A 57,099-nucleotide genomic window follows, 5' to 3' on the forward strand; every position below is an offset into this window, starting at 1 on the left:
CTTGCGCTGATGGTACTGCCCTGTGGTGGGGTGGGAGAGTAGGTCGCTGCCACGGTTTTTTGTGGGGAGGGGGTCGCCTTGTTGGGCGGCCCCCTCTTTTTTGTGTGTGGGGTGGTTTTCGGGGGTGGCCCCGTTTTTTTGTGTGTTTGTTTGTGCGTTTGTGAAGTGGGTGGTGGACAGGGGTGGTGGTGGGGGGTGGGTTGGTCCCCCCGTGTTTCCAGGAAAGCGGAGTGGGGGTGGGTGGTGCCAGGGATGGGTGCGGTGTGTGGACAACGCGGGGTGGGACAACACGGAGCCCGCGGACGCTCACGGCCTCCAGGAGGCGGCTGAGGGCTTCCCGCGCAGCCGTGCCGGGTCGGACGCCCGAGGGCCCTGTCCGTACTCCTCAGGGGCGTGAGCCTTCGGGGGCCGGAACGCGCCGTCGGCACCCCTTCCGTGTCCCGGAAGCGGACCCGGAGCGGCGTCGGGCCGGCCTCGGCCGGCGGCGGGGCGCCCATGGCGCGTCCCATCCCCGGACCCGTTCGCGGGCACCCGGGAGGATGCACCCGTCGAAGCGGGACCCAGGGAGTCAGGGGGCGCGGTCCCGCACGGGCGGCGCCCGGCCGGGGCGCTCGGAAGCACAAGGGGGAGGCGGCCGGAATTCGGGGGCCGCTTTTTCTCAGTCCTCGTCGGCTTCGGGGGAGTCGATGAGCTGCCGCAGCAGCGCAACGAAGTCTTCTTCGCTCATCGCCGACCAGTCCACGTGCTCGTTCATGCTCTGCGGTTTTCCCAGCCTGCGGACCAATAAGCCTGCGGTGGCCGAATTGCTTTGAGAAGTCTGGGTTAACACCGCGTTGGCGCAGGTGGAGGAACCGTGGACAAGCGGGGTCGGACCCGCGGGGACCTTTTCCGGGCTCCTCCCCCGCCACGTCTCAGACGCGCTGCTGGAGGGCGCTCCGGCACTCGGGGCAGCGGCACCTCTTGTTGTACCCGGTGACGGTGCCGTGCGGCAGGGAGGGGTCCCGCTGCTCGGTGAGCGTGAAGTCGAGCTGGTCGCCGAAGGCCGTGAGGACCCGCGCGGTCGAGAACACCTGCTTCGGGGTGATGCCGAGTTCGGTCGCCGCTTCGTCGATGTGCCTCCCCATGCGGAGTTTCGCGATGAGACGCGACCGGGTACTCGGCGGCATCTGGGCCTCCGCGTTCGCGATCAGCTGCTCGGCGTCGTCAATGGGGTAGCTCATGGGTTTCCTCTATGTGTGCGGGTACGCCTGCCGCAGCAGGCACCTCAAGCATCGTACGCGGTTTCGTCCCGCTGGTATCGGGGTGAGACATAGGTGACAGGCGATGCCCGACCCCGTCCCCGCCCGGGTCGCCCTCCAGCGGTCTCCCGTTCCTTCGTGCCGGTGTTCTCCTCGGCTGCCTCCGTCGGTCCGTATCGTTCGACCCTGAGTGGTCCATGTTGTCACTGTGACTGAGGAGAAGGAAAAAACCCGGAGTGCTCGATGGTGAACATGTGCCTTCCCAACCCTCATCCTGGCTACTTATTGTGACAAAAGGCAGGTTTGTCGCCCATGAGAGCGGAAGGAGGGAACCGTAATGCCTCAAATCTGCTGCTCTTTTCTAGAAACGCATTGCTAGATGCTAGGCGCCGTGTTTCGCTGGTCTCCTACCATCTTCGCTCTGTGTCATTGGATGGCCTCATGACCAGCCCCACGGTTCGTCGTCGGCGACTGTCCGCCGAACTCCGCCGCCGCCGAGTCCAGGCCGGCCTGACCCTCAGCGATGTCGCAGAGGAGCTGGAGTGGTCCCCGGCCAAGCTCGGGCACATCGAGACGGGTATCCGCAAGTGGCCCTCCGTCATGGAGATCGCGGCCCTCCTCCGTCTGTACGGGGTGACGGGGGGACAGCGCGAGGCCATCCTGACCCTGGTCCGGGAGTCCCGGCTCAGGCCCTGGTGGACCGAGTACGAGGACGTCCTCTCCTCCGCCTACGTCGGCAACGAGGCCGGAGCCGTGTCCGTCCAGACGTACGCGGGCATCCTCGTCCCCGACCTCCTCCAGGTGCCCGACTACACCGCCTCGGTGGCCCGCGCCCTGGGCCACGGGGACCGGGGGGCCGACCGGATGGTCGCGGCCTACCTCAAGCGCCAGGAGGTCCTCGACCACGGCGGGCTCGAGCGCTACCACGCCGTCCTCGAGGAGGACGCCCTCCACAGGATCGGTTCCGACCTGGAGCTGTTGCGGGCGCAGACCTCCCGGATCGTCGAGCTGGCGACCGGGTCCGACCGGGTGACGGTGCAGCTGCTGCCCACCTCGGCCGGGCCCCACCGCGGGGTGGCGGGCCCCTTCTCCGTCCTGGAGTTCGACGAGGACGAGTCGGCGCTCGCCTACGTCGACGCGACCCAGGGAGGGTCGATCGTGGAGTCGGACGAATCCGTTCGCGCCTGCAAGCAGGTATGGTCCGAACTCACCGGCATCGCGGCGTCTCCGCAGGCCACCATCGGGATCCTGCGGAGGATGGCGCTGCTGACCTGACCCCGCCGGCGCCCCGGCGGGGGGATCGACGCCAGAAGTTGGTGCGAATCGGTCCACCGTGGCAGGGACCGCCCCCGATGGCTTGCTAGTCTGCTAGGTGACAACCTCATAAAGTTCTCCACGGAGCCCCCGTCCCCTGACGGGAGCACGTGTGCACGCACCGGATCAACGAAAGGGTCCAGACAGTGAAGAAGATCATCGTTCTGGCGCTGGTGGCCCTCGGGGCTTTCGCCGTCTACCGCAAGATCCAGGCGGACCGCGCCGAGCTCGACCTGTGGACCGAGGCCACGGCGGCCAGCGAGAGCTGACCACCGGGCCGCCCGGCAGCCGCGAGCGGCCGGGTCGGCGCCACCGGGCGATCCGGGGACGGGCGCGGAGCGCGCCGTCCCGGAGCCCGCGCATCAGTGACACGAAGACGTGGGTGGGCCGACAATCCCGTGGCGCGACCCACGGCTTTGTGCTGTCACGGGTCCTCCCCGGCGACCGCATGATCGCAGACGCCTCCGAGGACGGTATGCTCTGCATAGCGGCCCGGGCCTGAGCCCGGGTTCCGCGGGGCCATAGCTCAGCTGGCAGAGCGCCGGTTTTGCATACCGGAGGTCAGGGGTTCGACTCCCCTTGGCTCCACAGCGACAACGCGCGGACCAGACGTGGTGACGGGGACCCCCTGCCGGGGGTCCCCGTTTCGCGTTCCCCTCCCCCCGTCCCCGGGGCCCACGCGGGGGCCGGCGGCTCCGTCTCCTCCTGGCCGGTTCCGGCCGCCGTCCTCCGGCCCCCCTCGCCCGCGTCCGCCGGGCCGGCCGCCGGATCCGTCGACCGGTGTTCGCCCTATGAGTGCTATACGGAGAAAAACACGAATGGGGACGTGTGACCGTATTCAAAGGCGCTTGGGGAGCGAAAGTAGGAATTGTGTTCGGTTACCAATGGGTAGTGCGAGTTCGGCCGTCCGGGATGCCGAATGAGGGGCCCGGGGGAGTGCGGCTCGTGGGAGGCCCCGGAGTGCCTATAGTCCGTTCGGGTGAGAAGGATGACGGAGAGTCCACTTCGGCCGTGCGCGTCCGGGTGGGTCCAGTCGCTCATGGGATGGCATGAAGTCGCAGGTCATAGGGCTTGTCGGTGAATGGTCTGCCCATGACCTTTCATTCCGGTTACGTGGACCCGCCCGTACCACATGCGGTGACTCTGCGTGTGTGTATGATGACACTCCCTCTCAGTGCAATGGTTCTACTGGGCCATATGAGAAATAGGCCTCTTGGGGTCTGTTGGTGAACTGGGACGATCCGTAGTTTCGACACCAGCGACAACGAGGAAGACACCGCGCCGAAACGATCGACCGCCGAAGACGGCCCGTACGGCCCCCCGTACGTGCTCCGGCCCCGTCATCGGATCGGTCCGCTTCTCCTCACCGCCGACGGTCGCGCCGGTCGGCGGATTTCCGATCACCACACATGCTGATCTTGGGAGTGGGGCAACATGTGGAATGAGAAGATGGCAGCCCGTGCCAAATGCCGGGAGATCGATCCTGACGCCCTGTTCGTGCAGGGTGCGGCGCAGAACCGCGCCAAGCTGATCTGCCGGGGATGCCCGGTGCGTACCCAGTGCCTGGCGGAGGCGCTGGACAGCCGTATCGAGTTCGGTGTCTGGGGAGGCATGACCGAACGCGAGCGCCGCGCCCTGCTGCGTCGCCGCAAGGACGTGGTCAACTGGTACGAACTGCTGACCAGTGCCGAGCGCCGCTACGAGGCGGAGCAGGCCCGGCAGGACGACCTCCGCTCGGGGGCCGCGGCATCGGCCGGCGCCGCCGCGCAGCCCCCCGTCGCGGACTCCGGGACCGCCCCCGTGGCCGTTCCGGTCCACGTGGCGGAGGCGGCTCCGGTCCCGGCCGTGGCGCGGGCCTGATCCGCGGCACGGACCGCTGAGCCCGACCGGCCTCCGGGGAAGGGGCGCCCCCGGACCGGGTCGGGCAGACGAAAGTCGTGGTCCGCCTCCACCCTAGGGGGGAGGGCAGGATCAGGGGAGGATCAGGGGCGGCCCCGATGGCGGTGGCCGAACCTGTGACGCATGATGGTGGGAGTACGGCTGAACCGGGCCGTGCTCCCGTCGTCGTTGGGAGTGGGAGTGGCTGTGCAGGACCCTCAGTATCCGGCGAGACGCCCCTGGGAACCGCAGGCCCAGCCGCAGATCCGTCTCACCGACGCGCAACGCGACTCCGTCATCCGGGTGTTGCAGGAGGCCTTCAGCCAGGGACAGCTCGACGAGGAGGAACTCGACGAGCGGACCGGCAAGGCCATGAAGGCCAAGTTCGGCGCCGACCTGGCCCCTCTGACCGAGGACCTCGGGGTGACGCCGCAGGGCTCCCCCGCCGGGGCCGGGGCGTTCCCGTTCGGCTCGCCCGGCGGAGGCGGCGGCCAAAGGCCCGGGCCCAAGGAGCCCCTGCCCAGCACCCCCGCCGAACGCTGGGTGGCCGCGGCCGCCCACGGCGGGAACTACGTCTTCCCCGTCGTGGCCCCGCTGGTGCTGTTCCTGGCCAGCGACAAGATCTCGCCGTACGTCCGGCGCCACGCCATGGAGTCCCTCAACTTCCAGCTCTTCTGCGTCGTCGGAGGCATCGCGAGCCTCCTGCTCTCCTGGCTGGTCCTGCCGATCGTCCTGGTCGTCGCCATCGCCCTGGGCTGGGCCGTCCTGCCGGCCATCGCCTCCATGGTGAGCCTCACCGGGCAGAACTGGCGCTACCCGACGCCCTACCGCTTCCTCAAGGACGACCGGGCCGACACGCCTCCCGGGTCCTGACACGACGGAGCCGGGGCGGGAGGACCCGCCCCGGCCGGAGGGGATGAAACCGCCGCGTCGGCGGGGCCTGGCCGCCCTCGCCGCCGGACGCGGTGGTCCGCCTGTCGTCGTGTCGTCGTCCTGCCGGGCACCCGTCGGACGGCCTCTACCGGCCGGGGCGCCCGTTCTCCTTGGCGCGGTTGTCGCCCGAGGCGGCGCGGACGGTCTCCTTGGCCTTGCCCTTGGCGGCCTTGGCGGTCTCCGAGGCCTTGTCGGCCGCGTCGGAGGCCTTCTCCTCCAGGTTCTCCCGGGTCTCGCGGACCTGGTCGCGGGCCTGGTCCAGGTGCTCCTGCCACTCCGCGTCCTGCGACGCCTGCCGCAGGCGGATCAGCGAGTACACCACCACGCCGCCGACCACGGCGGCGCCGCCGATCAGGAGCCCGCGGGGGATCCGGCGGCCTCCGCGGCTCAGCAGCCGCAGTCCTCTGCGACCCGGGTTCGGGTCGACGCGTTGCGCCGCGGCGCTGAGGAGCCCGGCCACACGGGGCGCCACGGTGTCCTCCACACGCAGCGCGGCGGTCTCCAGTCGGGGGGCGGTCCAGCCACGCGCCTGGAGGAGCTTCAGGGAAGCCTGGTCCCGTGCCTGGTCGGCATACGGGCCGAGCCGGTCGGCCTGCTCCTTGGCAAGGTCCTGCAGACGGGCGAGGGTCGCCTCGGCCTCCTTGCGACGCTTGGCAGTGTTAGGCACGTCGTCAGCTCCTTCGATCGTTCACCGGTTCCTGCGGTCCCCACCCGGCGTGGCCGACGCGTCGAGCCACGATGGGTGGCTTCTCTTCGTCCTTCCCCGTTATCCGGGTGTTATCTCAACATACGTCCTCTCCGTCGGCGATCGGAGTTTCGACACCAACGGACGGGTTCTTCTCCGTCCCCTCCTTCCCACGTATCGCCGTCCCTCACATCACACCGGCATGCTCCGTCCCACACTGCCCGGCTCCGGGGCGGTCCGCCGGGTTTCGGACGAGCCCGGGAGACGGACGGGTAACGTGAGCACGTAAACGAAGTCGACCGAAAGGCACGTAGGTGTCGGACTCCAACGGTCAGCCCACTGCGCGGCTGAACACCTCCAAGGGAACCATCGTCGTCAAGCTGTTCGAGGAGGAGGCCCCGGAGACGGTCGCCAACTTCATCGGCCTGGCTGAGGGCACCAAGCAGTGGATGAACCCGACCACGGGCAAGCCCTCCAACAGCAGCCTCTACGAGGGCACGATCTTCCACCGCGTCATCGACGGCTTCATGATCCAGGGCGGGGACCCGCTCGGCACCGGCCGCGGCGGCCCCGGCTACACCTTCAAGGACGAGATCCACCCGAAGCTGCGCTTCGACCGTCCGTTCCTGCTGGCCATGGCCAACGCCGGCCCCGGCACCAACGGTTCGCAGTTCTTCGTCACCGTGGAGAAGCCGTACTGGCTCGACGGCCGCCACACCATCTTCGGTGAGGTCGTCGAGGGGGACGACGTGGTCACCGCGATCTCCAAGGTCGACACCGACTCCCAGGACCGTCCCCGCGAGGACGTGGTGATCAACAGCATCGAGATCACCCGCTAGCCGACCGACGAGCAGGCCAGGACTCCGAGGAGTGAGAGACAGACCATGACCGCGCCCCCGCCTCCGTCCGGTGCGGCACCGGAACCGGGGCCGACGGCCCCGCGCACCTGTTACCGGCACCCCGACAGGGAGACCGGGGTCAGCTGCACCAGGTGCGAACGGCCCATCTGCCCGGACTGCATGGTGGAGGCGTCGGTGGGCTTCCAGTGCCCCCGGTGTGTCGCGGAGGGGAACCGGGGCGTGCGCCGGGCCCGGACGCCCTTCGGGGGCCGGGCCGTCGCCAAGCCCTACGTGACCTGGACGCTCCTGGGCCTGATGGCGGCCGGGTTCATCGCCCAGCTGGGCACGTCCGACCCCATCGGTCAGGCGGGCTACTCCGGGCTGGTCCGGGAGTTCGCCATGCTCGGCTTCGGCCGGTGGGAGGACGGGACGCTCCGCGGTGTGATGACGGGCGAGTGGTACCGGCTGATCACCGCGGCGTTCCTGCACGGCAGCATCTTCCACCTGCTGTTCAACGGGTACGCCCTGTACGTCCTCGGGGCGCAGCTGGAACGCTGGCTGGGCCACGGGCGGTTCCTCGCCCTGTGGGTGGTCGGCGCGCTCTCCGGTTCGGTACTGAGCCTCCTGGCGGCGCCCACGCAGCTGTCCGTCGGCGCCTCCGGCGCGATCTTCGCCCTCTTCGGCGCGGTGCTCGTGATCGGCAAGAGGCTCGGCCTGGACCTGCGCATGGTGCTCGTGCTGATGGGGGTCAACCTCGTGTTGACCTTCGTGGTCCCGAACATCTCCTGGACCGCGCACATCGGAGGGCTGGTGGCCGGGCTCGCCGTCGGCGCCGTGTTCGCCTACCTGCCGGGCAGGGGGGCGAAGGCGTCGTCCCGGACGCTGACGCACGTCCTCCTGGTCGCCGCGCTCGTCGCCCTGCTCGCGGTCCTGGTGGCCGCTGCGCCGGTGATCGTCCTCGGCTGAGGGCCGGCGCCTCGTCGGCCCCGGGGGTTCTCCTCCGGGGCCGACGTCGTTCCGTGGGTCCGCCCCGGTGCGGGCATGACGAACAGAGCTACCCACAGCCTGTGGATAACCCTGTGGAAAACATGGATATGGGCTGTTCAGGCCCTATAAGGGGCGCGGCTCGCACGGCCGTTGACGGCCGCGTTCCGCGCACGTCCGGGGCACCGCTCGCCCCGGAGGGCGTCGGGTCGGTCGCGCGTTCGCTCGGCGGGGGTCAGTGCCAGCGGGTGGAGAGGACGACGGCCACGATGATCCCGCTGAAGCCGATCAGCAGGTTCCAGTTCTGCCAGTCCTGCATGTACGGGACGTGGTCGCCCGCGATGTAGTAGACCGCGATCCAGAGAATGCCGAGGGCGAAGAAGCCCAGCATCGTCGGCACGAGCCAACGCGGACTGACCTTCGGCTTCTCTTTGGAAGGAGGCGGGGTGTAGACAGCCTTCTTCTTGCGATCGTTGCGGGACTTGGGCACGGTCGCTGCTCCAGTACGGTGGGGCGGTTCGGAACGAGAACACAGTCTACGCCCAGGGGGGAGCCCGCGTCACCGGTGGGACGCAGGGGATCCCGGGCACGGCCGCCGGCTTCGCAACGCCCCGGGCCGCACGGGCCGGAACGGCGGACGGGCCGCACCCCTCGGGGTACGGCCCGCCCTCTCGCCCTGCGGCCCTACTGCCAGGCCGGGTGCCACTCCTGCGGACGGAAGTCCTGCGGGCGGAAGACGAAGCCGTCCGGCCCCTCCTGCCCCGGAGGCGTCCCCCCTTCGCCCGGCGGGGGCTCCTCCGAGCCCGGCGGGGTCTCCTCGGAGTCCGTCGGCGGCTCCTCCGTCGCCGGGGCCGTCGCGATCGTGACGGTCACCGTGGTGTTCGGCGCGACCATCTGCGCGGCCTCGGGCGACTGGGAGACGACCGTGCCCTCCGGCTGGTCCGCCGTCTCCTGCTCCTGGAAGGAGGCGGTCAGGCCCACCTGGCCCAGGGCGGACTCGGCTCCCCCGCGGGTCATGCCGCGGAGGTCGGGCACCGCCACCTGGTCGGGTCCGGAGGAGATGTACAGCGTGATCGCCGTGTCCGGGGAGGCGTCCTCGCCCGCGGCCGGGTCGGTGCCGATGGCGTTGCCCTCGGCGACGCTGTCGTCCGACCTCTGCTCCGGGGTGACGTTCTCGAAGCCCGCCTCGTTCAGGGTGCTGACGGCGTCGGCCTCGCTCTGGTTCTGCACGGAGGGGATCGCTATGTCGCCCGGACCGGAGGAGACGAAGAGGACGATCTCCTCCGTCACCGCGGTCTCGCTGTCGGCGGGCGGGTCGGTCTCGATGACCGTGCCCTCCTCGACCTCGTCGTCGGCCCGGGGCTCGGAGGTGACGTCCTCGAAGCCCGCCTCGGTGAGGGTCGCCCGGGCCTCCTCCTCGGTGGATCCGGCGACCGACGGCACCGGCACCGTCTCCGGCTCGGAGGGGCCCCGGTTGAACAGGACGAACACCAGGATCAGGGAGGCGATCACGCCGACGGCGAGGAGGACCCAGAGGGCGGCCTTGCCGGCGCCGCCCTTCTTCCGGTCGTCGTCGTACCGGTCGTCGTCGTAGCGGTCGTCCTCGTACCGGTCGTCGTAGTCGTCGTACCGGTCGTTCGCGGGCGGGAGCGCCGTCGTCGCACCGGCGGTGGCCATCGCCATGGTGCCCGCCTGGGTGGGCATCCCCGCCAGGCCGCGCTGGATGTCCGCCCGCATCTCGGCGGCGTTCTGGTAGCGCTCCTCGCGGTCCTTGGTCATGGCCCGGAGGGTGATGTCCTCCAGCCAGTCGGGGATCTGCGGGTCCACCTCGGTCGGCGGCACCGGGTCCTCGCGCACGTGCTGGTAGGCGATCGACACGGGGGAGTCGCCGGTGAACGGCGGCCGGCTCGTGAGGAGCTCGTAGAGCACGCAGCCCGTCGAGTAGATGTCGCTGCGGGGGTCCACCCGCTCACCGCGCGCCTGCTCGGGCGACAGGTACTGGGCGGTGCCGATGACCTGGGAAGCCTGGGTCATGGTCGCCTGGTCGTCGTTCATCGACCGGGCGATGCCGAAGTCCATCACCTTGACCTCGGCGTTGCGGGTCAGCATCACGTTCGCGGGCTTGATGTCGCGGTGGACGATCCCGTTGTCGTGGCTGTACTCCAGCGCCTTGAGGATGCCGTCGACCAGTTCGGCGGAGCGTTCCGGAAGGAGTCTGCGGTCGTCGTCCAGGAGTTCCTTGAGGGTGCGCCCGTCCACGTACTCCATGACGATGTAGGGGATGGACACCCCCTCGACCATGTCCTCGCCGGTGTCGTAGACGGCGATGATGGCCGGGTGGTTCAGCGAGGCGGCCGACTGGGCCTCACGCCGGAACCTCGCCTGGAACACGTGGTCGCGTGCCAGGTCGTGTCGGAGGGTCTTGATGGCGACGAGCCGGTCGAGCCGCAGGTCGCGCGCGCGGTAGACCTCGGCCATGCCACCGCGCCCGACGACGACGTCGAGCTCGTAGCGTCCGCCAAGGAGCCGGGGCTGGGACATGTCGTGCACTGATCCTTGTGTCTTCCGGAAGCCGCCCGTGGGCCGCCGCCTACCCTGAGCGTCTCTCGCTCATTGCCTCGGTATCGAGTTGCCGTCGGGAGGGAACCCTCCGCCGTTGTCCTCGCCACCCGGGTCCGGGGGCGGGGGTTCCTCCTCGCCCGGTGTCTCCTCCTCCGAGCCGTCGTCCTCGCCTTCCTCGGGAGGACTGCTCTCCTCTTCGTCCTCCTCCGGGAGGGATGGCTCCGTCGTCGGGGACGACTCGGTCTCCGGCGACCAGTCCGGCTGGTTGTCCGGCACCACGGGGACGTCCACCGGGGCGGACTCCTCCGGTTCCTCCGAAGGCGAGGAGGACGGCGAAGGACTCGTGGCCGGCGACTCCACCGCGTCGCGCACGTGATTCACCTCACGGTTGCCCCCGTAGAGGAAACCGGCCACCACCGCGGCGACGATCAGGACCGTCGCCGCGACCGCGGCGAGCACCACGGGGGCGCTGATCCGGCGTTCGGAGGACCCTGCAAGCCTAGCGGAGTCCTCTTCCCCCACCGGGGTCACAGCCGCCTGACCGGCGGTTCGCCGGGTCACCGGCCCCGTCCCGGGGCCGGTGACCGCGCCCACCACCATGGTCTGGGCCATGCCGTTGAACCCCGTGGAGGGGGTCGGCGGCCCGGTGCCCGCGTTGGAGCGGATGACCGCGGCCAGGTGGGCGACCTCGCTGGCCGAGGCCGGCCGCTCCTCGGGCTCCTTGAGGAGCAGGGAGGTCACCAGGTCGTCGATGTCGGCCGGGATGTCGTCGGGGAGCGCCGGCGGTTCGTCGCGGGTGTGCGCGAGGGCCAGCGCGACCGGGCTGTCGCCGGTGAACGGCGGGGTCCCGGCCAGGCACTCGTAGGCCACCACGCCGAGCGCGTACAGGTCCGACGAGGAGGTCGCCGGGCGGCCCGACGCCTGCTCGGGCGAGATGTACTGGGCGGTCCCCATGACCATGCCGGTCTGGGTGAGGGTCACCGACATGTCGCCGCGGGCGATGCCGAAGTCGGTCAGCTTGAGCTGCCCGTCCGGGGTGACCAGCAGGTTGCCCGGTTTGATGTCGCGGTGCACCACACCGCGCGCGTGCGCCGCCGCGAGCGCCTTGGCCGCCTGGCAGACGAAGTCGAGGGTCTGGTCCGGGCTGAGGTGGCCCTGTTCGCGCAGGACCTGGGAGAGGGGGTTGCCGACCACCAGCTCCATGATCAGGAAGGCGCGGCCGTCCTCCTCGCCGTAGTCGAAGACCTGCGCGATCCCGGGGTGCGAGAGGCCGGCGGTGATCCGGCCCTCGGTGCGGAACCGCTCCCTCGCGGTGGGCTCGGCCATCTGCGAGGGGTGGAGGAGTTTCACGGCGACGGGCCGGTTGAGCAGGGTGTCGGTGGCCTTCCAGACCGTACCCATGCCTCCCGAACCCACCTGCTCCTCCAGGCGGTAACGGTCGCTCAGAACGGTCCCGGTGAGATCACCGGGACCGTTCCGGGAAGACGGCTCGTAGGCACTCACTACTGAACCACTGCCTCCATCATCTGACGGGCGATCGGAGCGGCGAGCTCGTTCCCGCTGCCGCCGCCGAACTCGACGACGACCGCGACGGCGACCTGCGGGTCGTCGGCGGGGGCGAAACCGATGAACCAGTTGTGGGTGCTCTCCGTGCCCGTCTCGGCGGTGCCGGTCTTGCCGGCCACCTGGACGTTGGGGATCGCCGCGTTGGTACCCGAACCGCCCTCGCCCGTGACCAGGACCATCATCTCGGTCAGGTCCTGGGCGGTGCTGGCGCTGACGGCCTGGGAGTAGCTCTCCGGACTGGTCTGCGTGATCACGGACAGGTCCGAGTCGCGTACCGAGTCCACCACGTAGGGTCGCATGACCTCGCCGTCGTTGGCCACACCCGCGGCCACCATCGCCATCTGGAGCGGGGTCGCCTCGACGTTGGACTGGCCGATGCCGGCGCGGCCGAGGATGTTGCGGTCCTCCTCCGGGGGCGCGAAGCTCGGGGTCACGCCGAGGGGGATCTCCAGCTCCTCCCCCTCCGGCGGGTTGAACCCGAACTTGGTGGCCTGCTCGGACAGGGCGGTGCCGCCCATCTCGATCGCCCAGTTGGCCATCGAGGTGTTGCACGAGATCTGGATGGAGTGGGCCAGGGTGTCGGGCTGGCCGTTGTTGCAGGTCCCGCCGGGGGTGGCGTTGGGCAGGTCGTGCCCCAGCGACAGCCGGTCGGGCGCGTCCATGGTGCTGTCCGGGCCCGCGTCGAGGGTCTCGATGGCCGCCGCGGCGGTCACCACCTTGAACGTCGACCCCGGGGGGTAGCGCTCGTTGAGGGCCCGGTTGAGCAGGGGCTTGGCCGGGTCGTTCTCCAGCGCCACGTAGTTGTTGGTGGCGTCCTCGAGGTCGGTGATGCTGACGACCTCGTTGGCGTCGTAGGACGGGTAGGACACCGCGCCCAGGACCGCCCCGGTGTTGGGGTCGAGCGCGACGGCCGCGCCGTTCTTGCCGCCCAGGCCCGCGAAGGCCTCGTACCCGGCCTCCTGCACCTCGGGGTCGAGGGTCAGCTGGACCTGCGCCCCCTCGGGCTCGCGGCCGGTGATGATGTCGCGGAAGTTGCGCACGGCCAGGCGGTCGTCGGAGCCGTCGAGCAGGGTGTTCTCGGTGTCCTCCACCCCGGAGGCGCCGTACGTGCGGAACGAGCCCACGATCGGCGTGTACAGGCCGCCGCCGGCGTACTCGCGCTGGTAGCGCGCGGGCTCGCCCTCCGGGGAGACGTTCTCCGAGAAGGCGACGTTCTCCCCCGCGACCTGGATGGGGCCGCGCGGTTCGCTGAGGCGCTCGCTGTACGTGCGCCGGTTGAGCGGGTCGGCGCGGATGGAGTCCGCCTGGAACCCCTGGACCCACGTGATGTTGAGCATCAGGATCCCGATGAGGATCAGGGCGAAGACGCTCAGCCTGCGGATGGGTGTGTTCATCGTCGGATCACCTGGGTCGCGCCCTCGTCCTGGATCGACTGCGGTGCCGGGCGGCGCGCGTTGTCACTGATGCGGAGCAGGATGCCCATCATGATCCAGCTCGCCATCAGCGCCGAGCCGCCGGCGGCCATGAACGGCGTGGTGGAGCCGGTGAGCGGGATGACGCGGGAGATGCCGCCGAGCACGATGAACACCTGGTATGCGAGGACGAACGCGATGCCGCTCGTCAGGAGCTTGTTGAACGGGCCGGTCGCCGCGAGCGCGATGCGCATGCCGCGCTCCACCAGGAGCCCGAGGACCATGAGGACGGCCAGCAGGCCGGTCAGGCCGAGCTCCTCCCCGATGGACGCGAGGATGAAGTCGCTGTCCGCGGCGAAGGTGTTGTGGGCCTGGCCGCCGCCGATGCCCGTGCCGAAGAGCCCGCCGTAGGCCATCCCGACCAGGCCCTCCACGAGCTGCTGGCTGCCGCCGACCGCCTCGTAGACCTCCTGGTCGAACGCGTTGATCCAGATGTTGACGCGGGCCCGGACGTGCCAGAAGAGGAAGTACGCGAGCGTCGCGCCGCCCGCGAACATGACCAGCCCGATGGTCACCCACGAGGAGCGCTGCGTGGCCACGTACAGCATCGCCAGGAACGTGCCGAAGAGCAGCAGCGAGGTGCCCAGGTCGCGCAGGACCACCAGCATGCCGATCGCCAGGAGCCAGCCGACCAGGATCGGGGCCAGGTCGCGGGCGCGGGGCAGCTCGATGAGGGTGAAGCGGCCGACCTTGATGGGCTTGCCGACGATCTGGAGCACCTGACGCTTGCTCATCAGGTAGGACGCCAGGAAGATCACCAGGGCGATCTTGGCGAACTCCGACGGCTGCATGGTGAACGGGCCGATCTTGATCCACAGCTGGGCGCCGTAGACGGCGTGGCCCAGGCCCGGGATGACCGGGAGCATCAGCAGCACGATCGCGACCAGGGCGCTGATGTAGGTGTAGCGCTGGAGGACCCGGGGGTCCTTCAGGAAGACGATGATCAGGAAGCAGAAGACCAGGCCGACGCCGGTCCAGACCAGCTGCGAGCCGACGCCCACACCCTCGATGTTCTCCTCGCCCGCGGCGTTCAGGCGCCAGATCATGGCCACGCCGATCCCGTTCAGGAACAGGGCGCACGGCATGATCAGCGGGTCCGCGTAGGGGGCGAGGAAGCGCATCGCCACGTGGGCGACGGCGGAGAGGGCGCCGAAGGTCAGGCCCACGGTCCACATCGCGGCGGGGACCTGGCCGTTGAGGTTGATGCCGGCGATCGCGATGCCCGCCATCGTGATGAGGATCGCGATGACGGTGAGGACCAGTTCGGCGTTGCGCCGTTTGACCGGGGGCAGCGCGGTCGGCGCCTCCGGTGCTGACGTGCTGCTCAAGCCGGACTCACCCGGTCCCTTCCTCGGAGCCGGTCCCCCGGTCGCCGCCGGTCGGGCCCGAGCCCTGGTTCAGCCTCTCGACGCTCTCCCGCGCGGCCTCCAGGCTCTCGGCGGGGATCGTGTTCTCCACGGCGTCGCGGTCGGCGTCGGCCAGGGAGTCGAGGGCGATCTCGGTGTCCTCCAGCTCGTCCGACAGGCTGAACCCGGCGATGTCGGTGTTGATGCCCTGGTAGATCGCGACGTTGCCGTTGGAGGACGGGCCGACGTAGTACTGGCTGTCCACGTACTGGCGGCCGAAGTAGTAGGTGGCCCCGGCGACGACCGCCACCACGACGACGAACACCAGCACCATCGGCCACCAGCGCCTGGTGCGGTACTCGGTGTCGGGCTCGGAGCGGCCCCGCCGGTCGGCCGGCGGCGCCTCGTAGCCGTCGTAGCCCTCGTACGGCTCCTGGAAGGCGGGCTCGCCCGGGGCGTCGTCCCGCACGGGGTCCATCTCGGCGGTGTCCCCGCCGGTGCCGCGCAGCTCCTGCGCCCGTCTCGCGGGCGAGTCGTTGCCCTGCTCCGCGGCGTCGGGCTGCTGGTCGGCGGCGCCGACGACCTGGGCGGCGGGCGTGGGGCCCTCGCGGTCGGTGTCGGTCTCGATGACGTCGGCGACGACCACGGTGATGTTGTCCGGGCCGCCCCCGCGGATGGCCAGCTCGATGAGCTTCTTGGACGCACCCCGCGGGTCGGACTCGGTCGCGAGGGTCTCGTGGATGGTCTTCTTGCTGACCACCCCGGAGAGCCCGTCGGAGCAGAGCATGTAGCGGTCGCCGACCTTGGCGTCGTTGATGGAGATGTCGGGGTCGACCGGGCTCTTGCCGTCCAGGGCGCGCAGGATGAGGGACCGCTGCGGGTGCGTGGCCACCTCCTCCTCGGTGATCTTGCCCTCGTCCACCAGGGTCTGCACCAGGGTGTGGTCGTGGGTGATCTGCTCGAAGCGGGGGCCGCGCAGCAGGTAGGCGCGCGAGTCGCCGATGTGGATGAGCGCGACGCGGGCGCCGGACCACAGCATGGCCGTCAGGGTGGTGCCCATGTTCTCCAGCTGCGGCTCCTCCATGATCCGGCGGGAGAGGGAGGCGTTGGCCTGCTCGACGGCGCGCTGGAGGACCTCGGGCATCTCGTCGGACTTGTGGGTCTCGGAGTCGAGGCGGCGGATCGAGGAGATCGCGATGGAGCTGGCCACCTCACCGCCCGCGTAACCGCCCATGCCGTCGGCCACAGCGAGGAGGTGCTGGCCGGCGTAGCCGGAGTCTTCGTTGCCTTCGCGGAGGCATCCAACATCGGAGTACGCCGCGTATCGGAGAGCGATTGTCATTTGCGCAGTTCCAGGACGGTTTTGCCGATACGGATGGGCTGACCCACCGTGATGGGCTGGGGGCGGTTCAGCTTCTGCTGGCCGAGGTAGGTGCCGTTGGTCGAGTTGAGGTCCTCGACGAACCAGCGGCCGTTCTCGGAGTAGACGCGCGCGTGCCGGCCCGAGGCGTAGTCGTCGGTGATGACGAGCGTCGAGTCGGGGGCGCGTCCGATGGTGATGGGTTGGGACCCCAGCTCGACGGTGGTACCGGAGAGGGATCCCTGGGTCACGGCCAGCACGGTCGGCTCGTTGCGGCGCTTGCGCTGCGGCCGGGCCTGGGAGTGGGAGGGGGCGGGCGCCTCCCGGCGCTGGGCGGGGCGCGGGCCGGGCCGGGGCTTCTTCCGCGGTTTCTTCTTGGACGGGCCGAAGAGGTCCGTGCGAATGACGCCGACCGCCGTGAGGACGAACAGCCAAAGCACCGCGAGATACGCGATCTTGATCAATATGAGGGTCAAGTTGGACATCGAACTGCTCTTCAGCCCCTGTCGTGCTTCGGCCGGGGTAGCGGTCATCGGCGCCGCCACCGTGTCTTCCCCACCTTCGGGTCGGTGAGTGTCGAGGTCGCTGGTCGCGGCCTGCGGCCGCGGTCCGTGTGCCCGATCGGTCAGGTCTTCGCGGAGACTACCTGCCCGACCGGATATCCGACAGCAGGTCCGTATTCGACCCGCCCCGGGTACGACCTGTCAGACGCCGACGGAACGGTGTTGGTTGCGGTTCGCGCCGGGCCTGATCGGTCGATTGTGGCGGGGTTCTCAGTCGCGCCGGAACGTCATGGTGGTGCGGCCGAGGCTGATCCTGCTGCCGTCCACCAGACGGGCCTGCCTGACCTGCTGGCCGTTGACGAAGGTCCCGTTCGTGGACCCCTTGTCCACGAGGACGGCCTCGTCCCCGTCCAGACGGATCTCGACGTGGTGACGGGAGACACCGTTGTCGACCAGTCGGAGGTCGCAGTCGGTGCCGCGGCCCAGAAGGGTCACCGGGGTCGTCAGCTCGAAGGACTGCTGCATGCCGTGGCTGGCGATGCTGCCCTCCGCGGTGGCGCCGCCCGGGGAGATCAGCAGGCGCGGACGCCCGCTCTGCTGCTGGCCGGCGGGCTGGCCGGGGTCGCCGACGGGCTGTCGGACCTCTCCCTCCGGACCGACCATGGTGCCGCGCACGACGCCGGAGCGGATGCGGAAGCGGCCGGTCTTGAGGCCCTCGTCGGACCTGAAGTGGACCCGGACCGGACCGACGAAGGAGTAGCCCTGCTCCGTCGCGTAGTCACGGGCGAGCTTGGACAGTTCCTGGCCGAGGCTGTCGGCGTAGACTTCGAGCCGTTCCTTGTCGCTGGCCGCGAGCTCGACGATGAAGTCGTTCGGGACCAGGGTGCGGCCCTGGGCGACGATGGCTGCCCGCTCGTCCATCTCACGCTGGACGGCGCTCGCCACCTCGACCGGCTGGAGCTCGGACTTGAAGGCCATCGCGAAGGTGCCTTCGATCATGCCCTCAAGCCTGCGCTCGAAGCGTTGGAGCACTCCCACGAGGTACCTCCCTTTTGTACTCCACTTCGTATGTGTAGACGATCGTAACCGGGCCCGGGTGTCCCTGGTTTCAGGCGCACCCCCGGGAGGGGGTCCGGGAAGGCCCCGGAGGAGGGGCCGAAATCGGTGTGCGACCCACGTTCAGACCGTGCTAGCCTTATCCATGTCGCCAGGGGAAACGGACGAAAAGCCCGGATCACCTGGCCACACAACTGAATGCGAGTCATCCGGGCGGGTGGCGGAACGGTAGACGCGCACGGTTCAGGTCCGTGTGTCCGAAAGGATGTGAGGGTTCAAATCCCTCCTCGCCCACTTTATCCGAAGCGGCCCTGGCCACCAGTCGACCTGGTGACCAGGGCCGCTTCGCTGTCGGCGGGCCCTCCGGCCCCGTCGCCGCTCCGCCCCGGGCGGCGGCCCGGGGCGGGGAGATCGTGAACCGATCGTCACCGGGGGTTCGGGCGGGCGGTGGGGCGCCGGGGACGGCCGCCGCGCGGACGAACTCACCCGGATGGGACACTTCGGGCGTGGGAATCACCGAACGACTTCACGAGATCGGGCGACCGCTGGTCGCCGAGCAGCTGGCGCACCCGACCGTCGCGGGCATCTCCCGGGGAGACCTCGACGACCGCGCCTTCCGCTACTGGCTGGAGCAGGACCACCTCTACCTGCTCGACTACGCGCGCGCGTTCTCCCGGCTGGCCTGGCAGGCGCCCGACGGCCACCTCGCCGACCTGGTCGGCATCGCGCACAGCACCCTCAACGAGGAGCTGGAGCTGCACCGCTCCCTCTCCGGGGAGTTCGGCGCGGACCTGGCCGTGAAGGACAAGGGCCCGGCCTGCGCCGCGTACACCTCGTGGCTCCTCGACGCCGCCGCCGACTACCGGGACGGCCTCGCCGCCGTCTACCCCTGCATGTGGGGCTACAACCAGCTGGGTCTGGCGCTCGCCGGGAACCGCCCGGAGGAGCCGCGCTTCCGGCGGTGGGTCGACACCTACGCCGATCCCGGCTTCACGCGGTTGACGGAGCGGTACGGGCGCATGCTGGAGGAGGCCCGCCCCGATCCGGAGCGCGCGGAGCGCTTCTTCCTGGAGGGCATGCGCCACGAGGTCGCCTTCTGGACCACCCCGTGGACGCCCTGACGGCGCGGGGGGGGGGGGGGGGGGGGGGGGGGGGGCGGGGGGGGGGGGGCCCCCCCCCCCCCCCCCCCCCGGCGCCCCGGTCAGGGGTTGAGGACCGTGTCCACGGACTCGAAGCGGTCGACCTCGCAGCCGCCGACCTTGTTGAACTCGGTGTCGACCTCGGTGTCCTCGACGTGCCCGGTGACGCGGACGACCTCGGGGCCGCCCATGATCATCGTGCACGTCATGTCGCCGGTGTCGAGGACGAACGGCTCCGCGCCGACCTCGTCGATCCGGGCGCACGCCGCCTCGGGGTCGGGGTGGTCGCCGCCGGCCGGCGCGCAGGTGAGGGTCCAGGTCCCCTCCTCGTAGCCGGACTCGGGTGACAGCGACTCCTCGTCGTTCAGGGAGCGCTCGATCGTCAGCTCGACCGCGGCGTCTCCGCCGGTCGCGCCGTCGTCTCCCTGCTCCTCCCCGTCGCCGGGGGAGGAGGGTTCGGTGGTCTGGTCGGACTCGGGTGCCGGAGCGTTCACCTCTGCGGGTTCGTTGCCGCAGGCCGTGATAAGCAGGCCCAGGGCCGCGAGAGCGGCGAGGCGGGCCGGCAGAGCCGTCGCGAGGGTGTGCAGTGACATACCGCTTCGACGTGGCGCGCCCGTGCCGGGTTCCCCGGTTCCTCACATTTTTCGCATCACCACGACACAGGGGGTCACATTGTTCGGGAACGGTGTTCCGGAGGCCGGCGCCACCGAGGTGCCCGAGGGCGCCTACCTGCTCGACGTCCGCGAGGACGACGAGTGGAACGCGGGCCGCGCGCCCGGGGCCGTCCACATCCCGCTCGGGGAGCTGGGGCAGCGGGCCTCCGAGGTCCCGCAGGACAGGAGGGTCTACGTGGTCTGCCGTGTCGGCGGCCGCTCCGCCCAGGCCGTCGCGGCGCTGAACCAGGCGGGCTGGGACTCGGTCAACGTGTCCGGCGGGATGCGGGCCTGGGAGCACGCCGGACGCGCCATGGAGGCGGGCTCCGGCGAGGAGCCGAGGGTCCTGTGAGTCTCCTTCGGGGCGGAATTTGATCGGATTGTGCAAAGCCCTGCCACTCGGCGGCTTTCGGGTGGCACTATGACGTCGTGAGTTCCGAGCGCGCGCCCCTCAGCGCCGAAGCCGTGCTGGCCTCGTCAGCGGACGCGGTGGTCGGTCTCGACGGCGAGCTCCGGGTCACCGTGTGGAATCCGGCCGCCGAGCGCATGTTCGGCTGGAGCGCGGAGGAGGTGCTCGGCGGCGAGCTGCCGATCGTCCCCGCCGAGCTGAAGGGCGAGCACGGCGCGGTGCTCGAACAGGTGCGCGCGGGGAACCCGCTGGCGGTGTACACGCGCCGGGTGCGCAGGGACGGCACGGTCGTCGACGTCCGGATCGGAGCCAACCGGGTGGCCGGGGCCGACGGCCGGTTCGCCGGCTGGGTGCTCAGCCTCCACCCCTCCGACAACGACGTGCAGGCGCAGCGCTCGGCCATGGAGCGGGCCAGGCTGGTGCGCCGGCTCACCGACGTGGTCGTGGACATCAACGCGGACCTCAGCCTCAAGTCGGTGCTCGACCGGATCTCCCGGGGCATCACCGAGCTGACCGGCGCGGACGCGGGAGGGTTCGTCCTCCTCGACGAGGACCGCGTGGAGCTGGTGAGCCTCTCGTCCCTGTCCGACGAGCTCCAGGGGTTCACCGCACCGCTGGAGGACAGCCTGTTCGGGGAGCTGCTGCGCAGCGGCAAGTCCGTCCTGCTGGCCAACGAGGACACCCGCGGCCTCCAGGACCTGGTCTGGGCCGACCTCCCGGGCCTGCACACCATCGCCCTGTGCGTGACCAACGTGCACGGCCGCCCGTACGGCGCCCTCTACGCGCTCTACAGCCAGCGCAAGGTGGGGCACATCGAGCTGGAACTGCTCGAACTCCTCGCCGCGCACGCCGGGGTGGCGATCGGCAACGCCCTGGCCTACGAGGAGCTCAACCTCCAGCGCGTCCACGAACAGGCCGTGGCCGACTCCAGCGCCGACGGGATCGCCGTGCTGGACTTCGGCGGCCGGGTGCGCAAGTGGAACCGCTCGGCGGTGGAGCTGACCGGCTACCCGTTGGAGGCGGTCGAGGGCCGGCATCCGCCCTTCCCCCTGCCCGCGTGCCACGGCCAGCCCGTCAAGCACAAGCTCAAGGACGGCCGCTGGCTGGAGATCCTCATGGCGAGGATCCCCCGCACCCACGAGTGGGTGGTGGACTTCCGCGACATCACCGCGCAGAAGGCCATGGAGGAGGAGCGCGAGGAGTTCCTGGCCACCAGCGGCCACGAGCTGCGGACCCCCATCACGGTGATCCACGGCTACGCGACCACCCTCATGCGCAAGTGGGCGCGGCTCACCCCGGACTCGCAGTACGAGGCGGTCGGCACCATCGCGGACCGGTCCTCGGCCCTGGTGACCCTGGTGGACCGGCTCCAGCTGGGGTCGGACGTCTCGCGCGGGGAGATCCGGGTCAGCCGGGACAGGTTCGACCTGCTCGACGTGCTGAGGCAGGCGGTCAGCGCGTTCCGGCCGCTCTCCGACCGGCACGAGGTCTCCCTGGACGGGCCCGACGAGCTCCCGGCGACGGCGGGGGACTCCCTGGCCACGGGCATGATCATGGACCAGCTGCTGGACAACGCCCTCAAGTTCTCGCCGGAGGGCGGCCACGTGCACGTCACCGTCCGGGCGGAGGAGGGGGCCGTCGCGGTCACCGTGGACGACGAGGGTGTGGGGCTGCGCCCGGGGGACGAGGAACGGATCTTCGACCGCTTCGTGCAGGCGGGGGCGCGCGGGGACGGGGAGACCGGTTTCGGCGGGCTGGGCCTGGGTCTGTACATCGTGCGGCAGCTGGCCCGCGACCAGGGCGGGGACGTGACCGCCCAGCGGTTGGAGCGGGGCGCCAGGATGCGCTTCACGGTGCCGCTGCACCGCGGCGAGGCGCCGGAACCCGAAACGGGGGAGGGCCCCGGGGCGGAGGAGTCGCCGGTGGCGTCCGCGGTGCGTACGGGCGTCACCGGTGAGGCGCAGGCGACTGACGTCTCCCACCAGCCACCTGTGTCCCAAAAAACAACAAAAACCTCTTCAACCCCCGAAGCCCTGTCACGTCAGCGATCCGTGCGCCGAAGCGCCAGCCCCACCCCGTGATTCGTCCCGGCTCGGGTTTCCTTCCGAGGTGATCGGGGCATTTCCACCCCTGGTGGAATTCGCTGCCACACTTCGGGCGGGTTCCGGTCCGACCGAGAGAGCACGAACGCGCAGGGACAGAACGTGTCAGGTGACAGCACCCCAGTTGATTCCGGGGACCGCCCGCAGAAGGTCGAGCGGAGCGTCGTACTCCCCTACGACCCCGCGAGCGTGGCGGGAGCCCGGCAGCGGCTGTGCGGGGACCTGCACGCGATGGAGCTCGGCGAGGACCGCGTCGACGACGCCGCCCTCGTGCTGAGCGAACTCGTCAGCAACGCCCTCCGCCACGCCAGCCCCCTGCCCACACCGGGCAACCCCGAGAACTCCGTCGGCGTGTCCTGGAGGGTCGAGGTGGACCGCGGTCCGCGCCCCGGGGGCTGGGTGGAGATCTCGGTGCGCGACGGCGGGTCCAGCACGATGCCGCGGGTGGCGATGCCCTCCGTGTCGGGGCTGGGCGGCCGGGGCCTGGGCATCGTCCAGACCCTGTCGGGCCGCTGGGGCACCGAGATGGACGCGACGACCACCACCGTGTGGGCGGTCCTGGAGCTCTCCGCGGACGACGTCGGCCGCGCGGAACGGGGAACGGACACGGGCCGCGGCTGCGGTGTCGTCGACCAGCTCGTGGACCGGAGGGCCGCCGACGTCGTCGAGCTGCGCCTCCACCTCCGTGACGACCAGAGGGCCCGGAGCGCGCTGCTCTGAGGCGCCCGCGAGGGGACTCCGGCGTCGGCACCCGGAGGAACGTGACCGATGTAGCGAAACACCGTCAACACACCGTCACCGAAGTGGCCCGGGGGTGGACGGGGCGCTACAGTCACGTCCGTGGAGTTGAAGATATCAAGCCGATCTCAAGAAGACGTCGCGGTGGTAACCGTTGGCGGTGAGATCGACCTGTACACGGCGCCCCAGTTGCGCAGCGAGCTCGTCGGAGCCCTGGAGGACGGGGCGCGGCGGCTGGTCATCGACATGTCCCGGACGGAGTTCTGCGACTCGACGGGCATCAGCGTGCTGCTCTCCGCCATGAAGCGCGCCCGTGACAAGGGCGGTGAACTGGAGCTCGTGGCGCCCAAACCGGCCGTCATGAAGGTCCTGGAGGTCACCGGGCTGGTCGAGGTGTTCGTCATCCACGCCGATCTCGACGCGTTGCCGGTGGCCGCGGGGACCGGCAAGGCCCAGTAGACGGGGCGAGGTGCGCGAGAGGGAGGCCGGCGGCCCGGAGGAGACCGGGGTCGCCGTGGTGATCGCCGCCAAGGACGAGGCCGAACGGGTCGGCAGCACCGTGCGCGCCGCCCGGGACCTGCTCGGTGTCGACCTGGTCGTCGTGGTCGACGACGGTTCCGCGGACACGACCGCGGACGTCGCGCTCCGGGCCGGCGCGCGCGTGTTCAAGCACAGCCGCAACCGGGGCAAGGGGGCGGCGATGGAGACGGGCGCCGAGGGCGTCCGGCTCATCGAGGAGGACGAGGCGCGGGCCGGTACGCACCGCCCGCCCCGCAACCTGCTGTTCCTCGACGCCGACCTGGAGGGCACGGCCTCGGGAGCCGCCCCGCTGATCGAACCGGTCGGCACGGGGAAGGCCGACATGACCATCGCGCTCTTCCCGGCCACCCGCATGCGCCTGGGCGGCCACGGTTTCGTGGTGCGCCTCGCACGGGGCGGCGTCAGCCGGGCCACGGGCTGGGAGCCGGAGCAGCCGCTCAACGGCCAGCGCTGCCTGACGCGCGCGGCCTTCGAGGCGGCCAGGCCGCTGGCGCCCGGCTTCGGGGTCGAGACCGGCCTCACCATCGACGTGCTCCGGGCCGGGTTCCGCGTGGAGGAGGTCGAGGTGCCGCTGGAGCACCGGGCCACCGGTACCGACCTCAGGGCACAGATGCACCGCGCGCACCAGTTCGCGGACGTGGCGAGGGCCCTGGTGGCCAGGGGGCTCCGGCCGGCGGTCCGGCGCGGATGGGACCGGGCCCTGGAGCGCACGACCTTCACGCGACGGCAAATGTCGCGAAAACTCGGGCACAGAGATCGGAGAAATCGCCAGGAGTGACAGCATAAGTGCTTTGCGTAGCGATACGCTCGCGCTGTGTTCACTACGCTCCTTGCCTCGCTGGGTCTGATCGCCGGCCTGGGCGGACTCGCCCTCGGCGGCTACGCCCTGAACAGGGCCCGCGCGCTCGGCGACGAAACCCAGGTCCTGGCCACACGCACGGCCGCGGTGGGCGCCTCGGGCGTCGACCCGTTCGCCGTCCGTGACGTGGCCGTACTGCACTACGACGCCCTGGAGGAGATGTCGGGCACCCGCTCCTTCTCCCTCGCGCTGCTCAACGGCCAGGGCGACGGAGTCGTCCTCACCTCCATCAACGGACGCACCGAGTCACGCACCTACGCCAAGGCCGTCGTGCGCGGCGAGGGCCGCGTCCTGCTCAGCCCGGAGGAGGACCGCGTGGTCAGGTCGGCCCGTCTGGGCAACGGCGTCGGCGCCCTCGTGCCCGCGCCCTCGGCCCCGGCGGACCCGCTCGGGACCGCTGCGGCCGCGGCCCCGGTGACCGGCTCCGACGGCAGCTGTGCGGAGCCCGTGACGGAACCCCCGGTCACGGTGCTGGCAGCCGTGGACGACATGGACGACATGGACGACGCGGAGGGTTTCGACGCGGACGACCGCCCCGGGGACGGGGAGGACTCCGAGCAGGAGGACGGAGCCGGGGTCCGCGCCCCGGTCGGGGACGCGGGGGGAGGCGCCCCGGAAGCGGCGGCGCGCGCCGGCCGCCCGTCCGCGGGCGCGGGCCCCCTGAAGGAGAAGGTGGACGGGAGCGCCTCCGCCCGAGGGTGACCCCACCGCCCGGCCGACGCGCGTGTCGCCGGGGGCCGCCCGCCGCCCACCGGGCCGTATAGCCTGACACCATGCCCAACCGCTACGCCTACCTCGGCCCCGAGGGCACCTTCACCGAGGCCGCGCTGCGCGCGCTGCGCCCCGAGGCGCCCGACGGGGCGCGCGTCCCGTGCGACGGAGTCGCCGCGGTCTTCGACGCCGTCCGGACCGGCACGGTGGACGGCGGCGTCGTCCCGCTGGAGAACTCGGTGGAGGGCGGCGTCACCGCCACCATCGCCGAGCTCGTCAACGGGGAGCCGCTCCTCATCACCGGTGAGACGGCGATCCCGGTCGAGTTCGCGCTGTTCGCCCGGCCCGGCACCGTCCTGGAGGACGTCAAGCGGGTGGCCACCCACCCCCACGCCCTCGCCCAGTGCCGCGGCTGGCTCGCCCGGCGGCTGCCCGACGCGGAGACGCACACGGTCTCCTCCACCGCCGCCGCCGCGCGCACGGTCTCCGAACCCGGCGCGCCCTACGACGCGGCGATCTGCGCCGTGATCGCGGGCGAGCGGTACGGGCTGCACGCGCTCGCCGTCGGGATCGGCGACCGCGGCGGGGCCGCCACCCGGTTCATCTACCTGTCCAGGCCCGGCGCGGTCTCCGCGCCCACCGGGGCCGACCGGACCTCGCTGGTCGCCTTCATCTCCGAGGACCACCCCGGCGCCCTGATCGAGGTGCTCAGCCAGTTCTCCGTCCGCGGGGTCAACCTCACCCGGCTGGAGTCGCGCCCCACCGGCGACAAGCTCGGCAGCTACTGCTTCTGCATCGACGCCGAGGGGCACGTGGCCGAGGCCCGGGTCGGCGAGGCCCTCATGGGCATCCGGAGGGTCTGCCGGGACGTGCGCTTCCTCGGCAGCTACCCGCGGGGCGGCGAGGCCGTCGAGACCGACCCCCCGCTCCGGCCCCGTCCGGCCACCGACGCGGAGTTCGCCGAGGCGGAGCAGTGGCTGGCGCGCATCCGTGCCGGGCACGTCGACTGACGACCGCACCTGCCGTCCCAACCGGCGGCCCCGGACCGTCCCCCGCGACGGACCCCTCGCGCCGGCGAGGGGACCGTCACCGTGCGTCGGCGGCGCGGTCCGGGAAACGATGTGACCGCCGCCGAGCCCGGGCGGTAACCTGCAAGACGTGATCGACCTTCGCGCTCTTCGAGAAGACCCCGAACGACTCCGTGCCTCGCAGCGCGCCCGCGGGGAGGACCCCTCCGTCGCGGACCGGCTGCTCGAACTCGACTCCGGCCGCCGTGCCGCGCTGACCCGGTTCGAGACCCTGCGCGCCGAGCAGAAGAGTGTGGGCAAGTCCGTCTCCAAGGCCTCCGCGGAGGACCGCGAGGAGCTCCTGACCAAGGCCAAGTCGCTCGCGGCCGAGGTCAAGGAGGCCGAGGCCGAGGCCGGACGCCTCGCCGAGGAGCTGGCCGCCGTCCTGGCCCGCGTCCCCAACATCGTGGAGGCGGACGCGCCCGAGGGCGGCGTGGACGACTTCCGGGTCCTGGAGACCGTCGGGACGCCGCGCGAGTTCGACTTCACCCCGCGCGACCACCTGGAGCTGGGCGAGATGCTCGGCGCCATCGACATGGAGCGCGGCGCCAAGGTGTCGGGATCCCGCTTCTACTTCCTCACCGGCGTGGGCGCCCAGCTGGAGCTGGCGCTGCTCAACATGGCGATGAACCGGGCCGTGGCCGCGGGCTTCACCGCGATGGTCCCGCCGGTCCTGGTCAAGCCCGAGACCATGGAGGGCACCGGCTTCCTCGGCGAGCACGCCGACGAGGTGTACCGGCTGGCCGCGGACGACCTGTACCTCGTGGGCACCTCCGAGGTGCCGCTGGCCGGGTACCACGCCGGGGAGATCCTGGCCGCCGACGACCTGCCCAACCGGTACGTGGGCTGGTCGACGTGCTTCCGCCGCGAGGCGGGCTCCTACGGCAAGGACACCAGGGGCATCATCCGGGTCCACCAGTTCAACAAGGTGGAGATGTTCGTGTACGCCCACCCGGACCGGGCGCACGAGGAGCACGAGCGGCTCCTCGCCTGGGAGCGGGAGATGCTCGACAAGCTGGAGCTCCCCTACCGCGTGGTGGACATCGCCGGGGGCGACCTGGGCACCAGCGCCGCCCGCAAGTTCGACTGCGAGGCGTGGGTCCCCACCCAGGAGACCTACCGCGAGCTGACCTCCACCTCGAACTGCACCGACTTCCAGACCCGGCGCCTCAACGTGCGGTTCCGGGGCGAGGACGGCAAGCCCCGCTTCGCCGCCACCCTGAACGGGACGCTGGCCACCACACGGTGGATCGTCGCCATCCTGGAGAACCACCAGCGCGCGGACGGCTCCGTGGTCGTCCCCGAGGCGCTGCGCCCCTTCCTGGGCCTCGACGTCCTGGAGCCGGTGAAGGCCCGGTAGCGGACGTGCACGCGAGGAGCCCCCGCCCGGGAAGGGCGGGGGCTCCTCGCGTGCGGGACCCGGGCTACAGGTAGGGGCCGGATCCGTGCGACTCGTCGCCGGCCACGGACGGGCCGTCCTGGGCCTGGAGGCCGGAGAGGCCGGGCGGCAGCGCCTTGCGCATGTTCTCCAACTGGGCCCTGGCCGCCATCTGCTGGGCGAACAGGGTCGTCTGGATGCCGTGGAACAGGCCCTCGAGCCAGCCCACCAGCTGCGCCTGGGCGATGCGCAGCTCGGCGTCGCTGGGCGCCGACCCGTCCGCGAACGGCAGGGTCAGCCGGTCCAGCTCCTCGATGAGCTCGGGGGCGAGGCCGTCCTCGAGCTCCTTGATCGAGGAGGTGTGGATCTCCTTGAGGCGGGTGCGGCTGGCCTCGTCCAGCGGAGCGGCCTTCACCTCGTCCAGGAGCTGGCGGATCATGCTGCCGATCCGCATCACCTTGGCGGGCTGCTCCACCATGTCGGCGAGGGAGCGGGGCTCCTCCGCGCCGTCGTCGTCGGCCCCGTCGTGCTGGTCGACCCCCATGACCAGTACCTGGGGCTCGTCCTTCTGGTCGTCTGCGCTGCTCATCAGTTCCCTTACGTGGATGTACCGGCACGCCGTCAACGGGTGAGGAGAATCTTTCCGGTGTGCGCGCTCGATTCCATGACGCGATGCGCCTCCGCCGCGTTCCGCATCGGTACAGAACGGTCCACGACGGGGCGGATGGCTCCTTGTTCTACCAACGGCCACACCTGCTCCAGTACTCCCGCGACGATGGCCGCCTTCTCGTCCAGGGGACGGGAGCGGAGCGTCGTCGCGTGCACGGAGAGCCTTTTCGCGAGCATACGCCCCAGATCGGCCTCGGCGCGGCGGCCCCCCATCAGGGCGATCATCGTGATGCGGCCGTTCGTCGCCAGCGAACGCAGGTTCGCGTCGAGGTAGGAGCCGCCCATGATGTCGAGGATGAGGTCGGCGCCGCCCTCCTCGCGCATGCGCTCGGCGAAGTCCTCGGTCCGGTAGTTGACGGTGATCTCGGCGCCCAGCTCGCGGCAGCGGGCCAGCTTCTCCTCACTGCCCGCGGTGACCGCCACGCGGGCGCCCAGGGCACGGGCGAACTGGATGGCGAAGGTGCCGATGCCGCTGCCCCCGCCGTGCACGAGGACGGTCTCGCCCGCGCGCAGATCACCGACCATCACCAGGTTGGACCACACCGTGGCGGCCACCTCGGGCAGGGCGGCGGCCTCGACCAGGCTCACGCCCTCGGGCACGGGGAGCAGCTGCCCCACGGGGACGGCCACCTTCTCCGCGTAGCCGCCCCCGGACAGGAGGGCGCACACGGGGTCGCCCACGGACCATCCGGAGTCCTCGGTGCCGGGGCCGAGCGCGGCCACGGTGCCCGAGCACTCCAGGCCCGGGTACTCGGAGGCGCCGGGCGGGGGCGGGTAGGTGCCCTGCCGTTGCGCGACGTCGGCGCGGTTGACCGCGCCGGCGGCCACGTCCACCAGGACCTCCCCCTCTCCGGCGACGGGGTCGGGAACCTCTGACCAGGAGAGGACCTCGGGTCCTCCCGGTGCGGTGATACGGATCGCGTGCATGAGCCAGACAGTACCCGGGGAGGTTCAGGGACGGTGCTACGGATTGCCCTGTCCACCGACCCCCGGATGATGCTTCCCTGGGGTGGGGCGGGTATGAGTGACACCAGGAAGCGGATCCCGCCTCTCCCTTGTGGAGTGTCCCTTCCTCCACAGCACACCCCCTTCAAGCAGGAGAACTCCGGTGGCACACCAGGAACAGCATGGGTCGGGTCGCAGCTCCGAGGCGGGCACGGGTTCGGAGGCCGAGGAGAGGACCGAGTCCCTCTGGGAGGGTACGGACGGGGACGCCGAGGGGACCGGCGAACCGGCCGCCGAAGCCGCTTCGGAGCCGCCCGCGCCCACGCCGAGGGAGCAGTGGTTCGGCGGGTTCGAGGGGGCGGCACCGCCCCCGCCCCCCTACGCCCGGCTGCCCGAGGACGCGCCTCCCCCGCTGCCGGGGACCGGCTACCAGGCGCCGCCGCCGCCGGACGAGGACGAGCGGCCGGGCGGGCCCGGCGGCCCGGAACGCCCCGAGGACCCGGAGGACACCGCGGACTCCGACGACGGGACGCGGAGCACCACGGTCCGGCTCCTGCCGGGCGCGGTCCGCCGGCCGCAGCGCCCCCAACGACCCCAGCGGCCACAGCGGCCAGCCCGCCCGGGCGGAGGAGGGCCGGACCCCCTCGCACCCCGCAGGCTCCGGGGCGACTCCGACGTCCCCGAGCCCGAGCAGCTGCCGCCGCTCGACACCGAACGCCCGGACCCCTCCGGGGACGGTGCGGACGGCGCGGACACCGGTGCGGGCCCGTTCCCGGGGCCCGGAGAGGTCCCCGGAACGGGCCCCGCACCGGACGCGCGACCGGGGCAGGGACACGGGGGCGACGGGTTCGGAGCCGAGCCGGGGCCGCCCCCCGCACCCGGGCCGGCGCCGGGCCCGTGGGCGGAGGACGAGCGCACCGACCCCCTCCGTCCCGCGGGGACCGGAGCGTCCGACTCCGGACCGGTGCGGTCCGAGCCGCTGCCGCGCCGCGGACCCGAGCCCCCGCCCACGCTCACCGGCCCGAGGGCCGGACTCGCGCCCGCGCCCGAGCGTCCCTCCGGGCAGCAGGCCCAGAGGCGCCCCGACCAGGAGGGGGAGACCGCCGACGCCCTCAACGCGGCCACGCTGGTGCGCAACCGGCGCCAGGGGCCGAGCGGCGGCTGGCGCCGCGCCGTGCACTCCGCCACCCTCGGCCTCGTCAACCCCGGGGAGTCCGCCAAGGTCCTGCGCCGACGCGAACTGGTGGCACGCGCCTGCACCCCCGTGGCGACCGGGCACCACCGGGTGGCGGTGCTCAGCCTCAAGGGAGGGGTCGGCAAGACCACCACCACGGTCGCGCTGGGCGCGACCCTCGCGTCGCTGCGCGGCGACCGGGTCCTCGCCGTGGACGCCAACCCCGACCGCGGCACGCTGTCGGACAAGGTGCGGCTGGAGACCGCCGCGACCATCCGCGACCTCCTCAACGAGCGCCACCTCGTGTCGCGCTACGCCGACATCCGCGGGTTCACGTCCCAGTCGCCCAGCCGCCTGGAGATCCTCGCCTCCGACCGCGACCCCGCGGTCTCCGAGGCGTTCAGCGACGGCGACTACCGCGAGGTGGCCCGGATAGTCGAGCACTTCTACTCCATCTGCATCACCGACTGCGGCACCGGCCTCCTGCACTCGGCGATGCGCGGGGTGCTCGGCCTCGCCGACCAGGTGGTCCTGGTCAGCTCCGCCTCCGTGGACGGGGCCCGCAGCGCCAGCGCCACCCTGGACTGGCTGGAGGCGCACGGCCACGGTCCGCTCGTGCGCGGCGCCGTCGTCGTGCTGTCGATGGTGCGGTCCAACAGCAAGAGCAGTGTCGACCTCAACCGGCTGGAGGGCCATTTCGCGAGCAGGTGCCGCGACGTGGTCCGGGTGCCCTGGGACGGCCACCTCGAGGAGGGCGCCGAGGTCGACCTCGACCAGCTCGCCCCGGGGACGCGGGACGCCTACCTCCAGTTGGCGGCGACGGTCGGGGAGGCGTTCGCCTGGCGCAGGTGAGGACGGTCGCGACGGGACACAACGCGCGGAGGGCGCCTCTCCGGTTTACGGGACCCGCTTCCTGACAATGGTGGGGAGGGGATCCGGGCACCAGGCGCTCCGCCTCGACGGGCCGCCGGTCCGCGGCCGGCCCCGGGCGGACGCACCGGGGCCGTAGGTCGGACGGAACGGCGACCTTCGGCCTGCGCCGTTCCGGCGGGGCGCTGGTCTACTCGACGAAGATGGTCCGCAGTGCTGTCGCAGTGCTAAGGGGGAACTATGGCAGGCAAAGAGGTGCGCCCGGCCCGGGTCGTCGTGGGGATCGACGGATCGGACGGCTCCCGGGCGGCGTTGGAGTGGGCGGCGGCGGAGGCCGCACGACGGGACGCCCCGCTCCGCATCGTGCACGCCCTGGGGATGCCGCTGATCGTGTCGGCCCACGGGGGCGCCGCGCGGTTCGAGCCCACGCCGGAGATCCACGGCCAGGCCACCGGTGTGCTGGGCGAGGCGGAGGCGCACGTTCGCGAGGTCCGGCCGACCGTGGTCACGGAGGCCGTGACCGCGATGGAGGAGGCGCCGCTGGCCGTCATCCGGCAGAGCCACCCCCACGACCTGATCGTGGTCGGCACCCGGGGGATGGGCACGTTCAAGTCGGTGTTCGTGGGCTCGGTCAGCGTCCGGGTGGCGGCCCACGCACCGTGCCCGGTCGTGGTCGTCCCCTCGCACAAGGGCAAGCCCGCGACCACGTCGATGGACCGGATCGTGGTCGGCGTCGACGGCTCCGCGAACGCGCGCCGCGCCCTCGGCCTCGCCTACGACCTGGCGGCGGAGAGCGGAGCCGAACTGGTCGTGGTCCACAGCTGGGAGGTCCCCTACCCCTACGACCCGGTCGCGATGACCGCCGCCGGGTACCAGCCGCAGGAGGACCTGTTCGAGAGGCAGTCCGAGGAACTGGTGGCCGGCCTGCTCGCCGATGTCGTCGACGAGAGGCGCGAGGACCTCGACGTCGAGGTCAGCGTGGTGCGGACCCAGAACAGTCCGGTGAGCGCGATCCTGGAGGCCGCCGAGGGCGCGGACGCCGTCGTGGTGGGCTCGCGGGGCCGGGGCACCGTGCGCGGCCTTCTCCTGGGCTCGGTCAGCCAGGGCGTGCTGCACCGTTCCAGGATCCCCGTGGTCGTCCTCCCCAGGCACGCCGACGAGGACGAGTAGGGCGGCGGCCCCGGTCCCGGCCCCCGAGGGCCGGCCCGGGGCCCGCGGCTCCGCCCGCCCCCGGTTCCGGGGCCCCGGCGGGGGCGGCCTCAGAGAGTCAGGTGGTGGGGGGAGCCGGGCGAGGCAGGGCTCCACCCCTCGTCCCGTGCCCGGCGGATGGCGGTCGCCACCACGGCCGGGGTGACGGGGACGACCGCTTCGGGATCCACCCCGTAGTGGCCCGGATGCGGATGCGGCGTCGCGACGACGAGCACCCGTCCGGGGGAGTCCGCGAGCTCCGCCGCGAAGGTCATGGGGCTCTCGCCCACGGCCTGCGCATAGGTCGGCCTGCGGCGTACGCGCCAGCGGTAGTCCGTGCCGTCCACGCTGATACGGCGTGAGCCCTTGCGTACCAATGCCATGCGTCCTCCGCGGGTCGGGGGTGGTCGGCCGGGTGCACCGTCCGTGAGGCAGCATGCTCGACCGACCCGCGGACTGTCCACGGATTTGTCCGGAGGCGTCCGCGCCCGCGCGGGGTGGTGGCCTCCCCTCAGGAGGTAGGACCCCGAGTGCCTGTCGCCAGGGCCCTTGCCGGCTGCCCCCGGGAACGACGAAGGCCGGTGGCCCGGTCCATGTGCGACAAATGTGCGATGGACCCGGGCTACCGGCCTTCTCAGTCTCCCCACTGGGTCTCTGACCTGCACGGATGTTCCGGCGCCTTCTCGGCGCTTCCGACCGCTTCCCAGAGTCATGTGCGATGAATGTGCGATGGAACCGGGACGGCTTCGGACGCCCTGACGGGGGAGAGAACGCCGCGCCAGTACCCCAGGGAGCAGCAACCACGGTTATGGTCCCGCGCGGGTTCTGGCGCGGTCGGCCAGCACCCTCGCACGTCCTGTATCGCGCCAGGTTCCGTGCGGGTTCGGGGGGCCCAGGGGGCGCGAGCCCCTTGGTACTGCCAGTGGCCTGCCCCGTACACGGACGGCATCCTCTAAGTGACAGTCTTCAGTGATGGGCGAAGGCAGACGATCTTGTCCTTGTCATCAGACGTTGTGACCAAATGCCCTGACAGGTCTCAGTGTTCCAGGTCACAATGGACTAATCGGGCAGTTCTGGTCCCCGCTCAGCCCTGGGCCTGCCCGATAAGCGTCATGGGCGTGCGGCCTTGCCGTGCGCTCGGGGCCGGGCGACAGCCCGCAGCCCGAGCGGAGACCGCTGGCCGCCGCGACGGCGCTCGCGCCGTCGCCTTGATCTCATACAGCTCAAATCAGCAATAGGAGCTAGAAAAAGTGGTAAATAAGCCAAAGAATAGAATCAGAAGTGACTTTAATCTAGGAGGGGAGCAGGCTGAAGCTGATGATTTTTTTCTTGAAAATGCCTTCTATTATTCTGGCGATTATGCTGCTGTAAGCTCAAAAAATGACTCTAGGTGCTTTATTGTTGCTAGGACTGGGGGTGGAAAATCAGCCATACTTAAGCAATTGGAGAGGGAAAATCCCGATCACGTTGTCCGTATAACCCCTGAAGATCTGTCGCTCCCCTACATTACAGACTTGGAGGTAATGAAGCACTTAGAGGCTCTAAATGTGAATCTTGATCCGCTCTTTATTGCCTTGTGGAAGCACGTCTTTCTGGTGGAGTTGATTCGACACAGGTACAAAATTGACTCCCCAGGAGCCAAGATCAGGTTTCTCGATATAATAAGAGACAAGATAAAGCGAGATGCAGGTAAGCAGTCAGCTCTAGATTATTTAGAGGAATTCGAGGGACGTTTTTGGTGCGAAGCAGACGAGCGCGTTCGAGAGATAACTCAAAGCTTCTCCAAAAAAATTAATTTGGAGGCCAATGCGGGACTTTCGGATCCGGTCGAAATAAGTGCTTCCGGTGGAACGGCATCCGAGGAGGGGAGAACTGTCACTAGCCAACAAGTAGATCGCTATCAGAGGATCGTCAACGACACCCAGTTGGCTCGCTTGAATAAAATGCTTGCCGTTCTGGATGAGGATATCCTAGATTCTCCGCAGAATTTTACATATGTGATAATTGATGACCTGGATAGAGATTGGGTTGATGAAGGACTGGCAAATGACCTGATTCGTTGCTTGGTAAGGTCAGTACTGGACCTGAAAAGAGTCCGAAATCTCAAGGTTCTAGTTGCTCTAAGGACTAATATTTTTGACCAGATTGATTGGAAGAAAGTTCAGCAGGAAAAACTCCGATCTCTCGTCTTTCAGGTCAAATGGCAGAGTTCTGACCTTGTTGAACTTATAGATGGACGAGTTCCCGTGGCGTCTAAGCAGGCAGGGCTGAGCGCTCAAAATTTGTCAGATCTCCTGCCTAGAACTAACGAAACACGCGGAAGCGCGGCAGACTACATGATATCCAGGACTTTGATGCGTCCTCGAGATATCCTTGCTTTCCTTAATGAATGCTTCTCTCAAGATGTGAATTCTGACCGCCTTACATGGGATGTGATCAAGGCGGCTGAGAAGCAGTACTCGATGCGTAGGTTACTTGCTTTGCATGATGAGTGGAAGCTGAATTACCCAGGTCTTGGAGATTTTTTGGAGAAGTTCAGAGGGGTTCAGAATGAAATAGATAGAGATATTTTGACAAAGAGGTTTGATGAGGGAGTCCTGCTTGTGGCTCAAAACCAGTTCGATGGAACGCCTTGGCTCCTTGAGCACTCTAGGTCGATTTGGGAATCAACAGTCGACCAAAGTGACTTTGTTACCTTGTACTACGATCTTGTGAAGTTGATGTATAATATTGGCTTTCTTGGTGTTAAAATCCCCTCGGGAAAGATGACATTCTCTTATGAGTCTCCGGGGCTATTGGAGGGTAAGAGTATTATCTCATCGGTAAAGGCTTTTTCCATACACCCAGCTTTTCATTCGGCATTGGAGGTTAAGGTTAATAGCGGTCGTAGGTGATTTTTCATCTAGCGTAGAATGAAATCTTGCTTCTGGTGAAAATGATATTATTGGTGGGCTCGCTTTCTGTGCATTTGATAAAATAATTCGCCACGAGGCGAATGGAGGACTTGCTCGAATGGGTCCTTCTTTGGTTCCTCTTGGGATGTTTTGCCACTATTTCATGTTAGTTTCACGCGTCGCTTGCTGCTGTCGGTAATAATTTTATTAGCCTTGCAACGTTGCAACTGATTATGCTCCGCATTCATCGTCTCATGCAAGAAGTCAATATTGCAGATGTGCTTCTGTCTGCGTAGATTCTGCTTTGTCCAGAGCTAGTTTCCATGGGAATCGTCCAATCCAAATCGACCCGGATCCGGCGTCGTGTGGCATGAACGAATCTGGTCCGACCATCACAGGCACGTTTTCGCTGCGCAACTTCTCGACGCTTGACTTGAACGGTGCGCGACTGGCGTAGGCCGAGTTCACGAACGGGAGGATCACCATCGGCACTCCGAGGCCGATGGCTTCGTTGACGACATCCAAGACGTAGTTGTCGGCGATCCCGTTGGCCAGCTTGTTGATCGTGTTGAACGTGGCTGGCGCGATGATGATGGCATCGGCCTTCGGAGAACGCGGGTCTCCTGGTGCACGGTGCTGGCTCCGCACCGGTCTGCCGGTCTGCTTCTCCAACGCCTCCACGTCGATGAAGCTCACCGCCGCAGGCGTAGCCATGACCTGAACGGTCCAACCCTGTTTCTGGGCCAGACCCACCAGGGTGCCGACTTCCGAGGCCGGACCTGCTGCGCACACCACCACGTAGAGCGTTTTCTGATCGCCCACTGAGTCAGGCACCGACCCTTTCTGCGAGTTCGCTGACGTTGCCGTACAGATGCCCGCTCGCCCGGGTGCGGATGTCGCTGATCAACTGGTGCACGACCGGGCGGGCGGTCAGTTCTTCGCTCGCCATGTCCTCGGCGTTGCGCAACGCTTGGTAGGCGAGCTCAGTCTTGCCCCACTGCTGGTAGGCGCGGGCCGCGTCGATGAACAGCGTGACCTTGCGTTCCATGACGTCGATGTTTTCCAACCGCACCTGGCGTGCGTAGTCGATGGCGCTGCCAGCGTCGCCCAGCTCTACGGCCGCGCTCACCCGGTGCAGCAGAACGTTGGTCGGGCCGAAGGCTGTCCACTGGTAGTTGAAATCACCGCCGAGACGTTCGCCTGCCGCTCCGGCTTCGTCAAGCAGGCTGAGCGCCTGGCCACGGTTCTCGCGTTTGGCTGCCGATACCGCACCGCTCAACAGAAGGGCCCCGTACACCGATAGGGATTCCGGGGTGGGCTCATCCATGGCACTGTCCACCCGCTCGGCAGTGCTCGTCGCCAGTTCCGTCGCAGCTTTGTAGTGGCGCTCCCGCATCAGAGCGCGGGTGAACGCCCTGGCGCTCGCACCCACCAGAGCCTCCATCACACCCGGAACGACACAATCTCCGCCTCCGACACCACCCTGGCTGACTTCTATCCGGTCGGGTCCCGGGCATCAGAGTGATGCGCGAAGTGGTCGCGTCGGCACTGGCGGTAGGAACGTCCTGCTCTGATGACCAGCCATATGAGGAGCAGGTAGATGAGGCTTGAAAGTATGAGGAAACTCCACTCCTCGCCCAGGTACACGCCATAAGCGGCCGACGCGATGGGGAGGAGCTGGATCACCAGGCAGACCCTCAGCACGTAGAGGAACCACGGTCTCGGTGGTTGAGGGTTCATGGTGGTGGGTCTCCCGCTCTGTGGTTGTGGGGTGATACCGACGCCTGCTGGTAAGCCCACCCGTGCCGATCAGCTCGCACGACCGCTCACGCGTGAGGCTGCCGAACAGGACGCGGCCGATCACTGCGTTTGCATCCGGCCGATGTCCCTTCGGCGTGCGAACATCCCTACCGGTTCCACCGAGGTCATCGACGTCCCCTGGAGGTCGTGGTCACCTTCGCCGAGGTTGACGGGAAGCTCGTCGAGCAGGCTCCGAAGAACGGGAAGTTCCGAACCGTGCCGGTGCCCCGGTCGCTCGTCTCCGAGCTGCGTCCCTTTGTGGAGGGGTGGCCGGTGGACGCTCTGCTCTTCACGACCAAGCGGGGTGCACCGTTGCGTATCCGGAACTGGCGTAACCGTGAGTTCGCCATGGCGGTGAAGGAAGCGGGCCTGGGCGGCTTGGCGCTGACCCCGCACAAGCTCCGGCACACCGCCGCGTCACTGGCGATCGCCGCCGACGCGGACGTCAAGGTCGTGCAAGCCATGCTCGGGCACAATAGCGCGACGATGACCCTGGACCGGTACGGGCACCTGTTCCCGGATCGCCTGGACGAGGTCGCGGACGCGATGGACGCCGCTCGGCAGAGGGTCCTTGCCGCCTGACCCCGGGAACGACGAAGGCCGGTGGCCCGGTCCATGTGCGATAAATGTGCGATGGACCCGGGCGACCGGCCTTCTCTGTCTCCCCACTGGGTCTCTGACCTGGGGAATCTGCGGAGGGTATGGGATTTGAACCCATGAAGCCCCGTCAAGGACTTGGTGCTTTTCAAGAGCACTGCACTCGGCCGCTATGCGAACCCTCCCGGGAGAGTGACTCTCCGCCAGTCATGGTAGCCCACCGGGACGGGCGGGTTCGCGGGGATCTCCCGCTCCGGTTCCGGGGCGGTCGGCGGCGCCGGAGGACGGCGTGCGGAGGGTGCCCGACAGCGACTCCAGGGGCACGGCGGACACGGACGCCGAGGCGGAGAAACCCCCGCTCCGGACCCCGGCCGGGCCACCCCTCTCACACGGTCCGGCCGAAGTCCCCACAGGTCCGCCCCGGGACGAGGCCGGTCGCTTGTCGGAGCCCCTGGGTAGGTTGACGCTGTACGACACCCATGAGGAGGCCGACCCGTGAAACTGCGAGTGGATCGCGACGCGTTCGCCGAGGCGGTCGCCTGGACCGCGAGGGCACTACCCACCCGGCCCGCGGTACCCGTGCTCGCAGGGATCCGGATGGAGGTCTCCGGGGACGGCTCGTCGCTGCACCTGTCCGGGTTCGACTACGAGGTCTCCACGCGCGCGTCCGTGGAGGTCCTCTCCGAGGAGTCCGGGGCCGCCCTCGTCCCGGGCCGCCTCCTGGCGGAGATCGTGCGCAACCTTCCCCCGGGCTCGGTGCACATCGACACGGACGGCGCCAAGCTCCGGGTCGTCGGCGGCGCCGCCCGCTTCACCCTCATCACGATGCCGCTGGAGGACTACCCCTCCCTGCCCGGCATGCCCGGGCTGATCGGCTCCGTGCCCGCGGACGCCTTCACGACGGCCGTGCGCCAGGTGGCTCCGGCCGCGAGCCGGGACGACACGCTCCCCATGCTCACGGGCGCCTACCTCGACTTCACGGGCGACTCCCTCAGCGTGGTCGCGACCGACCGCTACCGCATCGCCGTGCGGGACCTGTGGTGGAAACCCTCCGACCAGGGCGTGGACACCGCCGCCCTGGTGCCGGCGCGCACCCTGTACGACACCGTGCGCGGGCTGGTCAACCGCTCCGACGTGGACATCGCCCTGTCCCCGGGGACGCCGGGCGGGGGTGCGGGCCTGTCGCAGGGTGAGGGGATGATCGGCTTCGGGAACGGTGAGCGCCGCACCACCACCCGGCTGATCGACAGCGAGTTCGTCAAGTACGCCTCGTGGTTCCCGCAGGAGTTCTCGGCCCGCGCCGAGGTGGCGGTCGGCCCGCTGGCGGAGGCGGTCAAGCGGGTGGCGCTGGTCGCGGACCGCAACACCCCGCTGAGGCTGGCGTTCACCGAGGGGGAGGTCGTTCTGGAGGCCGGCTCGGGGGACGACGCCCAGGCGGTGGAGGCGATCGAGGTCGCCTACGAGGGGGAGCCGCTGCGCATGGCCTTCCGGCCCGACTACCTGATGGACGGTCTAACGGCGGTGGAGACCGCCACCGCGTACCTCAACTTCACCGAGCAGACGAAACCCGCCGTGTTCACCGACGTTCCCGCCGCGGAGGGGGAGAGCCCGTCCTTCCGCTATCTGGTTCAACCGTTGCGGGTGTCCTGAACAGGGATTGAGGCCTTTTCCCAAGCCTGCCGCGCCTTATCCACAGAGTTATCCACAGGAAGGCGAACTTCCTGTGGATAACCCGGGGTAATCGTCTGCAGAGAACACCCGAACCACCCCTGGTGGACTCTCGCATTTCTGCTTTGACATGGGAAGACATCCCGAGGGGCGGTTCTGTGCACAGCCTGTGGACAACGGGGGGCGGTCGGCTCTATTCGCCCTCTGCCAGGGTGGACGTCCCCCCGCTGCTCACCGGGGTGTCCAGACCGAGTTCGGCCTGGCGTCCCCGTCTGTACCCCGCGCGGTAGCCCGCCGCGCTGTGCGTACGCTCCGGCCGGTGCTTGCGCAACTGGGGGAACTGCTTCTGGAACTCCTCGCGCACGCGGTTCACGTCGTTGAACAGGACCAGTTCGGCTCCGCGGGCCGCGTCGACGCTCTCCCCGGATCCGTCGGAGCCCCCCGGAGCGGCCATTTCCTGCAACCGCGCCCGGAACTCCCGAATGCGTTCCGCGACCGCACGCCCGTAGGCGCGCACGAACGACCGGTAGTAGCGCTTGCGCTCGGTCTCCAGCTCCGACCTGGTGTAGTTGCGCAGTTCGCGAATGTCCGCCACGTGCGACGAACTCATGAACTTGGCCGACGACTCCATCTGCATGGAGATCGACGGCATCAGCATCCGCAGCGCGTCCAGCGCGCTCACCGTCCCCACCAGGATGATGACGCGGTCGGTGTTCTCGGAGTTGTTGCCCCTGACCGCCGACTGGCAGCCGTAGGCGGCGGCGATGTCGGCCAGTGCCCGGACCCGGGCCTTTCCGTGGCCGCCCACCCCTGCGACGGTGTAGTCCATGCGGCTGATCGCGTCCGGTTCCTCGCCCCTCTCGGCGCGGGCCTCGGCCTCCGCGATCGCGTGGCGGGTCATCAGCTCGGCGGCCTTGGCGGTGAACGCCTGGCTCTCGGCGTCAGTCACCGAGGGGTCCTCCGCCATGCGGAGGAGCCCTCGGACCCGCTCGACCATTTTCTGACGAGCAGCTTCAGTCATCGGCGCCCGGTTGTCTCCCGTCGGTGAGTGTCCAGTTCCCGCCACCGGCGGGAAACACCGAGCCTAGGCGTTCTTGTTCCCGACCACCATCGCGATGAGCCCGACGGTGACCCAGATCGCCGCAGCGACGAGCAACCCGCCGAACAGTGCGCCGAACAGCCCGGCGATCGGGGCGGCCAGGATCGAGGTCGCGTAGCTGACGATCGCGTAGCCCGCACCGCCGACCGCGGCGGGCACGGCGGCGTAGCGGAAGGGGTAGGTGGCCGCGTAGCGCCTGCCCCGGCGGTCGGCCTTCTGGCGCATCACACCGCCGACGCCGCCGATCAGGGCGAAGAAGATCACTGCGGCGGTCAGCCCGGACGAGAGGGCGCCGGCGCCCAGGTTCAGCAGGAAGAAGAGGGCACCACCGGCCGCGCCCCCCAGGACCGAGGTGGTCCAGGGCCAGATCATCGTCGCCGAGGCGACGGGAGTGAATGCGTTACCGCGCTCCAGCGTCATGTCCACTGCTCCAGTCGAATCGCGTGACGACCGCTCTTCGACGGGCCGTCCGCTCCAGCATGCAACCTCGGGGCTCCCTGCGCATCAGGGCCCGTCCCTGACTTACCCCCGAGTCCGCGCTCCGGCACATCGCCGGGTCCGCGGCCGTGAGGGCGTCGGGTGACGGGACTCCCTCGGAGGGGAAACGATCAGCCGGTCGCGGAAGTGCCCGGACCGCCGGGGCTCCCGTCGGCGGACGCGGACAGGTCCGCGGACAACCGGGGCCAGGCGGTGCGGAACGCGGGCAGCAGGGGCAGCGCCTCCAGGCGGTCCACCGGGACCCACCGGACCTCCTCGCTCTCGGTGTTGCCCGGCCGGAACGGCGTCATCTCCGCGACCCTTGCCAGGAACGTGTCGTAGCGCCACACCTGGAGGTCCTGTTCGTGGACGCCCACGAGGGTGTACTCCCCCAGGTCGCCGGCGATCTCCTCCCGGAATTCCCGGACGGCGGCCTCCAGCGGCGTCTCGTCCCTGTTCCTGGCGCCTCCGGGGATGCCCCAGGTCCCGCCCATGTGCGTCCACCCGGCCCGGTGCTGGAGCAGCACGTGGCCGGTTCCGGCCACGTCGGTGGTGTACAGCAGCAGGCCGGCCGCGCCGTACACCCCCCACCGCCGGGAACCGTCGGGCAGGCTGACCCAGCCGTTTCCGTCGCCCTCCAGCATCACGTCCTCCACATCGGCTTCCCTTCCGGACCACGGGTGACGTCCGTCCTCCCGTGCACAACGATCGGACACGGGCGATCATGCCCGTGCTCCTCCGAACCTATGGCCCGCTCGGAGGCCTTCGCAGCACTTCTCCGCCGGACGGGGCGGATCCCGTGCGCCGCCGCCCGGGCGGACGGCTCAGGCGGGGGAGGGAGCCGGGTTACGGAGCACTGTCGCGGCGGCTCGCGAGGCGCGTGTGCGAGGGCCGACGCCGGGGGCGACGAATGGTGCGGCGCCGTTATCGGGAAACCGGTGGCATATACGGATGCGGTATCGCCTTCCGTGCGGGGTTTTTTGCTTTTTCAGGCTTTTCGACAAGGGTGCGGTGACGCGGATGTGTCGGGGGAGCCGCGGGGTTTCCCGTGGGAGGCGGGCTCCCTTCCACCCCCGGGGCGGGGAGCTCCCACCTGCCATGACGCCGCGGTGTCGGGGCCTCTGCCCTGTGTCGGCGGTCCACGACCGGTCGGGCGGTGGTGAGAAGCCGGTGCGACGGGGTAAGAGTGGACGGCACGCGAACAACGGTCGACGCCGAACCGGTTCCGGCGCTGAAAGAAGACTGAAAGCGCGGTGGAAGAGGATCTCTCTAGTGTGGAACTCGTTCGACGCGAAGGCCTCCATGAGAGGACGGCTCATGGTCGCCTACCAGCGCGACGTTCGTTGGACACATGCCACCCGTGGTGTGTTCTGAGGCGGGACTCGCCGCGGGTGGCCGGTCCGCCGGAGGGCGGTGAGTCCGTTTGATGCCCCACAGGCGACGTAGGGCCACGTTGCGGCTCTACACGAGTGCGGTGAGAAGAGGAGTTCGAGTGCCGGAGATGTTGACCGTGGACGAGCGGTTCGAGGCGATCATCGCCGACGCGATTCCCGCCGCGAGGATGAATCCGTTGCGCGAGCCGGACCCCGAGCAGAGGACCCCGGTCGAGCAGAAGCCTGCAGAGAGTGCTCCCGAGCAGGAAAAGCCCAGCCAGGAAGAGTAGCGTCCGGCAGGGTGGTCCAGCGGTCACTCCGAGTACCTGGGTGGAGGGGGGTACTCGGAGCCGTTGGCATGTCCGCATCCCGTTTTTCCGCAATGTCGCTTGCTAGGGTTGCTGCTTGTGGAATTCGGCGTGCTTGGCCCCATCACCGTCTGGTCCGGCGGCCGACCGATACCGGTCGGTGGTCCGCGCCAGCGCTGTGTACTGGGCGCCCTGCTGGTCCACCTCGGGCGTGAGGTCACCGTCGACCAGCTGATCGGCTACCTGTGGAGCGACGATCCGCCGCGTACCGCGCGCTCGGTCATCCAGGTCCAGATCTCCCACCTCCGACGCATCCTCCCCGACAGCATCGCCACCACCTCGGGCGGCTACGCCCTGGACGTGGACCCCGACGCGGTCGACCTGCACCGGTTCCGGGGACTCCGGGACGCCGCTGCCAAGGCCGAACCGCGGGAGAGGGCCGATCTGCTCGACCGCGCCCTCGCGTGCTGGCGCGGGGTGCCCTTCTCCGGGGTCGGTTCCGAGTACCTCGACTACTCCGTGGTCGCCCCCCTGCGCGAGGAGCGGTGGTCGGCCGTCGTCGGCTGGGCGACCTGCTCCCTGGAGCTCGGCCGCCACGCGGAGGTGGCCTCCCGTCTGACCCCCCTGGTCAGCGAGGAGCCGTTCCGCGAGCGCCTGCACCACCTGCTCATCACCGCCCTGTGGCGGGACAACGAGCGGGCCAGGGCGCTCGCCGTCTACGAGGAGTTCCGCTCCCGGCTGGCCGACGAGCTGGGGGTCGACCCGGGCCCCGAGCTCACCGCCCTCCACGCCCGGATCCTCCAGGAGGACGCCGCCCGGGAGGAGCCGGCGGCCGGAGCGCCAACGGAATCGGGGTTTCGTTACCTGGTCCGCAACGACCTCCCCCGCGACCTCCCCGACTTCACCGGGCGGCAGGGACCCCTGCGCCAGCTCGAGGAGATGGCCGTCACCGGCGACGGCAGGGCCAAGGTCTGCGTCATCACCGGGGCCGGCGGCGAGGGGAAGACCACCACCGCGGTCCGTTTCGGTTACGAAGCCGCGAAACGTTATACCGACGGCCAACTGTTCCTCGACCTGTACGGCTACACCTCGAACAAGGAGCCCCTGGACCCCTCCTCGGCCCTGGGAGCCCTCCTGCGCGCGGTCGGCGTCGAGCCTGAGGCGGTGCCCGAGTCGCTCGACGAGCGGTCGGCCCTCTGGCGGGCGACCCTCATGGGCCGCAAGGCGCTGCTCATCCTGGACAACGCGGCGAGCTACGCGCAGGTCAGCCCCCTGCTGCTGTCCTCGCCGGGGGCCCTCACGCTGATCACCACCCGCAACGAGCTCTCCGGTCTCAGCGGCGCCCGGTTCCTCTCCCTCGGCATGTTCGACGAGGAGTCGTCGCTGGAACTCTTCGGCCGCATCCTGGGCGAGGAGCGCGTCCGGCGCGAGCCGGAGCAGGCCCGGGAGATCGTCCGTATCTGCGGGGGCCTCCCCCTGGCGCTCAGGGTCATCGCCGGCCGCATGCTCAGCCGACCGAAGTGGTCCTTCGTGCACGTGGCGAGGAGGCTGGGCGAGCAGAACCGCAAGTTCCGCGAGCTCCAGGTCGAGGGCCAGAGCGTCGAGGCCGCCATCGACCTCTCCTACCAGAGCCTCAACCCCGGCCAGCGCCACGCCTTCCTCACCCTGGGCCTGATGATCGGGAGCACCATCGACCTGGCGGGGGCCTCCGCGCTCCTGGACATGACGGTGGAGGACGCCGACGACATCCTCCAGGAACTCGTCGGGATGTGCCTGCTCGACGAACCCCAGGGCGACGTCTACCGGATGCACGACCTGATCAGGGAGTTCGCCCTGGACAGGGCGACGTCGGAGTTCGACGGGGCCGCGGCGGACCGGTCCAGGGCCCGCCTGGCCGAGTACTACCTGGTGACGGCGCAGCACGCGGCCTCCCTGCTGGGGCCGCGCGTGCGGGACGCGGCCGAGGACGAGCGCCCCGGATACCGCACCGACCTCGGCGGCCGGGAGGACGCGGAGGGCTGGTTCTCCCTCCACCAGGAGAACCTCGCCGACACCATCGAGTACTACGCCTCCAAGGACAACGAGGACCGCGCCTGGAAGATGGCCGAGGCCGTGTGGCGCTTCTACGCCCTCCACGGTGAGATGGGCCTGCTGGTCAGCTCGCACGAGCGCGCTCTCCAGATCAACAGCAAGCAGGGCAACCAGCGCGGCCGTGCCGTGACCCTCATCGGCCTGGGGATCGCCCACTACATCTCCGGGCGCTTCGAGGAGGCCATGGCCTACCTCACCGAGGCGCACGGCCTGCTGGAGTCGGTGGGGGACCGGAGAGGCATCATCCGCGCCCTGGGCAACCTCGGCATGGTCTACGAGCGGATGGGCCGCTTCGCGGACTCGGCCGCGGCCATCCAGGGGGTCCTCGACTACGCGTCGGAGCTCGGCAACGACCGGATCGAGGCCCTCCAGTGGGGGAACCTGGCCGTGCTGCGCGAGACCCTCGGGGAGCACCGGGAGGCGATTCGCTGCGCCGAGCAGGCGATCCTCAAGTCGGTGGAGGCGGACCAGGCCGAGACGCGGGTGGTGGCCAAACGCGTGATCGGGGAGGCCCGGACCGGGCTGGGCGAACTGGAACTCGCCTTCCGGGACCTCAACGAGGCGCTCGAGCTCTCCCTGCGGCTGCGCCTGGTCGCCCACCAGATCTTCGTCCGCAACTCCCTCGGCCGGGCGTACCGGGCGGCGGAGTGCTGGGACGAGGCGATCGCGTCCCACACGGAGGCCCTGGCCCTCGCGGAGAAGTCCGGCGACCACAGCGGCGACGCCGAGATCCTCCACGACCTCGGCGTCACCTACGCGGTCGCGGGCCGGTCGGAGGAGGCGGCCGTCGAGCTGGAGAGGGCACGGGCCGTCGCCGTCGACAGGAACGAGACGCACACGATCGCCTGCGCCGCCCTCGCCCTGGGCGGGCTGCCCGCCCCCGCGGTGGACCCGGACCGGGCCCACACGCTCCTCCGGGAGGCCGAGGAGATCTTCACGCAGCTGGGCCTGCCCGGGGCGGAGCAGGCCAGGGAGGCCCTCGCCGCCCTCTCCGAGACCCTCAGCTGACGGTCCTCCGGAGCCCCCGCGCACGGCGCGGCCTCAGCCACCCGCCGCTGCGGCGCATGGACCACAGGGACAGGGTGACGGGCAGGAAGCGCACGGGCCGGGGCACCCGGGGGTACACCGCCCGGGTCACCCGCACGACCCGGTCGAAGCGGCGCTGCCGCGCCTCCGACCACGGGATACGGAACTGCTCGCGCAGGTCCGGGGGGAGCAGCCCTCCGGTCAGCAGCAGCTGGGCCCTCATCAGCGGGCGCAGGGGCGCGGAGGCGGGGTGGAAGAGCTCCCGGGTGATGCTCCGTGCCTCCTCGCCCACGCGGAGGCTGCGCATGCCGGCCTCCCAGTAGGCGTCGAACTCGGCCGGTGTGGCGGGCCACTCCTCCTCCGGCAGGCCCAGCGCGGTGGCGAACGCCGACGCCTCGCGCAGGAAGGCGGCGTACTCCTCCGCGCCGAACTCGCCGAACACCATCGCGTTCAGCCGGGCCGAGGAGTGGAACAGGGTGGCGGCCACCCACAGCAGGAGGTCGTGGTCGAGCGCCCGGTAACCGGGACCGGTCACCTTCCGGTGCATGGCGCGCACGATGGCGTGCAGGCGCCGCTTCTCCTCCTCGGTGCCGTAGATCGTGCCGTACACGAAGTAGAGCGTGCCGAGCAGGCGGGCGAACGGCCGGGAGGCGAAGTCGCTGTGGTCGTGGACCCCCCGGGCGACGCTGGGGTGGGCGATCTGGAGCAGCACGGCGTAGCCCGCGCCGCCGAGGGCGCACGCCTCCCCGCCGGCCCGGCGCAGGGGTGTTTCTTCGGGTGGTCGGCCCATGCCTCGGATGGTACGGCAACGGGCCGCGCGCCCTCCGCGGAACGCGCGTCCGGTCGCCCGGCGGTACGTCCGGGGCCGCGGTCGGGGCGGCGGGGCGGGCGGGCGCGTGCACGCCGTTCAGGGGCCCAGCGAGCGGAACACCCCGGGGCTGGTCAGGGCGTCGGTGTTGTCCACGAGCTGGTCGACCGCTCCCACCAGCGGCCGGTCCGCGAGCTCCGCGTCCGCCACCCGTGCCGACAGCGCGGTGGCGAACCGGGCGGCGTCGAGCACGGGCCAGGGGCGGTCGTGGAAGGGGCGGGGGCGGGTGTCCAGGCGCTCGGCGAGACCTGTCCGGTTCTGCCGCTCGCCGACCAGGGCGCAGGCGTCGGCGAGCGCCACGGGGTCCGCGTCCAGCCCCCTGGCCAGGAGCGGGGTGAGTCCGGCCGTGTCGGGAAGCCGGGAGAAGGCGCTGCCCAGCCACTTCGGGTACGGCGGGTAGTCCCGGGCGAGCAGCAGGACCAGCCGCATGAGGTCGCGGACCAGGCGTGCGGCCACCACCCGCGCGCCGAGCCCGTCGCCCACCTCGGCGCAGCGGCCGACGAACGCCTCCTCCTGGGCGATCCGCTGCCACTGGCAGGCCAGCACGTACCTCCACACGTCGTCCGGGTACCAGCCCAGCGCCTGCCGGGACCGTGTGATGTCACCCGCCGAGTCGTGGAAGACGGCGCCGCCCACCACCTCGGCCAACCGCTGGGTGGGGGTGGCGAGCCAGTCGGCGACGGACACCCCGGAACGGGGGTCGAAGCCCAGGTGCTCGCCGAACCAGGCGCCGGGGTCGACGACCTCCACCCGGTGGCGCCCGCCGGGGTGGTCGGCGTCCGGGAGCCATGTCTGCGGAGGGCCGTCGCCGGGGGCGAACCGGACGGGCCAGCCGCGCACCCGCTCGGGGAGGCGGTCCTCGAGCAGTTCCAGCACCCGGGGCCTGGAGTCGGGGTCGGAGACGAAGAGCTGGAGGCGCGGTCCCCAGCCGTGGTCGGTGGAGCGCTCGGTGTCCAGTCCGAGGACCTCCGAGCCGGAACCCACCAGAGCGGCGCAGTACGGGAGGTCCGGGTGCTCGGCGCGGAGCAGTGGGGCGACCGCCTCCGAGTACAGGGCGCGGGACAGGTCGAGGCCGGGAAGGAAGGCTGGCGGCATGCCGGCGAGCCTAGACCGGCGCCGCCGTGGCGGCCACGGAATTCGGCTGGATCCGTCGCCTGCCGGCCGACGCGGGGCCCGTCCCGGCACGGGGCGAGAGGGGCTCGTGGGGCGGGGTAAGAAAAATATGTCTGCAAGGACAGGTCTGGTGCTGATCGTCCTACCTGGGGACATTGGTATAGCCGTGACGCGGCAGACCGCGGCCCCATTCTGTTAAGTATCTTTCCAGTTCATGGCTCGTGTGCCGCGGGGACGGCGGCAGGACCAGTCCGCGACCGGACCGAATGGGCGGTATCGGCGGTACGGGTGGGACGCCGTACCCCCTCGTAACAGGAGTCTTGACGTCCGGTTACGGGGTGCTTACCGTCTTCCGCAACGGTTGGAGAGGACATTCCGGGGACGCCCGGGGTCTCCAGGACAGCACTGTCCGACGTTCGCAGGGAATATCCGAGCCCTCGTGGACGCCCTCCGCCCCCTGGACCGGAGACGGTCCGGGTCACCCCCGCTACGAGACCCGACCGGCCGCAGGGCCGGCAGGGGCTCGTGACCCGAAGAGAAGGGCCCCCATGAAGACCCGCAACAGAATCCGCTCCGCCTCGGCCGTCGCCGCCGCCACCGCGCTGCTCTTCACCCTCATGCCCGCCGGCACCGCCAGCGCACACGGATACGTCTCCGCCCCCGCCAGCCGCCAGGCGCAGTGCGCCGCCGGCGTCGTCGAGTGCGGTGACATCCAGTGGGAGCCGCAGAGCGTCGAGGGCCCCAAGGGCCTCACCGACTGTGCGGGCGGCAACAGCAGGTTCGCCGAGCTCAGGGACGACAGCCTCGGCTGGAACGTCACCGAGGTCGGTACGAACCTGACCTTCACCTGGACCCTCACCGCCATGCACTCCACCGCCACGTGGGAGTACTTCGTCGGGGGCCAGCGCGTCGCCAGCTTCAACGACAACGGCGCCCGCCCGCCGTCGACCGTCCGCCACAACGTGGACCTGTCCGGCTACAACGGGCGCCAGAAGGTCCTCGCCGTGTGGAACGTCGCCGACACCCCCATGGCCTTCTACTCCTGCGTCGACGTCAACATCCGCAGCTAGCACGAGCGGCTGCACGGGGCCCCGGGCCCGGCCACGGCCGGACCGGGGCCCGTCCCGTGCCCGGGGCCGGGCGGTCCGGGGCGTGGACGTCCGTGTGGAACCCGCCCGGCTCCCAGGGGGAGCGGGAGCCCGGCGCGCCTCCGAGCAGGGACACGCAGGCCGCGTCGGTCCCGTGTGTTCCGTGGCCCCCCGTTCGGCCCCCGACACGACGAAGGCCGGTCCCGTAGGACCGGCCTTCGTGCTGGTCGGGGTGGCGGGATTTGAACCCACGACCTCTTCGTCCCGAACGTATGAAGAACCCCAGGTCAGGCAGGGTGTACCCCCTCTGGCCTGGGGTTCTCTGTTTCGAGGCGTAACCCGTTGACCTGGTATGTCGCGCGGAGTAGACAGCCCATGGTGCACGATCGTGCACGCCCGACGGGTGCTTGCTGACGTCCTCTGGGAGTCCAGGACTGTCGGAACCTGGACCAGTCGGCGAGAGGCCGGCGCAACACGGTCGTTCACTACTGAGGGCCCTGGGGTGTGTCCCCAGGGCCCTCGAAGCGTTGGTCTAGACGACACCGTTTTTCAGGTCGTCCAAGAACCGCCCCCACTCGTCCCGCCCGAAGGTCAACGGGGCCTGTTCCGGCGTCTTGGAGTCCCGGACAGCGTGGAGCGCAGCGGCGTCTGCCACCTCAACACAGTTGCCCTGGCTCCCGGAGTAGGACGAGCGGCGGAACTCAAGATTCATGATGGGTGAAGCCTTCCATTACATGGGCCACAAGGGCCCGGGTGTCCGACGTGCCAAGGGCGGACTTGCGTAGATGCTCGAAGATTCGCCTGTAGCGCGTGACGTCTTCCGGGGAGTCCAAGAACAAGTTGGCGGTCGGTCCCTCTACGTACACGGTGGACAGTCCCGCATCCTCCACGTCCAGGACCGCAAAACAGGCCATCTCCATGGCTGTATGGCTTCCGGCGGAGTACGGGAGAACTTGCAGGGTGAGGCGGGTGTGCTTGCGGGACAAGTCTAGAAGGCGTGCAAGTTGGTCATGCATGACGGAGGGACCTCCGACCGCTTGCCGGATCGCAGCCTCTCCGACTATGGCCCACAGGTGCGGCGTTCCGCGTTCCGTCCAGTCTGCTTGTCGTCGCATGCGTACCTGAACGAGGTCTTCTATCTCCTCGTCTGTGCCGCGCCATGAGGCGGCCCCGGACGTGATGACCGACCGGGCGTACTCCTCTGTCTGGAGAAGCCCAGGGATCAACTGGACTTCATAACTGGACATTTCGGAGGCTGCTGCTTCAAGTCCGATGAGCGTGCCGTAGTGCTTCTCGACCTCGTGGCTCTGCCACCAGCCGGCCGTCTTGGCAACGGTGCGCAGTTCCATCAGCCGTGTCGCCTCGTCTGGCGACACGTCGTAGTGGTTGAGCAACCTATCGAGGCTGTTTGCGCTCGGAACCTGGCCGTCCGCGCGTCCGGACTCCCAGCGAGCCAAGGACGAAGGTTGCGTTTTGACCGCCTTGACGACGGCCGTGAACTGCCTGTCGCCACGGAGTCGACGAAGTTCCTTGGCGAGCAACCAGCGGGCGACTGTCGGGGCTGTTGGGGCCGTTGTGCGCCTGTTTGCCATGGCCCACAGGATGCCACAAGCCGAGACGGCCGTCCTGGAATCCAAGTCGCTTAGCGAAGTTTCAGAAAACGACTTGTTTTTTGAAGCTAGCGACGGGAAACTAGCACCACCACAAGCTGTCGCCCCGTCACAGGGAGTTGCCTTCATGGCTCGCGCTCTCAAGCAGTCCCGGTCATCTCCACCGTCAGACCTTGTGACTTTCCTCCAAACGAAGCACAACATCCATGCCGAGGCTGGGCCGCTTCCAGGGCACGTCTCCGCGTGGCTCGGGAAGCGCTCTGTAGTCCTGGTTCTTGTTGGTCGCCGATGGTTTCGTCGGCACGCTGGGCAGGACCTTGTTCCACTCCACCCGGAAGGCATGGAGTGGTCCGTGGCTCGTGCCGTAGCGGACGACCTGAAAAAGGGTGCGACGTGAGCAGCGATTCGGCCCCGGTCGCGTCCCCCTGGATGTGTCCGGAGTGCAACCACACGGAACGCAACGGCCACCTGTCACACACGACCTGCCCCAACGGCAACAGCCAAGACGAGTCGGATGATCGCCCGGCCCCGATTCACCGGCGAGACACGGGAGAGGCGGAGGCATGGCGGCGCCTGATGATCCAGGCACAGCCACGACCGCCAGAGCCCCCCGCCCCGGAGCCGTCTCCGCCAGACCGCGTTCCACTTCCGCGGCGGTCCCGGCATGCGCACCGCTGGCCGCTCCCCATCGCGTCAGAGAGGTCGGTGCCATGACACCACGGGAAGAGATGGCTAAGCACCGTCTCAGGAGTGCATTCCGATACCGGGGATGCGGGGCGCACGACAGGGTCGAGGCGATCGCCATCGACGTCTGGTGGGGTCCCCACAGACTCACACTCCGCGTAGCGGGTGGCCAGTGGACCCGGGAAGACCCGGACGTCCCGGGGCGTCCGGTGGTCGTAGGGGCCATGGGAGACGAGGACGGGATCGCTCGCCGACTTGTGCCAGAGCTCACGGATCGGAAGGCCGGGCCCCGATATGCCGCAATCCGACTCTGACCCCCCGAGGGTCGCGCTGGACTCGCGGACGCCCTGCGGACAGACCTAGACCGAACCCAAGAAAGATCCCCGCGACGCGGATCAGGCGTCCGGGGGTTGGACAACGCTGTGAAGGAGCGTCGCCATGCGCGAGCTTATCGAATTCCTGTCCATGCTCGTTCGTCTCGTACGAGGGTCCCGGGGGCTGCATGCTGCCCCTCGGCGTCTCCGGCGAGACCTCTGGGAAGAAGCGCGAGCGGACCGCGTTCGCCGCTACGCGGCGCGCATTCCCGTCGTGGCCCAAGCCTCCAGCGCCCCCCGGGGAACACTGGCGCTTGCTCCCGTCCCTTCCGACTACGTCCCCGTAGTCCAGGCGCAAGCCCTCTACCCCCCGGCCGAGATCGTCAGGGGCCACTACAGGGCCCACGAGGCGCGCCAACGCGCCGCTGAACTGGCCTACGCCTGAGAACTCCGCGCCCGACGATTCCCCTTGCCGGGCGCGGACGGCCGACACCGACACGTCGGCCGAGGTGGTGCTCGCCCCCGATAGCGGGCACCACCACAGACCCCCGTGCGCCCGGTGAGTCGCCCCGGGCGCGCGGGCACCAGACGCCGCCCCACGAAAAGGGGGGCGGGGCGGCGACGCCCGACAGTGCGCCAGTCGGGCACGGGCCCCCGGGGGCGCGACCCCGGGGGCCCAACCCCTCTACCTGTCCAGGAATGAACCTCCCGTCGGCATCCCACACTAGACACCGACACGACGAAGCCGCCCCGCCTCGGGCAGAACCCGGGCGGGGCGGAGTTATCCACAGCCTGTGAAGTTGTCGTGGAGCCGCAGCGCCGATCGGACGATTCTGGAATCGGTACCTCGCGGTACCTGGGGTGAGTGAGCGGCCCGGACCTCGACGAGGTCCGGGCCGTACTCATGAGCTCGACGGCGCCGGACGCGGCGTGTGCGGGGCGAGCCACCCTGCCGCAGCGGCGACGAGGGTGACGGCCGCGGCTGCCACTTCGGCCGGAACCTCGACGCCGAGCAGGCCGGCGAGGAAGACGATCACGGTGACGGCCGCAGCGCCCGCCGTCGAAGCGGTGACCTTGGTTTCGATGCGCGACATCCTGACTCCCTTCTCGTATCGACGGTGAACCACGGCTACTTGCCGCCCTGCTTGCGGGCGACGGCGGTCATGAGCTGCGCGTACGCCCAACCGGTGACCTCGTCGCCGTAACCCCGCTTGGCCTCGGAACCGACCGAGGCGCGCACCTTGCGCAGCCCCTCGGCGGTCTCGTCGCCATAGCCGCCGTCGACGCCGTACCGGGTCAGCTTCACGCCGGCGTTCTCGATCAGTACCTGCAGCGCCTTGACGCCCTCACCCTTGCTGCCCTTGCGCAGTCCGATCAACGGATCGTTCCCTTCGGTGTTGGTTCCTGCGATGTCTCGAAAGTCCGGTGAGGTCCACCAGGCGTAGTTGTTGGCGCCCGGGCAGCTCGTCGAGCTGACGTCTCGGTGTCCCTTGCGCGCTAGAGTCCGGCCGGCCTTCGCGCACGCCTCGTCGTAGAGCTCGACGACGGTTCTCTTCGCGGCGGGGGTCATGCCGTCTCGGCCGATGAAGCAGATCCCGACGCCCTGAACGTTGCGCGGTGCCGCATGTGCGCCGAGCGTGTTCCAGCCGCGCCCCTCGTAGGCGACTCCGGCCTCGTCGACGAGCAAGTTGTAACCGATGTCGCTCCACTTCCTGACGTCCATGTGGAAGTTCTGGATCGAGCGCACCGACTGCGAGGTCGGCCCTTCGGAGTAGTGCAGCGTCACCTCGGTCCGGCTGCCCCAACCGACGGTCTGCCGGTTGCGTGGTGCCCTCGCCCCCCAATCGGAGCGCGAGACGATATCGACCATGTGAGCGTCCTCCTGACATGCGAAAGCCTCGGCCGATCGGCCGAGGCGGGGTGAAGTGGTTCAGGACAGCAGCGCGGCCGAGAGCAGCGCCACGGCCAGGGACAGGCCGGCGCCGAGGATCGCGGCCCAGACCATGCGCCGGTCGGCCGCGCGGCGCTCGTCGTCGGTGCGCCGGTCGTTTTCGCGCTGCTGCTCGGCACGTTCGGTCTCGGTGCGCAGCTCGGCGACGTCGCCGGCGAGCTCGCCGAGACGCTGTTCGATCAGCCGTTGCTCGGCCGCGTACACGTCGACGCTCACGCGCGCGGCGAGGTCGTCTTTCAGGCCGGCGAATCCTCGGTGCATCTCTTCGCGCATCAGGGACAGCAGCTCGCCGAGGTGCCGGTACTGGGGGTCGTTCTCGTTCACGCGACCCCCTACAGGTCCGGAACTTGGATCGCGACCCAGTCGACCCACGTCTGCGTGACGGTCTGGCGTGCGACGTGGATCGTGAAGCCGGTCAGGCTCTTCGACTGGTAGCTGACTTCGAGGAAGACGCCGGGCGCGTTGGTGCGTGCGGTGGTGAGTACCTGGGGTTCGACGGTGAAGAACCCGTTCGGGAAGGTCACCCGGCGTTCGCCGCGGTAGTACTGCGGGTTCGTGGCGCTGGGGACGGGCGTGGGGAAGTCCATGTACTCAGCGCCCGACAGGATGCGCGGGGTCAGCTTGTCGGCGGTGATGATCTCGCCTGCGCGCCATAGGTGCACGGGTTCTCTCCTTGGTCTACAGACCGACGACGGCCGGGCGCGCGAGTGAGACGGCGGTACCGGCGGGATGCGGTTTGGCGATGCGATTCAGGGAGCGCTCGACGGTCAGCGTCTGCGTCGCCCCGGTCCCCTCGATCGCGGTCACCCGCACGATCTCGCCGCCGAGGACCAGGTCGAGCGGGAACATGTCGGCGTAGCTCGCCGAGTCGATCCACGGGGGACCGACCGTCGTGGTCACGGTCAACGTCGTGTCGCCGGCGTCGACGGCGGCGGTCAGCTCGCACGCCGCGGTGTCGGCGCGGTTGGGATCGCGCGGCCCGGTCGGTTCCTCGTCGTCGGGGTCGTCGACCACACCGACGACCCAGGGTCCCCCCGACGAGGCGTTGAACTCGACGCGCCATGTGTGGGTGTTCAGGGTCTCGGTGTAGCCCTCGATCAGCAGGTCGATCGGGCCGGGCGGCAGCCACGGCGGGGGGTTGAGCACCTGCAGCCAGTCGCCCGACTCCCTGCTCGCGACGTTCTCGGTCAGTCCGGGGTTGCGGACCAGGTCCACGCTCACCGTCGGGTAGCGCGCCTCGTCCCAGGTCCCCAGGTGCACGCGCCACCCGGCGTGGTCGCGAAGCTGGACGTCGTACATCGTGTTCAGCTCGACCGAGGTCTCGTAGCGGCCCACGCCGAGCGGGGGGTCGGCCGCGTTCAGCGGTCCCGTCTGCAGTGTCACGCGGAACTCGGCGCCGTCGATGCGCCGTGCGACGACGTCGTTGGTCAGCGCCTGGTCGTCGTCGACCGGCTCGAAGGGCGCGGACACGTGCCCGGCGGCGTAGTCCAGGGCGATCGCGGACCGGGCGCCGCCGGACCATGCCACGCCGGACGCACGGGCCGTCGCCGCAGCGGTGGTGACGCCGTGCTTGCCCGCCTCGGCGCCGGTCCGCGCGACCATGCCGTCGGCCGCGGCCGTGGTCGACGCCTTCGCCACGGCCGCAGCACTGCTCGCCGTGGTCGACGTCGAGGCGTCCGTGCGTGCGGTGCGGTGCGCGGCTTCGGCGAGTCCGGCGGCCGAGAGGGTTCCCGTCGCGGTGGTGCGCGCCGTCCTCGTCGCCGAGGCGGCGCCGGTCAGGCGCAGCTCGCCGCCGACCGGCTGCTGCGGTCCCTGCACGGCACGGACGGCGAGGGTTCCGGCCACGGCGACGGTGGCGCTCGCCGAGGTCGTGATGTCCTGCTGCTGTGGGGCGGGTCCGATCGGTCCGGAGTCGGAGACGGCAACGTGTGAGAGCCACAATGGATCCGGGTAGTCGTTGGCGTTGGCCTGCAGGCGCAGCGCGAGGGCGATGCCGGCGAGGGTCTCGGGGCCGGCGATGCCGTCGACGACGCCGTAACCGTGGCCGGACTGGAAGGCCACGACGGCGTTGGCAGCCTCCTGGCCGTAATCGCCGTCGGCGCCCCACTGCGGCAGCTCGTAGCCGAGCGCCATGAGGTCGCGCTGCATCTGCGAGACCTGCCCGCCAGTGGTCGCGTCGGTGTCCCCGGGGCGCAGGATCACGCCGCGCCGGTACCGGTACCCGGTCAGGGCCAGGGAACGGCCGACGTCGCGCCCGTTCCAGGTGTGCACGCGGGCGCGGATGGTGTCGTGTCCGGCGTAGACGCGGGAAGTGAAGTCGCCGCCGTCGAAGTGGAGTTCGAGGCGCCACCACTGCCCGATGCCGATCGCGTTGCCGGTCTCGGCGTTCCAGTTGATCGCGCTCGCGGCGAGGTCGTTGGGCTGCAGCCTCGTTCCCGCGTTGCCGGACGCCGTCTCGTGGATCACGAGATTCAGTCCGGTGTCGGGGAACGAGGCGTGCAGCCGAACCTCGTCGATGCCGAACCCGGAGTTCTGCATGGTCGGCATCCACACGTACCAGCGCGCCCACCACGGGCCGGACTGCGGCAACGCAAGGGTGAGCCGCGGAGTCCCCACACGTTGGTAAGAGGTGTCGATTCGGATCGTCGACAGCCCGTGCACGGTCTGCGCGTTGTCGTAGCGGGCGCGGCCGGCGCCTGCGGTGCCGCCGGCGTTCGCGACACCGACGGTCCCGACGGTCGCCGAAGCGGCGAGGGATGCCGGGGTCGGTGCGGCGCCCGGAGTACCGTCGAGGCGGTTGTCGACGAGCGTGGCCACGGCTCACCTCCCGTCGGATCAGTTGGTCAGGGTGAGCGTCATCGGGTCGACGGTCAGGGTCCCGGGGGCGGCGAACTGCTCGGGCGCGGCCAGGGCCAGCGAGCCGAGCCAGGTACCGTCGGACGTCCACAGTCCGGCGTGCGTGATGGTCGTCGCCCCGGGCACGTTGAACACGACCGGGGCGCCGGTCGCGATACTGCCCCCGGACGCTGCGGCCCAGATGACCGACTGCCGGGCGTAGCCGCCCCCGGACACCTCGGACCCGCCGGAACTGCCGGGGTCGGCTGTGTGCAGGGACGCCTCGACGGCGACCGTGGCGCCGCCGTCGAGCATCGGGTCGAACAGCGCGGTCGTCAGCGCCATCAGGTTTCCCCTTCCTGGGAGAGCTGCAAGCCGTTGTAGCGGCTGCGGTTGGTGCGGTAGACGAGCCGGGGTTCCGCACGGTCCTCGTGGAGAATCCCGCCGTCGGCCGCAGCGGCTGCCGACAGCACGTCGAGGGGCGAAGTCATCTGTTGTGCCCCGACGAGCTGCGTGTCATCGGGGTCGCCGAGGACCGTCACCGGCAGGCCGGTCTCTTCGCACACGCGGATGATGCGCTGCCCTGCGGTCTCTGCGGCGTGGCCGTGGTAGGCGAGCAGGATCTGATCGGGGTCGGGCGAGACGGTGCCGTCCCAGACCGTGACGTGCCCCAGCGACGCCGGCGCGGCCATGTCGTCGTCGGGCACGAACCAGTCGTAGAACCACCGCATCGGCGGGCGCGCGGGTTCGTTGAGCTGACCGGTTGCGATCTGCGCGCCGTCCACGCACACCCGCCACGCGGTGCCGCCCTGATTGGGTGCGCACTCCAGCCGGAACACGTGCGCGGTGTCGTCCTCGAACACCTGGGGCGCGGCGATGTTCTGGCGCAGAACGGTAGTTCGCGCGTCGCTGTCGTCGGCCCGGAAGTAGGACACGAACAGCGTCCGCGTCGGGTGGTCGAACCCCAGGTACCACATGCGGGTCGGGTCGCTGGCAGTACCGGCGCCGACGAGCTGCATACCGAAGCTGTCGAACCCCCCGACACCACCGCGGATGAACTCGGCCGCCCACCACTGCGGGCGGTGGCCGGGCAGGATGTAGCCGCGGAACACCCCCCGTGGCACC

The 57,099-nt window shown here is 69.9% G+C and carries 53 protein-coding genes, 3 tRNA genes and 1 pseudogene (1 of these 57 only partly in view); 25 read left to right on the forward strand and 32 right to left on the reverse strand.

Annotated elements, in window-relative coordinates:
• Positions 1-658: 658 nt before the first annotated feature.
• Both ACIRPH_RS29650 and ACIRPH_RS29655 read right to left on the reverse strand, forming a co-directional pair.
• Positions 659-784: a hypothetical protein gene (locus tag ACIRPH_RS29650; protein ID WP_267950589.1), complete on the reverse strand. Its 126-nt coding sequence runs from the start codon at positions 782-784 to the stop codon at positions 659-661.
• A gap of 127 nt (positions 785-911) precedes the next feature.
• Positions 912-1,220, reverse strand: coding sequence for a hypothetical protein (locus ACIRPH_RS29655; RefSeq protein ID WP_267947404.1), 309 nt, complete (start codon positions 1,218-1,220; stop codon positions 912-914).
• Positions 1,221-1,748: 528 nt separating this feature from the next.
• Between ACIRPH_RS29655 and ACIRPH_RS29660 the strand changes: the two genes are divergently transcribed.
• From ACIRPH_RS29660 to ACIRPH_RS29680, 5 genes and pseudogenes are all read left to right on the forward strand, one after another.
• Positions 1,749-2,513, forward strand: coding sequence for a helix-turn-helix domain-containing protein (locus ACIRPH_RS29660; protein WP_402920553.1), 765 nt, complete (start codon positions 1,749-1,751; stop codon positions 2,511-2,513).
• A 185-nt stretch (positions 2,514-2,698) separates the two neighbouring features.
• The gene (locus ACIRPH_RS29665; protein WP_014912962.1) at positions 2,699-2,821 is read left to right on the forward strand and encodes a DLW-39 family protein; all 123 of its coding nucleotides are present in this window, start codon (positions 2,699-2,701) and stop codon (positions 2,819-2,821) included.
• 246 nt (positions 2,822-3,067) lie between these two features.
• Positions 3,068-3,140, forward strand: a tRNA-Ala gene (locus tag ACIRPH_RS29670).
• Between the two features lie 846 nt (positions 3,141-3,986).
• Positions 3,987-4,295, forward strand: a pseudogene (locus tag ACIRPH_RS29675) (WhiB family transcriptional regulator); the annotation flags it as partial.
• 342 nt (positions 4,296-4,637) lie between these two features.
• Positions 4,638-5,303: a DUF1707 and DUF4870 domain-containing protein gene (locus tag ACIRPH_RS29680; protein WP_402920247.1), complete on the forward strand. Its 666-nt coding sequence runs from the start codon at positions 4,638-4,640 to the stop codon at positions 5,301-5,303.
• A 145-nt stretch (positions 5,304-5,448) separates the two neighbouring features.
• Here the strand turns inward: ACIRPH_RS29680 and ACIRPH_RS29685 are convergent, their stop codons facing one another.
• Complete coding sequence (locus ACIRPH_RS29685; RefSeq protein WP_402920250.1) at positions 5,449-6,030, reverse strand: hypothetical protein; 582 nt, start codon at positions 6,028-6,030, stop codon at positions 5,449-5,451.
• 332 nt (positions 6,031-6,362) lie between these two features.
• On the opposite strand from ACIRPH_RS29685, the gene ACIRPH_RS29690 reads away from it, so the two are divergent.
• Positions 6,363-6,887: a peptidylprolyl isomerase gene (locus ACIRPH_RS29690; protein ID WP_402920253.1), complete on the forward strand. Its 525-nt coding sequence runs from the start codon at positions 6,363-6,365 to the stop codon at positions 6,885-6,887.
• Between the two features lie 45 nt (positions 6,888-6,932).
• A complete protein-coding gene (locus ACIRPH_RS29695) occupies positions 6,933-7,853 on the forward strand; it encodes a rhomboid family intramembrane serine protease (protein ID WP_402920256.1) in 921 nt (306 codons plus the stop codon).
• 253 nt (positions 7,854-8,106) lie between these two features.
• Here ACIRPH_RS29695 and ACIRPH_RS29700 read toward each other — a convergent pair whose 3' ends face one another.
• The 8 genes from ACIRPH_RS29700 to ACIRPH_RS29735 all read right to left on the reverse strand — a co-directional run bounded on the left by ACIRPH_RS29700 (position 8,107) and on the right by ACIRPH_RS29735 (position 17,712).
• Positions 8,107-8,361 (reverse strand): cell division protein CrgA, encoded by a 255-nt coding sequence (locus ACIRPH_RS29700; protein WP_330157940.1) that lies wholly within the window; start codon positions 8,359-8,361, stop codon positions 8,107-8,109.
• A 194-nt stretch (positions 8,362-8,555) separates the two neighbouring features.
• Entirely contained in the window at positions 8,556-10,412 is a 1,857-nt protein-coding gene (gene pknB, locus ACIRPH_RS29705) for a Stk1 family PASTA domain-containing Ser/Thr kinase (protein ID WP_402920260.1), read from the reverse strand.
• A gap of 69 nt (positions 10,413-10,481) precedes the next feature.
• Positions 10,482-11,936: a serine/threonine-protein kinase gene (locus ACIRPH_RS29710; protein WP_402920263.1), complete on the reverse strand. Its 1,455-nt coding sequence runs from the start codon at positions 11,934-11,936 to the stop codon at positions 10,482-10,484.
• Positions 11,936-13,393, reverse strand: a complete 1,458-nt coding sequence (locus tag ACIRPH_RS29715; protein ID WP_402920266.1) for a peptidoglycan D,D-transpeptidase FtsI family protein — start codon at positions 13,391-13,393, stop codon at positions 11,936-11,938. Before ACIRPH_RS29715 ends, ACIRPH_RS29710 begins: the two co-directional genes overlap by 1 nt.
• A complete protein-coding gene (locus ACIRPH_RS29720; protein ID WP_402920269.1) occupies positions 13,390-14,799 on the reverse strand; it encodes an FtsW/RodA/SpoVE family cell cycle protein in 1,410 nt (469 codons plus the stop codon). The genes ACIRPH_RS29715 and ACIRPH_RS29720 overlap by 4 nt, the downstream gene beginning before the upstream one ends.
• A 7-nt stretch (positions 14,800-14,806) precedes the next feature.
• Complete coding sequence (locus ACIRPH_RS29725; protein WP_402920272.1) at positions 14,807-16,159, reverse strand: Stp1/IreP family PP2C-type Ser/Thr phosphatase; 1,353 nt, start codon at positions 16,157-16,159, stop codon at positions 14,807-14,809.
• Entirely contained in the window at positions 16,156-16,710 is a 555-nt protein-coding gene (locus ACIRPH_RS29730) for an FHA domain-containing protein (protein WP_402920556.1), read from the reverse strand. Before ACIRPH_RS29730 ends, ACIRPH_RS29725 begins: the two co-directional genes overlap by 4 nt.
• Before the next feature lie 240 nt (positions 16,711-16,950).
• The gene (locus tag ACIRPH_RS29735) at positions 16,951-17,712 is read right to left on the reverse strand and encodes a DUF3662 and FHA domain-containing protein (RefSeq protein WP_267950197.1); all 762 of its coding nucleotides are present in this window, start codon (positions 17,710-17,712) and stop codon (positions 16,951-16,953) included.
• A 235-nt stretch (positions 17,713-17,947) separates the two neighbouring features.
• Here ACIRPH_RS29735 and ACIRPH_RS29740 point away from each other — a divergent pair.
• A tRNA-Leu gene (locus ACIRPH_RS29740) sits at positions 17,948-18,030 on the forward strand.
• Between the two features lie 212 nt (positions 18,031-18,242).
• The gene (locus ACIRPH_RS29745; protein ID WP_402920275.1) at positions 18,243-18,857 is read left to right on the forward strand and encodes a TenA family protein; all 615 of its coding nucleotides are present in this window, start codon (positions 18,243-18,245) and stop codon (positions 18,855-18,857) included.
• A gap of 80 nt (positions 18,858-18,937) precedes the next feature.
• On the opposite strand, the gene ACIRPH_RS29750 is transcribed toward ACIRPH_RS29745, so the two are convergent.
• A complete protein-coding gene (locus tag ACIRPH_RS29750) occupies positions 18,938-19,468 on the reverse strand; it encodes an SSI family serine proteinase inhibitor (RefSeq protein ID WP_402920278.1) in 531 nt (176 codons plus the stop codon).
• 79 nt (positions 19,469-19,547) lie between these two features.
• Here ACIRPH_RS29750 and ACIRPH_RS29755 point away from each other — a divergent pair, with 79 nt between their 5' ends.
• The 8 genes from ACIRPH_RS29755 to serS all read left to right on the forward strand — a co-directional run bounded on the left by ACIRPH_RS29755 (position 19,548) and on the right by serS (position 27,314).
• Positions 19,548-19,880 (forward strand): rhodanese-like domain-containing protein, encoded by a 333-nt coding sequence (locus ACIRPH_RS29755; protein ID WP_402920281.1) that lies wholly within the window; start codon positions 19,548-19,550, stop codon positions 19,878-19,880.
• Between the two features lie 77 nt (positions 19,881-19,957).
• A complete protein-coding gene (locus ACIRPH_RS29760; protein ID WP_402920283.1) occupies positions 19,958-22,018 on the forward strand; it encodes a PAS domain S-box protein in 2,061 nt (686 codons plus the stop codon).
• A 123-nt stretch (positions 22,019-22,141) separates the two neighbouring features.
• On the forward strand, positions 22,142-22,759 hold the full coding sequence (locus ACIRPH_RS29765; RefSeq protein ID WP_402920286.1) for an ATP-binding protein: 618 nt from the start codon (positions 22,142-22,144) through the stop codon (positions 22,757-22,759).
• Between the two features lie 120 nt (positions 22,760-22,879).
• Positions 22,880-23,236 carry an STAS domain-containing protein gene (locus tag ACIRPH_RS29770; RefSeq protein WP_267947423.1) on the forward strand — a complete coding sequence of 119 codons (357 nt, stop codon included), beginning with the start codon at positions 22,880-22,882 and terminating at the stop codon, positions 23,234-23,236.
• Positions 23,237-23,246: 10 nt separating this feature from the next.
• Positions 23,247-24,095, forward strand: coding sequence for a glycosyltransferase family 2 protein (locus tag ACIRPH_RS29775; RefSeq protein WP_402920290.1), 849 nt, complete (start codon positions 23,247-23,249; stop codon positions 24,093-24,095).
• A gap of 36 nt (positions 24,096-24,131) precedes the next feature.
• The gene (locus ACIRPH_RS29780) at positions 24,132-24,878 is read left to right on the forward strand and encodes a DUF4446 family protein (RefSeq protein ID WP_402920293.1); all 747 of its coding nucleotides are present in this window, start codon (positions 24,132-24,134) and stop codon (positions 24,876-24,878) included.
• Positions 24,879-24,949: 71 nt separating this feature from the next.
• A complete protein-coding gene (gene pheA, locus ACIRPH_RS29785) occupies positions 24,950-25,897 on the forward strand; it encodes a prephenate dehydratase (protein ID WP_330157953.1) in 948 nt (315 codons plus the stop codon).
• Between the two features lie 148 nt (positions 25,898-26,045).
• Positions 26,046-27,314 (forward strand): serine--tRNA ligase, encoded by a 1,269-nt coding sequence (gene serS, locus ACIRPH_RS29790; protein WP_402920296.1) that lies wholly within the window; start codon positions 26,046-26,048, stop codon positions 27,312-27,314.
• 64 nt (positions 27,315-27,378) lie between these two features.
• On the opposite strand, the gene ACIRPH_RS29795 is transcribed toward serS, so the two are convergent.
• Together ACIRPH_RS29795 and ACIRPH_RS29800 are read right to left on the reverse strand one after the other, a co-directional pair.
• Positions 27,379-27,921 (reverse strand): bacterial proteasome activator family protein, encoded by a 543-nt coding sequence (locus ACIRPH_RS29795; RefSeq protein ID WP_402920299.1) that lies wholly within the window; start codon positions 27,919-27,921, stop codon positions 27,379-27,381.
• A 32-nt stretch (positions 27,922-27,953) separates the two neighbouring features.
• On the reverse strand, positions 27,954-28,928 hold the full coding sequence (locus tag ACIRPH_RS29800) for an NAD(P)H-quinone oxidoreductase (protein WP_402920302.1): 975 nt from the start codon (positions 28,926-28,928) through the stop codon (positions 27,954-27,956).
• A gap of 181 nt (positions 28,929-29,109) precedes the next feature.
• Here ACIRPH_RS29800 and ACIRPH_RS29805 point away from each other — a divergent pair, with 181 nt between their 5' ends.
• Together ACIRPH_RS29805 and ACIRPH_RS29810 are read left to right on the forward strand one after the other, a co-directional pair.
• Positions 29,110-30,972, forward strand: coding sequence for a MinD/ParA family protein (locus ACIRPH_RS29805; RefSeq protein WP_402920305.1), 1,863 nt, complete (start codon positions 29,110-29,112; stop codon positions 30,970-30,972).
• A gap of 258 nt (positions 30,973-31,230) precedes the next feature.
• Positions 31,231-32,160: a universal stress protein gene (locus tag ACIRPH_RS29810; protein ID WP_402920308.1), complete on the forward strand. Its 930-nt coding sequence runs from the start codon at positions 31,231-31,233 to the stop codon at positions 32,158-32,160.
• Between the two features lie 89 nt (positions 32,161-32,249).
• Here ACIRPH_RS29810 and ACIRPH_RS29815 read toward each other — a convergent pair whose 3' ends face one another.
• Complete coding sequence (locus tag ACIRPH_RS29815; protein WP_402920311.1) at positions 32,250-32,561, reverse strand: hypothetical protein; 312 nt, start codon at positions 32,559-32,561, stop codon at positions 32,250-32,252.
• A gap of 867 nt (positions 32,562-33,428) precedes the next feature.
• On the opposite strand from ACIRPH_RS29815, the gene ACIRPH_RS29820 reads away from it, so the two are divergent.
• Complete coding sequence (locus ACIRPH_RS29820; RefSeq protein ID WP_402920313.1) at positions 33,429-35,072, forward strand: P-loop ATPase, Sll1717 family; 1,644 nt, start codon at positions 33,429-33,431, stop codon at positions 35,070-35,072.
• A 264-nt stretch (positions 35,073-35,336) separates the two neighbouring features.
• On the opposite strand, the gene ACIRPH_RS29825 is transcribed toward ACIRPH_RS29820, so the two are convergent.
• A complete protein-coding gene (locus ACIRPH_RS29825) occupies positions 35,337-35,906 on the reverse strand; it encodes a flavoprotein (protein WP_402920315.1) in 570 nt (189 codons plus the stop codon).
• Positions 35,899-36,519 (reverse strand): hypothetical protein, encoded by a 621-nt coding sequence (locus ACIRPH_RS29830; RefSeq protein WP_402920318.1) that lies wholly within the window; start codon positions 36,517-36,519, stop codon positions 35,899-35,901. The genes ACIRPH_RS29825 and ACIRPH_RS29830 overlap by 8 nt, the downstream gene beginning before the upstream one ends.
• Before the next feature lie 500 nt (positions 36,520-37,019).
• Here ACIRPH_RS29830 and ACIRPH_RS29835 point away from each other — a divergent pair, with 500 nt between their 5' ends.
• A complete protein-coding gene (locus tag ACIRPH_RS29835) occupies positions 37,020-37,454 on the forward strand; it encodes a tyrosine-type recombinase/integrase (protein ID WP_402920320.1) in 435 nt (144 codons plus the stop codon).
• A gap of 111 nt (positions 37,455-37,565) precedes the next feature.
• Here the strand turns inward: ACIRPH_RS29835 and ACIRPH_RS29840 are convergent.
• Positions 37,566-37,654: transfer RNA gene (locus ACIRPH_RS29840), tRNA-Ser, on the reverse strand.
• Positions 37,655-37,976: 322 nt separating this feature from the next.
• Between ACIRPH_RS29840 and dnaN the strand changes: the two genes are divergently transcribed.
• On the forward strand, positions 37,977-39,119 hold the full coding sequence (gene dnaN / locus ACIRPH_RS29845; RefSeq protein ID WP_402920560.1) for a DNA polymerase III subunit beta: 1,143 nt from the start codon (positions 37,977-37,979) through the stop codon (positions 39,117-39,119).
• 211 nt (positions 39,120-39,330) lie between these two features.
• On the opposite strand, the gene ACIRPH_RS29850 is transcribed toward dnaN, so the two are convergent.
• The 3 genes from ACIRPH_RS29850 to ACIRPH_RS29860 form a co-directional block, all read right to left on the reverse strand.
• On the reverse strand, positions 39,331-40,134 hold the full coding sequence (locus ACIRPH_RS29850) for a DUF2786 domain-containing protein (protein ID WP_402920563.1): 804 nt from the start codon (positions 40,132-40,134) through the stop codon (positions 39,331-39,333).
• An 87-nt stretch (positions 40,135-40,221) separates the two neighbouring features.
• The gene (locus ACIRPH_RS29855; RefSeq protein ID WP_267950203.1) at positions 40,222-40,656 is read right to left on the reverse strand and encodes a hypothetical protein; all 435 of its coding nucleotides are present in this window, start codon (positions 40,654-40,656) and stop codon (positions 40,222-40,224) included.
• Between the two features lie 188 nt (positions 40,657-40,844).
• A complete protein-coding gene (locus ACIRPH_RS29860) occupies positions 40,845-41,357 on the reverse strand; it encodes an NUDIX hydrolase (RefSeq protein WP_402920566.1) in 513 nt (170 codons plus the stop codon).
• 848 nt (positions 41,358-42,205) lie between these two features.
• On the opposite strand from ACIRPH_RS29860, the gene ACIRPH_RS29865 reads away from it, so the two are divergent.
• Together ACIRPH_RS29865 and ACIRPH_RS29870 are read left to right on the forward strand one after the other, a co-directional pair.
• A complete protein-coding gene (locus ACIRPH_RS29865) occupies positions 42,206-42,376 on the forward strand; it encodes a hypothetical protein (RefSeq protein WP_402920574.1) in 171 nt (56 codons plus the stop codon).
• Positions 42,377-42,505: 129 nt separating this feature from the next.
• Positions 42,506-45,493, forward strand: a complete 2,988-nt coding sequence (locus ACIRPH_RS29870) for a BTAD domain-containing putative transcriptional regulator (RefSeq protein WP_402920323.1) — start codon at positions 42,506-42,508, stop codon at positions 45,491-45,493.
• On the opposite strand, the gene ACIRPH_RS29875 is transcribed toward ACIRPH_RS29870, so the two are convergent.
• Both ACIRPH_RS29875 and ACIRPH_RS29880 read right to left on the reverse strand, forming a co-directional pair.
• Entirely contained in the window at positions 45,486-46,301 is an 816-nt protein-coding gene (locus tag ACIRPH_RS29875; RefSeq protein ID WP_402920325.1) for an oxygenase MpaB family protein, read from the reverse strand. The two genes, ACIRPH_RS29870 and ACIRPH_RS29875, sit on opposite strands and share 8 nt — an antisense overlap.
• Positions 46,302-46,418: 117 nt before the next feature.
• A complete protein-coding gene (locus ACIRPH_RS29880) occupies positions 46,419-47,474 on the reverse strand; it encodes a DUF4037 domain-containing protein (protein ID WP_402920328.1) in 1,056 nt (351 codons plus the stop codon).
• A 566-nt stretch (positions 47,475-48,040) separates the two neighbouring features.
• On the opposite strand from ACIRPH_RS29880, the gene ACIRPH_RS29885 reads away from it, so the two are divergent.
• Positions 48,041-48,562, forward strand: coding sequence for a lytic polysaccharide monooxygenase auxiliary activity family 9 protein (locus ACIRPH_RS29885; RefSeq protein ID WP_402920331.1), 522 nt, complete (start codon positions 48,041-48,043; stop codon positions 48,560-48,562).
• 550 nt (positions 48,563-49,112) lie between these two features.
• Here the strand turns inward: ACIRPH_RS29885 and ACIRPH_RS29890 are convergent.
• The 9 genes from ACIRPH_RS29890 to ACIRPH_RS29930 all read right to left on the reverse strand — a co-directional run.
• On the reverse strand, positions 49,113-49,292 hold the full coding sequence (locus tag ACIRPH_RS29890; RefSeq protein ID WP_402920334.1) for a DUF397 domain-containing protein: 180 nt from the start codon (positions 49,290-49,292) through the stop codon (positions 49,113-49,115).
• Positions 49,282-50,172: a helix-turn-helix domain-containing protein gene (locus ACIRPH_RS29895; RefSeq protein ID WP_402920337.1), complete on the reverse strand. Its 891-nt coding sequence runs from the start codon at positions 50,170-50,172 to the stop codon at positions 49,282-49,284. The genes ACIRPH_RS29890 and ACIRPH_RS29895 overlap by 11 nt, the downstream gene beginning before the upstream one ends.
• A 1,918-nt stretch (positions 50,173-52,090) precedes the next feature.
• On the reverse strand, positions 52,091-52,282 hold the full coding sequence (locus ACIRPH_RS29900) for a hypothetical protein (RefSeq protein ID WP_402920340.1): 192 nt from the start codon (positions 52,280-52,282) through the stop codon (positions 52,091-52,093).
• A 35-nt stretch (positions 52,283-52,317) separates the two neighbouring features.
• Positions 52,318-53,058 carry an N-acetylmuramoyl-L-alanine amidase gene (locus tag ACIRPH_RS29905; RefSeq protein WP_402920343.1) on the reverse strand — a complete coding sequence of 247 codons (741 nt, stop codon included), beginning with the start codon at positions 53,056-53,058 and terminating at the stop codon, positions 52,318-52,320.
• A gap of 60 nt (positions 53,059-53,118) precedes the next feature.
• Positions 53,119-53,463 (reverse strand): hypothetical protein, encoded by a 345-nt coding sequence (locus tag ACIRPH_RS29910; RefSeq protein ID WP_402920346.1) that lies wholly within the window; start codon positions 53,461-53,463, stop codon positions 53,119-53,121.
• Positions 53,464-53,471: 8 nt separating this feature from the next.
• Complete coding sequence (locus ACIRPH_RS29915) at positions 53,472-53,801, reverse strand: hypothetical protein (RefSeq protein ID WP_402920349.1); 330 nt, start codon at positions 53,799-53,801, stop codon at positions 53,472-53,474.
• A 16-nt stretch (positions 53,802-53,817) separates the two neighbouring features.
• The gene (locus ACIRPH_RS29920; protein WP_402920352.1) at positions 53,818-55,956 is read right to left on the reverse strand and encodes a peptidoglycan-binding protein; all 2,139 of its coding nucleotides are present in this window, start codon (positions 55,954-55,956) and stop codon (positions 53,818-53,820) included.
• An 18-nt stretch (positions 55,957-55,974) separates the two neighbouring features.
• Positions 55,975-56,319: a hypothetical protein gene (locus ACIRPH_RS29925; protein ID WP_402920355.1), complete on the reverse strand. Its 345-nt coding sequence runs from the start codon at positions 56,317-56,319 to the stop codon at positions 55,975-55,977.
• Positions 56,319-57,099, reverse strand: partial view of a hypothetical protein gene (locus ACIRPH_RS29930; RefSeq protein WP_402920358.1) — the 3' portion only. It continues 596 nt past the right edge of the window; the window shows 781 of its 1,377 coding nt (coding positions 597-1,377); its start codon lies beyond the right edge, outside the window — the gene reads right to left on this strand; the stop codon is at positions 56,319-56,321. The genes ACIRPH_RS29925 and ACIRPH_RS29930 overlap by 1 nt, the downstream gene beginning before the upstream one ends.

The sequence above is a fragment of the Nocardiopsis sp. NPDC101807 genome, from assembly GCF_044766605.1.
Taxonomy (GTDB): Bacteria; Actinomycetota; Actinomycetes; order Streptosporangiales; family Streptosporangiaceae; genus Nocardiopsis; species Nocardiopsis tropica.

Coding starts and splice junctions, on each gene's coding strand:
- ACIRPH_RS29655 (WP_267947404.1), bottom strand. CDS start 1,220: ATGAGCTACCCCATTGACGACGCCGAGCAGCTGATCGCGAACGCGGAG.
- ACIRPH_RS29695 (WP_402920256.1), top strand. CDS start 6,933: ATGACCGCGCCCCCGCCTCCGTCCGGTGCGGCACCGGAACCGGGGCCG.
- pknB (WP_402920260.1), bottom strand. CDS start 10,412: ATGTCCCAGCCCCGGCTCCTTGGCGGACGCTACGAGCTCGACGTCGTC.
- ACIRPH_RS29715 (WP_402920266.1), bottom strand. CDS start 13,393: ATGAACACACCCATCCGCAGGCTGAGCGTCTTCGCCCTGATCCTCATC.
- ACIRPH_RS29725 (WP_402920272.1), bottom strand. CDS start 16,159: ATGACAATCGCTCTCCGATACGCGGCGTACTCCGATGTTGGATGCCTC.
- ACIRPH_RS29730 (WP_402920556.1), bottom strand. CDS start 16,710: ATGACCGCTACCCCGGCCGAAGCACGACAGGGGCTGAAGAGCAGTTCG.
- ACIRPH_RS29750 (WP_402920278.1), bottom strand. CDS start 19,468: ATGTCACTGCACACCCTCGCGACGGCTCTGCCGGCCCGCCTCGCCGCT.
- pheA (WP_330157953.1), top strand. CDS start 24,950: ATGCCCAACCGCTACGCCTACCTCGGCCCCGAGGGCACCTTCACCGAG.
- ACIRPH_RS29795 (WP_402920299.1), bottom strand. CDS start 27,921: ATGAGCAGCGCAGACGACCAGAAGGACGAGCCCCAGGTACTGGTCATG.
- ACIRPH_RS29800 (WP_402920302.1), bottom strand. CDS start 28,928: ATGCACGCGATCCGTATCACCGCACCGGGAGGACCCGAGGTCCTCTCC.
- ACIRPH_RS29810 (WP_402920308.1), top strand. CDS start 31,231: ATGGCAGGCAAAGAGGTGCGCCCGGCCCGGGTCGTCGTGGGGATCGAC.
- ACIRPH_RS29815 (WP_402920311.1), bottom strand. CDS start 32,561: ATGGCATTGGTACGCAAGGGCTCACGCCGTATCAGCGTGGACGGCACG.
- ACIRPH_RS29850 (WP_402920563.1), bottom strand. CDS start 40,134: ATGGTCGAGCGGGTCCGAGGGCTCCTCCGCATGGCGGAGGACCCCTCG.
- ACIRPH_RS29855 (WP_267950203.1), bottom strand. CDS start 40,656: ATGACGCTGGAGCGCGGTAACGCATTCACTCCCGTCGCCTCGGCGACG.
- ACIRPH_RS29860 (WP_402920566.1), bottom strand. CDS start 41,357: ATGCTGGAGGGCGACGGAAACGGCTGGGTCAGCCTGCCCGACGGTTCC.
- ACIRPH_RS29875 (WP_402920325.1), bottom strand. CDS start 46,301: ATGGGCCGACCACCCGAAGAAACACCCCTGCGCCGGGCCGGCGGGGAG.
- ACIRPH_RS29880 (WP_402920328.1), bottom strand. CDS start 47,474: ATGCCGCCAGCCTTCCTTCCCGGCCTCGACCTGTCCCGCGCCCTGTAC.
- ACIRPH_RS29885 (WP_402920331.1), top strand. CDS start 48,041: ATGAAGACCCGCAACAGAATCCGCTCCGCCTCGGCCGTCGCCGCCGCC.
- ACIRPH_RS29890 (WP_402920334.1), bottom strand. CDS start 49,292: ATGAATCTTGAGTTCCGCCGCTCGTCCTACTCCGGGAGCCAGGGCAAC.
- ACIRPH_RS29895 (WP_402920337.1), bottom strand. CDS start 50,172: ATGGCAAACAGGCGCACAACGGCCCCAACAGCCCCGACAGTCGCCCGC.
- ACIRPH_RS29900 (WP_402920340.1), bottom strand. CDS start 52,282: ATGTCGCGCATCGAAACCAAGGTCACCGCTTCGACGGCGGGCGCTGCG.
- ACIRPH_RS29905 (WP_402920343.1), bottom strand. CDS start 53,058: ATGGTCGATATCGTCTCGCGCTCCGATTGGGGGGCGAGGGCACCACGC.
- ACIRPH_RS29925 (WP_402920355.1), bottom strand. CDS start 56,319: ATGGCGCTGACGACCGCGCTGTTCGACCCGATGCTCGACGGCGGCGCC.